The sequence below is a fragment of the Stenotrophomonas sp. 22385 genome, assembly GCF_052045085.1.
In the GTDB taxonomy this organism is placed as follows: Bacteria; Pseudomonadota; Gammaproteobacteria; order Xanthomonadales; family Xanthomonadaceae; genus Stenotrophomonas.
In genome coordinates, this window is record NZ_JBQEOG010000002.1 from 283367 (window position 1) to 341037 (window position 57671).

Annotated in this window: 46 protein-coding genes, 1 other RNA gene, 1 pseudogene and 1 riboswitch (2 of these 49 running past the window's edge); of the genes and pseudogenes, 31 read left to right on the forward strand and 17 right to left on the reverse strand. The window is 67.2% G+C overall.

Annotation, left to right across the window (positions count from 1 at the left end):
- The 5 genes from ACTJI4_RS05695 to thiL all read left to right on the forward strand — a co-directional run.
- Positions 1-360, forward strand: partial view of a riboflavin synthase gene (locus tag ACTJI4_RS05695; protein WP_392919244.1) — the 3' portion only. 252 nt of this gene lie to the left of the window's left edge; only the last 360 of its 612 coding nucleotides appear in the window; the start codon falls outside the window, past its left edge; the stop codon is at positions 358-360.
- Entirely contained in the window at positions 357-1454 is a 1098-nt protein-coding gene (gene ribB, locus ACTJI4_RS05700) for a 3,4-dihydroxy-2-butanone-4-phosphate synthase (protein WP_392919241.1), read from the forward strand. The genes ACTJI4_RS05695 and ribB overlap by 4 nt, the downstream gene beginning before the upstream one ends.
- Before the next feature lie 80 nt (positions 1455-1534).
- Complete coding sequence (gene ribH / locus ACTJI4_RS05705; protein WP_068854542.1) at positions 1535-2002, forward strand: 6,7-dimethyl-8-ribityllumazine synthase; 468 nt, start codon at positions 1535-1537, stop codon at positions 2000-2002.
- Positions 1999-2478 (forward strand): transcription antitermination factor NusB, encoded by a 480-nt coding sequence (gene nusB, locus ACTJI4_RS05710; RefSeq protein WP_392919237.1) that lies wholly within the window; start codon positions 1999-2001, stop codon positions 2476-2478. The genes ribH and nusB overlap by 4 nt, the downstream gene beginning before the upstream one ends.
- 19 nt (positions 2479-2497) lie before the next feature.
- On the forward strand, positions 2498-3469 hold the full coding sequence (gene thiL / locus ACTJI4_RS05715; RefSeq protein ID WP_440868792.1) for a thiamine-phosphate kinase: 972 nt from the start codon (positions 2498-2500) through the stop codon (positions 3467-3469).
- 38 nt (positions 3470-3507) lie between these two features.
- Here thiL and ACTJI4_RS05720 read toward each other — a convergent pair whose 3' ends face one another.
- The 5 genes from ACTJI4_RS05720 to ACTJI4_RS05740 all read right to left on the reverse strand — a co-directional run bounded on the left by ACTJI4_RS05720 (position 3508) and on the right by ACTJI4_RS05740 (position 12189).
- Positions 3508-5967, reverse strand: a complete 2460-nt coding sequence (locus ACTJI4_RS05720; protein ID WP_440868793.1) for an autotransporter family protein — start codon at positions 5965-5967, stop codon at positions 3508-3510.
- A gap of 44 nt (positions 5968-6011) precedes the next feature.
- Complete coding sequence (locus ACTJI4_RS05725; RefSeq protein ID WP_440868794.1) at positions 6012-8516, reverse strand: autotransporter family protein; 2505 nt, start codon at positions 8514-8516, stop codon at positions 6012-6014.
- A 137-nt stretch (positions 8517-8653) separates the two neighbouring features.
- Complete coding sequence (locus ACTJI4_RS05730) at positions 8654-10039, reverse strand: FAD-binding oxidoreductase (protein ID WP_440868795.1); 1386 nt, start codon at positions 10037-10039, stop codon at positions 8654-8656.
- Between the two features lie 43 nt (positions 10040-10082).
- Positions 10083-10463: a YraN family protein gene (locus ACTJI4_RS05735; protein WP_392919222.1), complete on the reverse strand. Its 381-nt coding sequence runs from the start codon at positions 10461-10463 to the stop codon at positions 10083-10085.
- Positions 10464-10467: 4 nt separating this feature from the next.
- On the reverse strand, positions 10468-12189 hold the full coding sequence (locus ACTJI4_RS05740; RefSeq protein WP_392919219.1) for a penicillin-binding protein activator: 1722 nt from the start codon (positions 12187-12189) through the stop codon (positions 10468-10470).
- A 68-nt stretch (positions 12190-12257) separates the two neighbouring features.
- Here ACTJI4_RS05740 and rsmI point away from each other — a divergent pair, with 68 nt between their 5' ends.
- Positions 12258-13079: a 16S rRNA (cytidine(1402)-2'-O)-methyltransferase gene (rsmI, locus tag ACTJI4_RS05745; protein WP_440868796.1), complete on the forward strand. Its 822-nt coding sequence runs from the start codon at positions 12258-12260 to the stop codon at positions 13077-13079.
- Here rsmI and ACTJI4_RS05750 read toward each other — a convergent pair.
- Positions 13067-13996, reverse strand: a complete 930-nt coding sequence (locus tag ACTJI4_RS05750) for a hypothetical protein (protein WP_440868797.1) — start codon at positions 13994-13996, stop codon at positions 13067-13069. The genes rsmI and ACTJI4_RS05750 overlap by 13 nt on opposite strands.
- 129 nt (positions 13997-14125) lie before the next feature.
- On the opposite strand from ACTJI4_RS05750, the gene rnpB reads away from it, so the two are divergent.
- Positions 14126-14477: RNase P RNA component class A (gene rnpB, locus ACTJI4_RS05755), an RNA gene on the forward strand.
- A gap of 4 nt (positions 14478-14481) precedes the next feature.
- On the opposite strand, the gene ACTJI4_RS05760 is transcribed toward rnpB, so the two are convergent.
- Both ACTJI4_RS05760 and ACTJI4_RS05765 read right to left on the reverse strand, forming a co-directional pair.
- Complete coding sequence (locus ACTJI4_RS05760) at positions 14482-14970, reverse strand: DM13 domain-containing protein (protein WP_440868798.1); 489 nt, start codon at positions 14968-14970, stop codon at positions 14482-14484.
- A gap of 91 nt (positions 14971-15061) precedes the next feature.
- Positions 15062-15853, reverse strand: a complete 792-nt coding sequence (locus ACTJI4_RS05765; protein WP_440868799.1) for an NRDE family protein — start codon at positions 15851-15853, stop codon at positions 15062-15064.
- Between the two features lie 324 nt (positions 15854-16177).
- Between ACTJI4_RS05765 and mraZ the strand changes: the two genes are divergently transcribed.
- The 15 genes and pseudogenes from mraZ (at position 16178) to lpxC (ending at position 32952) form a co-directional block, all read left to right on the forward strand.
- Positions 16178-16624 carry a division/cell wall cluster transcriptional repressor MraZ gene (mraZ, locus tag ACTJI4_RS05770; RefSeq protein WP_070207774.1) on the forward strand — a complete coding sequence of 149 codons (447 nt, stop codon included), beginning with the start codon at positions 16178-16180 and terminating at the stop codon, positions 16622-16624.
- Between the two features lie 14 nt (positions 16625-16638).
- A complete protein-coding gene (rsmH, locus tag ACTJI4_RS05775; protein WP_093536204.1) occupies positions 16639-17604 on the forward strand; it encodes a 16S rRNA (cytosine(1402)-N(4))-methyltransferase RsmH in 966 nt (321 codons plus the stop codon).
- Positions 17604-17867 (forward strand): cell division protein FtsL, encoded by a 264-nt coding sequence (gene ftsL / locus ACTJI4_RS05780; protein ID WP_068849221.1) that lies wholly within the window; start codon positions 17604-17606, stop codon positions 17865-17867. The genes rsmH and ftsL overlap by 1 nt, the downstream gene beginning before the upstream one ends.
- Positions 17864-19711, forward strand: a complete 1848-nt coding sequence (locus ACTJI4_RS05785) for a peptidoglycan D,D-transpeptidase FtsI family protein (RefSeq protein WP_392919201.1) — start codon at positions 17864-17866, stop codon at positions 19709-19711. Before ftsL ends, ACTJI4_RS05785 begins: the two co-directional genes overlap by 4 nt.
- Positions 19708-21186 carry a UDP-N-acetylmuramoyl-L-alanyl-D-glutamate--2,6-diaminopimelate ligase gene (locus ACTJI4_RS05790; RefSeq protein ID WP_440868800.1) on the forward strand — a complete coding sequence of 493 codons (1479 nt, stop codon included), beginning with the start codon at positions 19708-19710 and terminating at the stop codon, positions 21184-21186. Before ACTJI4_RS05785 ends, ACTJI4_RS05790 begins: the two co-directional genes overlap by 4 nt.
- Positions 21183-22577 (forward strand): UDP-N-acetylmuramoyl-tripeptide--D-alanyl-D-alanine ligase, encoded by a 1395-nt coding sequence (locus ACTJI4_RS05795; RefSeq protein WP_392919194.1) that lies wholly within the window; start codon positions 21183-21185, stop codon positions 22575-22577. The genes ACTJI4_RS05790 and ACTJI4_RS05795 overlap by 4 nt, the downstream gene beginning before the upstream one ends.
- Positions 22567-23652 (forward strand): phospho-N-acetylmuramoyl-pentapeptide-transferase, encoded by a 1086-nt coding sequence (mraY, locus tag ACTJI4_RS05800; protein WP_392919190.1) that lies wholly within the window; start codon positions 22567-22569, stop codon positions 23650-23652. Before ACTJI4_RS05795 ends, mraY begins: the two co-directional genes overlap by 11 nt.
- A complete protein-coding gene (ftsW, locus tag ACTJI4_RS05805) occupies positions 23652-24977 on the forward strand; it encodes a putative lipid II flippase FtsW (RefSeq protein ID WP_392919186.1) in 1326 nt (441 codons plus the stop codon). Before mraY ends, ftsW begins: the two co-directional genes overlap by 1 nt.
- Positions 24974-26059, forward strand: a complete 1086-nt coding sequence (gene murG, locus ACTJI4_RS05810; protein ID WP_440868801.1) for an undecaprenyldiphospho-muramoylpentapeptide beta-N-acetylglucosaminyltransferase — start codon at positions 24974-24976, stop codon at positions 26057-26059. The genes ftsW and murG overlap by 4 nt, the downstream gene beginning before the upstream one ends.
- Positions 26060-26081: 22 nt before the next feature.
- On the forward strand, positions 26082-27518 hold the full coding sequence (gene murC / locus ACTJI4_RS05815) for a UDP-N-acetylmuramate--L-alanine ligase (protein ID WP_392919181.1): 1437 nt from the start codon (positions 26082-26084) through the stop codon (positions 27516-27518).
- Positions 27515-28498, forward strand: a complete 984-nt coding sequence (locus ACTJI4_RS05820; protein ID WP_392919179.1) for a D-alanine--D-alanine ligase — start codon at positions 27515-27517, stop codon at positions 28496-28498. The genes murC and ACTJI4_RS05820 overlap by 4 nt, the downstream gene beginning before the upstream one ends.
- Positions 28495-29172: pseudogene (locus ACTJI4_RS05825) on the forward strand (cell division protein FtsQ/DivIB); the annotation flags it as partial. The gene ACTJI4_RS05820 and the pseudogene ACTJI4_RS05825, both read left to right, overlap by 4 nt.
- Before the next feature lie 62 nt (positions 29173-29234).
- Positions 29235-30470, forward strand: a complete 1236-nt coding sequence (gene ftsA, locus ACTJI4_RS05830) for a cell division protein FtsA (protein WP_068849240.1) — start codon at positions 29235-29237, stop codon at positions 30468-30470.
- 173 nt (positions 30471-30643) lie between these two features.
- Entirely contained in the window at positions 30644-31870 is a 1227-nt protein-coding gene (ftsZ, locus tag ACTJI4_RS05835) for a cell division protein FtsZ (protein ID WP_392919176.1), read from the forward strand.
- 170 nt (positions 31871-32040) lie between these two features.
- Entirely contained in the window at positions 32041-32952 is a 912-nt protein-coding gene (gene lpxC, locus ACTJI4_RS05840; RefSeq protein ID WP_392919173.1) for a UDP-3-O-acyl-N-acetylglucosamine deacetylase, read from the forward strand.
- A 268-nt stretch (positions 32953-33220) separates the two neighbouring features.
- Here lpxC and ACTJI4_RS05845 read toward each other — a convergent pair whose 3' ends face one another.
- Positions 33221-33661 carry a DUF721 domain-containing protein gene (locus ACTJI4_RS05845; protein ID WP_392919170.1) on the reverse strand — a complete coding sequence of 147 codons (441 nt, stop codon included), beginning with the start codon at positions 33659-33661 and terminating at the stop codon, positions 33221-33223.
- Between the two features lie 12 nt (positions 33662-33673).
- Here ACTJI4_RS05845 and ACTJI4_RS05850 point away from each other — a divergent pair, with 12 nt between their 5' ends.
- The 3 genes from ACTJI4_RS05850 to ACTJI4_RS05860 all read left to right on the forward strand — a co-directional run bounded on the left by ACTJI4_RS05850 (position 33674) and on the right by ACTJI4_RS05860 (position 38138).
- The gene (locus ACTJI4_RS05850; RefSeq protein ID WP_392919167.1) at positions 33674-34624 is read left to right on the forward strand and encodes a peptidoglycan DD-metalloendopeptidase family protein; all 951 of its coding nucleotides are present in this window, start codon (positions 33674-33676) and stop codon (positions 34622-34624) included.
- Positions 34625-34787: 163 nt separating this feature from the next.
- The gene (secA, locus tag ACTJI4_RS05855) at positions 34788-37520 is read left to right on the forward strand and encodes a preprotein translocase subunit SecA (protein WP_440868802.1); all 2733 of its coding nucleotides are present in this window, start codon (positions 34788-34790) and stop codon (positions 37518-37520) included.
- Positions 37521-37658: 138 nt separating this feature from the next.
- A complete protein-coding gene (locus ACTJI4_RS05860) occupies positions 37659-38138 on the forward strand; it encodes a hypothetical protein (RefSeq protein ID WP_440868803.1) in 480 nt (159 codons plus the stop codon).
- Positions 38139-38160: 22 nt separating this feature from the next.
- Here ACTJI4_RS05860 and ACTJI4_RS05865 read toward each other — a convergent pair whose 3' ends face one another.
- Positions 38161-39678, reverse strand: a complete 1518-nt coding sequence (locus ACTJI4_RS05865) for an MASE1 domain-containing protein (protein WP_440868804.1) — start codon at positions 39676-39678, stop codon at positions 38161-38163.
- 571 nt (positions 39679-40249) lie between these two features.
- On the opposite strand from ACTJI4_RS05865, the gene ACTJI4_RS05870 reads away from it, so the two are divergent.
- Together ACTJI4_RS05870 and ACTJI4_RS05875 are read left to right on the forward strand one after the other, a co-directional pair.
- Positions 40250-43888, forward strand: a complete 3639-nt coding sequence (locus ACTJI4_RS05870; RefSeq protein WP_440868805.1) for an autotransporter domain-containing protein — start codon at positions 40250-40252, stop codon at positions 43886-43888.
- Positions 43889-43984: 96 nt separating this feature from the next.
- Positions 43985-44941, forward strand: coding sequence for a Nudix family hydrolase (locus ACTJI4_RS05875; protein ID WP_392919151.1), 957 nt, complete (start codon positions 43985-43987; stop codon positions 44939-44941).
- Here the strand turns inward: ACTJI4_RS05875 and ACTJI4_RS05880 are convergent.
- Positions 44931-45518 carry a DUF4124 domain-containing protein gene (locus ACTJI4_RS05880; RefSeq protein WP_392919148.1) on the reverse strand — a complete coding sequence of 196 codons (588 nt, stop codon included), beginning with the start codon at positions 45516-45518 and terminating at the stop codon, positions 44931-44933. The genes ACTJI4_RS05875 and ACTJI4_RS05880 overlap by 11 nt on opposite strands.
- 53 nt (positions 45519-45571) lie before the next feature.
- A complete protein-coding gene (gene metF / locus ACTJI4_RS05885; protein ID WP_392919145.1) occupies positions 45572-46399 on the reverse strand; it encodes a methylenetetrahydrofolate reductase [NAD(P)H] in 828 nt (275 codons plus the stop codon).
- Positions 46400-46519: 120 nt separating this feature from the next.
- Between metF and ACTJI4_RS05890 the strand changes: the two genes are divergently transcribed.
- Positions 46520-47398, forward strand: coding sequence for a TIGR01777 family oxidoreductase (locus tag ACTJI4_RS05890; RefSeq protein ID WP_440868806.1), 879 nt, complete (start codon positions 46520-46522; stop codon positions 47396-47398).
- A 41-nt stretch (positions 47399-47439) separates the two neighbouring features.
- Positions 47440-47997 (forward strand): DUF3228 family protein, encoded by a 558-nt coding sequence (locus tag ACTJI4_RS05895; RefSeq protein WP_392919139.1) that lies wholly within the window; start codon positions 47440-47442, stop codon positions 47995-47997.
- Positions 47998-47999: 2 nt separating this feature from the next.
- On the opposite strand, the gene ybaK is transcribed toward ACTJI4_RS05895, so the two are convergent.
- The 3 genes from ybaK to ahcY all read right to left on the reverse strand — a co-directional run bounded on the left by ybaK (position 48000) and on the right by ahcY (position 50693).
- Entirely contained in the window at positions 48000-48470 is a 471-nt protein-coding gene (ybaK, locus tag ACTJI4_RS05900) for a Cys-tRNA(Pro) deacylase (RefSeq protein WP_440868807.1), read from the reverse strand.
- A 117-nt stretch (positions 48471-48587) separates the two neighbouring features.
- Positions 48588-49115, reverse strand: coding sequence for a hypothetical protein (locus ACTJI4_RS05905; RefSeq protein ID WP_440868808.1), 528 nt, complete (start codon positions 49113-49115; stop codon positions 48588-48590).
- A 132-nt stretch (positions 49116-49247) separates the two neighbouring features.
- Positions 49248-50693 (reverse strand): adenosylhomocysteinase, encoded by a 1446-nt coding sequence (ahcY, locus tag ACTJI4_RS05910; protein ID WP_392919131.1) that lies wholly within the window; start codon positions 50691-50693, stop codon positions 49248-49250.
- Positions 50694-50725: 32 nt separating this feature from the next.
- A riboswitch (S-adenosyl-L-homocysteine riboswitch) is annotated at positions 50726-50813 on the reverse strand.
- A gap of 126 nt (positions 50814-50939) precedes the next feature.
- Here ahcY and ACTJI4_RS05915 point away from each other — a divergent pair.
- Both ACTJI4_RS05915 and ppc read left to right on the forward strand, forming a co-directional pair.
- A complete protein-coding gene (locus ACTJI4_RS05915; RefSeq protein ID WP_392919128.1) occupies positions 50940-53462 on the forward strand; it encodes a S9 family peptidase in 2523 nt (840 codons plus the stop codon).
- Between the two features lie 244 nt (positions 53463-53706).
- The gene (gene ppc, locus ACTJI4_RS05920; RefSeq protein WP_440868809.1) at positions 53707-56415 is read left to right on the forward strand and encodes a phosphoenolpyruvate carboxylase; all 2709 of its coding nucleotides are present in this window, start codon (positions 53707-53709) and stop codon (positions 56413-56415) included.
- Positions 56416-56554: 139 nt separating this feature from the next.
- Here ppc and ACTJI4_RS05925 read toward each other — a convergent pair whose 3' ends face one another.
- The gene (locus ACTJI4_RS05925) at positions 56555-57058 is read right to left on the reverse strand and encodes an acyl-CoA thioesterase (RefSeq protein ID WP_440868810.1); all 504 of its coding nucleotides are present in this window, start codon (positions 57056-57058) and stop codon (positions 56555-56557) included.
- Positions 57059-57129: 71 nt separating this feature from the next.
- A protein-coding gene (metK, locus tag ACTJI4_RS05930; RefSeq protein WP_392919119.1) for a methionine adenosyltransferase crosses the window boundary here: on the reverse strand, positions 57130-57671 show its 3' end. Its footprint extends 670 nt past the window's final position; the window shows 542 of its 1212 coding nt (coding positions 671-1212); its start codon lies beyond the right edge, outside the window; the stop codon is at positions 57130-57132.

Sequence of the window (57671 nt, forward strand, 5' to 3'; positions counted from 1 at the left end):
GAACGCGCCATGCGCCCCACTGACCGCCTGGGTGGCCACCTGGTCAGCGGCCATGTGGACGGCCTCGGCCAGGTGCTGTCCATCCATGAGGACGCGCGCGCCCAGCGCTGGCGCTTTGCCGCGCCGGCCGGTCTGCTGCGCTATATCGCCAGGAAGGGCTCGATCTGCGTGGACGGGGTCAGCCTGACCGTCAACGAGGTGGATGACGCCGGCTTCGAGGTCGCGCTGATCCCGCATACGGTGGCCAACACCGCCTTTGCCGCAACCGGCGTGGGCAGTGCGGTCAATCTCGAAATCGATCTGGTGGCCCGGTACGTCGAACGGCTGGTCGCCCCCCAGGTGCAGGACATCCGCGCATGAACTTTGCTTCCATCCCCGAAATCCTCGAGGACATCCGCCTGGGCCGCATGGTGGTCATCGTCGATGACGAAGACCGCGAGAACGAAGGCGACCTGATCATGGCCGCCGAGCTGGTCAAGCCCTCGGACATCAACTTCATGGTCACCCACGGTCGTGGCCTGGTGTGCCTGCCGCTGACCCGCGAGCGCGCCGCTGACCTCGGCCTGGCGCCGATGGTGCAGGCCAATACAGCCCAGTTCCAGACCAACTTCACCGTCAGTATCGAAGCCGCTGAAGGCGTCACTACCGGCATTTCGGCCTATGACCGCGCGCATACCATCCGCACTGCGGTGAAGCCCGATGCCAAGCCGGCCGACCTGCACCAGCCCGGCCATATCTTCCCGCTGATCGCCCAGCCGGGTGGCGTGCTCACCCGCGCCGGCCATACCGAAGCGGGCGTGGACCTGGCCATGCTGGCCGGGCTGGAGCCGGCTGGCGTGCTGGTGGAAATCCTCAACCCCGACGGCAGCATGGCGCGCCGCCCGGAGCTGGAAGTGTTCGCGCGCGAGCACGGCCTGAAGATCGGCTCGATCGCCGACCTGATCGCCTACCGACTGGCCACCGAGAAGACCGTCGAGCGCGTCGATGAGCGGGAAATCGACACCGAATTCGGCCCGTTCAAGCTGGTCACCTACCGCGACCGCATCGCCCACGACCTGCATTTCGCGCTGGTCCGTGGCACCCCGGACACCCAGCCGACCCTGGTCCGGGTGCAGGTGGAGAACCCGCTGGCCGACCTGCTGCACTGGCGCCGCGACGATTTCGGCGTGGCCTCCACCGACGCCCTGCGCGCCATCGCGGCGGCCGGGCGCGGCGTGATGGTGGTGTTGTCCGCCCCGCGTGACAGCAACAGCCTGCTGGCCCGCCTGCGCCAGCAGCCGCAGCCGGTCACTCCGGGCAAGGACAAGGACGTGAGCCAGTGGCGCCGCAACGGCGCCGGCGCCCAGATCCTGTCCGACCTCGGCCTGGGCCAGCTGCGGGTGCTGGGCACTCCGCGTCGCCAGGTCGGCCTGTCCGGCTACGGCCTGGAAGTCGTGGAAACGCTTGCTCCGTGACCTGACCCCGACCGCCGTACCTCCGGGCGATGCCTGGAGGTACGGTAGAATGTCCCTCTTTATTGAACAACCTGCCGATCATGAGCCACTACGAAGGCGATCTCCGGACACCGGAACAGGCCCGCTTCGCCATTCTCGCCAGCCGCTGGAACGCGCGTATCACCGACGTGCTGGTGGCCGGCGCGCGCCAGAGCCTGGCCGGCAACGGGATCCAGGAAGCGGCCATCGACGTGATCCGGGTACCCGGCGCGTGGGAACTGCCGTTGGTCGCCGCCCGCCTGGCGGCCGCGCACGAACATGCCGCGATCATCGCCCTGGGCTGCGTGATCCGCGGCGACACCCGCCACTACGAACACGTGGCTGACCGCTGTGCGGAAGGCCTGATGCGTGTCCAGCTGGATTTCGGCGTGCCGGTGCTCAATGGCGTGCTGGCGGTCGAACGCGCCGAGGATGCCGAGGCCCGCGCCGGTGGCAGCCACGGCAACAAAGGTGAGGAAGCCGCACTGACGGCGTTGGAAATGGTCAATCTTCTGGAGCAGTTGCCGTGAACAAGTCAAACCCGGGCAAGCCCTCCGGCAAGCCGGTCCGCCGTGATGGCATCGACCCGGTGCTGCGCTCGCGCGCGCGCCGTCGTGCCCTGCAGGCGATCTACGCCTGGCAGATCTCCGGCGGCAACGCACAGGCCCTGATCGCCCAGTTTGCCCACGAGCAGGCGCGCGAGATTGCCGACCTGGCGTACTTCGAAGCGCTGGTGAGCGGCGTGCTCGACCACCGCAAGGACCTGGACGAAGCGCTGGATCCGTTCGTGGACCGCGGCATCGAGGAAGTGGACGCCATCGAACGCGCAGCGCTGCGTGTGGCCGCGTTCGAGCTGCGCTACCGCATGGATGTGCCGTACCGCGTGGTGATCAACGAAGCGATCGAATCGACCAAGAAGTTTGGTTCCGAACACGGCCACACCTACGTCAACGGCGTGCTGGATCGCGCGGCGGTGGAGTGGCGCAAGGCTGAAAGCGGGCACTGATCCGGGTTGGGGAACGCCCATGTCCCTCGCCGAATTCTCCCTGATCGAACGCATCCGCACGCGCACCCGCGCGCGCGCCGATGTGGTGCTCGGCATTGGCGACGATGCCGCGCTGCTGCAACCGCGAGCCGGCGAGCAGCTGGTGGTCACTGCCGATACGCTCAACAGCGGTGTGCATTTCCCCGCTGAAACCCCGGCGTACGACATCGGCTGGAAGACCTTGGCGGTGAACCTGTCCGACCTGGCCTCGATGGGCGCGCGACCGGCCTGGTGCGTGCTGGCGCTGTCGCTGCCGGATGCCGATCCGGAGTGGGTTGATGCGTTCGCTGATGGCTTCTTCGCCCTGGCCGACGTCCATGACATCGTGCTGGTCGGCGGTGACACCACGCGCGGGCCGTTGTCGCTGTCGGTGACGGCGATGGGGCAGGTGGTTCCCGGCGCGGCATTGCGCCGTGATGGCGCACAGGTGGGTGACGATGTCTGGGTGAGCGGCACGCTCGGCGATGCGGCCGTGGCGTTGCGCGCCTGGCAGGGGGGAACCCTTGACGTGCGCACGCCCGCCGAGGACGCGCCGGTCGACTACCTGCGCCAGCGCCTGGCCCGGCCAACGCCGCGCGTTGCACTGGGCAGCGCACTGGTCGGCGTGGCACATGCGGCCGTCGACATCTCCGATGGCCTGTTGGCTGATCTCGGCCACATCTGTGAACGCAGCGGTGTCGGTGCGCAGCTGGATCCGGAGTGCCTGCCGGTGTCGGCCGCCGCACGTGCGCGCGTCGGCCTGGCGCATGCCCGCGACGCGGCCTTGCGCGGTGGCGATGACTACGAACTGTGCTTCACCGCCGCGCCGGCGCAGCGCCGGGCGATCGAGGCGCTGGCCACGCGCCTGGCGCTGCCACTGACCCGCATCGGCGGGATCGTGGCAGGCCAGGGCGTCACCACCGGCACCGAGCTGGATGGCCAGCGCGGCTATGAGCACTTCACCGAGCTGTAAACCGGACGGTAGCGCGGACGGTTGGTCCGCTGCCTTTCTCACCAGCGCCAGCCAACCCCCAGACGCGCGCTGCTCTCGCGGAACCCGCCATCGCCGCGCACGTGGCTGATGCCGCCCCACGCCGACAGGCCCGGACGCCAGGCGAAACGCGCACCGGCATCCAGCCCGTAGCGGTTGGCCGGCGTACCTGCCTCCAGCAGCGCATCGTCGAACGCGATCCCGGCCCGCGTGTCGTCGCGATACCAGTTGGCCGCCAGGTACGGACTGATCCGTGCACCGCTGTCGTCGCGCGGATCGCCCTGAAGCTGCACGCCCAGCCGGGTAGACAGTCCGTCCGTCCCCAGGCTGCGCACCACCGTGCCATTCACTTCGCGATGTTCGACGGATCCGGCAACGGCATGCACCAGCTGCAGTTCCGGTTGCAGGTGCACCGCCATCGCGCCCAGCTGTCCGATCCCGATGCGGTAGCCGGCTTCCAGCGAGGACTGCCACAGGCGGGCGCTGTACTGCTCTGCGTCCAGCCCATCGCCCTTGACGCGGTGGCGGAACCGGCCGTGCTGCATCGACGCATCCAGGTAAACGACGTCATTGCTCCAGCTGCCATACACGCCGGCGGCACCGCCTTCGATCAAACCCCGGGCCCGGTAGCCGGTGAGGCGCGACTGTGACGTGCTGTCCGCCCTTGCGGCGGTCAGCATCACGCCCGCCCGTCCCCGCCCTGCATCGAACAGGCCGATATCCGCGCCCAGCTGCAGGCGTGAGCGCTCCTGTGTGACGTCAAGCTGATCGGCCACGACCGCCAACCGGCTGTCGGTCGCGTCGATGCCCGCCCACACATGGACACCTTCGGCCCCCTTCGCCCGTTCACCGTCGCGCTCGCGCCAGGTGTGGCGCAGCACATGGTGGAGTGCGAACTGGTTGGCCAGGTAGACGCCCGCCTCCGGTCGCAGCACGGGCATCGGGTTTACGGGGTCGATCGGATCAATGGGATCCACCGGGTCAACGGGATCTACCGGATCTACCGGATCAGCCGGATCAACGGGATCTACCGGATCTACCGGATCAACCGGATCTACGGGATCCGTCGGCCCGCATTGCGGAAGTGTGGGGTCGATCTCGCACGGATCCGGTGCCGTTGGCTGTTCCGAGCGCAGATACCAGTTGCCATCGATACCCTTGACGAGGAAGTACTCGTATTGCCCGCCCACGGCACGACCGATCAGATCGAACTGGGCGTTGGATTGGCCGGCGACATGGATCAGTTCGATACCCTGGTCGGTCTTCGCGCCCGCGCCGCCGGCGTTGAGCACGCGCACACCGGCCTGGCCGCTGGCATCGCCGCGGACCACCAGGGTGTCGGTGGCCGAGGTGTCATCACCCAGGACCGTGTTGAACACCAGCGTGCCGCCGTCACCGTCGAATCTGGCGACGCTGAGCGCGTTGAACGTGTTGCCATCGCCCAGCGCCACAGTACCGTTGCCATCAAGCGCGAGATAGGAAACGCTGCTGTCGCCGGTCAGCAGCCAGCTGCTGCCGCTGCCGACTCTGGTGGAGCTGACGTTGGCGAAGCGACCGGTGAGGCGGGCATTGTTCTCCAGCCGGATGTCGATGCGCCCATAGCCAGCACTGCGATCCAGGGTGATGTCGCCGTCCAGTCTTGCGTTGTCGACCGTAAACAGGACGTGGGGCTGGCCGGCTCCGTCGCCGTCGACCGAATTGTGGACGCGCAGCAGATGGCCATCGCCACCGCTCAATGTGGCGTTGTTGGCGACGCGCACGTCGTAGCTGTAGTTGGCATCGTATACGTCGATGGCCGCGCCGCGCCGGGAAATGATCGTGGAGGCGTCCACGGTCAGGGTCGCGTGGTCCCGGTTATCGTGCAGCATCACACCGACGTTGCCCGCATCGATCAACGAGCCGTGTTCAAGGTGCACCCGCCCCGCACCCTGTCGGATGCCCAGGCCCCGCATGTAGTGGGGATCGGCCGGCTTGTCCAGCACGTGGATGCTGCTTCCCACCAAAGACACATTCGCTTCGCGGCTGCTGCCGACCATGACGATGCCGATGTTGGCGAGCGAGTCTGGCGTGTCCTCTGCGATGCGCACGGTGCTGTAATGCAGGTAAACACTTGAGCTGTCCCACGCGCGCACGCCGGCGCCCCTGATCTGGGAGTAACTGGATATCAGTTCCGACCCGGAGCGCAGCTGGATCAAATGGGAGGCCGATGGTCCCAGGTTGACGCGTGCATTGCTCAGCGTGACCAGGCTGCCGTTCTCTGCGTCGATGCTGTAGGTATCGCCCCCATTGACGAACAGGGATGCGCCGTTGGTCAGATGCCATAGTTCGGGGTGGTCGCCATAGCCGACTTCATGGAACTCGTTGTCCAGGTCGCGTGCAGACAGTGGCAGGCACCCGAAGCTGGTCGCCGCCAGTACCACGGCGTGGGCGAGCGGGCGCAGTGCAGGAATGCGACGACGAGCGCCGCAGTGGGTAGACATGAGGGTGTGATCCTGTGGGGGGAGGGAATCGGTGCGGACCTGGCCTACCAGCGGTAGGCCAGGTCCAGCTGCACCTGGGTCTGACGGAAGCCGCCATCGCCGCGCATGTGCCTGATGCCGGCCGATGTGGCCAGCCCGGTTCGCCATGCGACGCGCGCACCGGCGTCCACTGCATACCGGTTGCGCGGTGCGCTGGAGTCCAGCACCTCGCCATCAAACGCCATGCCGCCGGGGTCACCGTCGCGGTACCAGTCGGCGGCCAACCACGGGCGGAGTGCAGGTGCACTGCTGCCGGTGGCGTCGCCCTGGAGGCGCAGACCGACCCGCCCGGACAGCCCGTTCCCGCCCATGCTGCGCACCACGGTGCCGTTGGCTTCGCGGTGGTGCACGCTTGAGGCTGCGGTATGCACCAGCTGCACCTGCGGCTGCAGGCGCATTGCCATCGCGCCCAGCGTGCCGATCCCGAAGCTGTAACCCGCCTCCACCGCAGACTGCAGCAGGTCGGTGTCGTGGCGCTCGACGGTCAGGCCCTCGCCGTCGATGCGGTGGCCGAACCGACCGCGCTGCACCGAAGCGTCCAGATACAGCGCGTGGTTGCTCCAGCTGGCGTAGGCGCCGGCGGCGCCGCCTTCCACCCTGCCGCGCGCGCGGTACCCGGTGAGCCGCGAGCGCGAGGTGGCATCCGACTGCGCCGCAGTGAGCATGACGCCAACGCGACCACGGTCGGCGTCGAACCGGCCGATATCCGTACCGATCTGCAGGCGGGAGCGATCCACCGCCAGGGCGAGCTGGTCCTGCATCGCGCCCAGCCTGCTGTGGGTCGTGTCAATGCTGGACCAGGCGCGCGCTTTCGAGCCAGAGCGACCGTCGCGGTCGCGCCAGGTGTGTCGCAGCACGTGGTGCAGGGTGAACTGGTTGGCGAGATACGCGCCCGCTTCCGGTCGCAGCACGGGGGAGGGATCTGCGGGGTCGACCGGATCAACCGGATCAACCGGATCACCCGGTCCACCCGGATCGCTCGGATCGCTCGGATCAGCTGGATCCTCTGGATCAATTGGATCAACCGGATCAATTGGATCAACCGGATCAACCGGATCAACCGGATCGCACTGGGGCAGGCTGGGATTTACTGCGCACGGGTCCGGAACAGGGGTCATCTCCGAACGGAGATACCAGTTGCCGTCCGTACCCTTGTGCAGGAAGTAGTCGTATTGTCCGCCGACCGCGCGACCGATCAGGTCGAAATGGGCATTGGACTCGCCACCGACGGTGATCAGCCGGATTCCCTGCGCGGTCTGGGCCCCCGCGCCACCGGCGTTGCGCACGCGTACGCCGGCCTGGCCATTGGCATCGCCGATGATCCGAAGCGTATCGGTGGACGAATGGTCATCGCCGAGGACCGTGTTGAACAGCAGCGTGCCTCCGTTGCCTGTGAAGTCATCCACGCTCAGGGTGTTGAAGGTGCGGCCATTGCCGAGCGCCACGGTGCCATCGGCATCCAGCTGCAGCTGGCCCACGTTGCTGTCGCCGGTCAACCGCCAGGTGCTGTGGCTGCCAATGGCGGCCGACGCGACGTTGAAGAAGCGGCCGTCAATCCTGGCACCGTTGCGAAGGGCGACGTCGACGCGGATGTTGGCGTCCGGCGCGTTCATGTTGATGTTGCCGGCCAGCCGCGCGTCGTCCACGGTGAAGTTGACCCAGCGCTGTCCCGTGTCGGGCAGGCCTTCAACCCGCAGAAGCTCGCCATTGCCGGCAATGAGCCGCGCGCCGTTGACGATCCCGATGTCGTAGACGCGGTCGGTGCGATCGCTGAAGAGCGCGTTGACCTGGATGGCCGCACCCCGTCCCGTGCGGATCGTGGAATTGTCCAAGCGCAACCGTCCAACTCCTTCCCTGCCGGCGGTGTCTTCGAACAGCACGCCCACGTTGGCCACGTCGATGGACGAACCGCCGACGATCTCCACATGGCCCTGGTCCATGCGGACGCCGATTCCGCTGTCGCGGTCCGCCAGTCCCTCCACGTCGCGGACGAGAACCTCGGTGCCATCCAGGACGACATGCATCACCCCTGGCTCCGCGTCTCCGCGGGGAAACAGACTCACGGCGACGCTGCTTCCACGGAAGTCAGCGCCCAGGTTGTCCATCCGGATACTGCTGTTGACGAGGTGGGCCGAGGCGGGGCCCTTCAGCCAGACCCCGCCGCCCATGAAGCTGGTGCGAACAGCCTCCAGGGCCGCACCGCCGCTCAGCCGCACGGTGATGTTGTCGTACGCGTTGCGGGTAACCCGGGCGCCGGAAAGGGTGACATGCGAGCCGCTGTCGGCGTCGATCAGTCGCGCCTGTCCAAGGTGCACCACCAGCCGTGCACCATTGCGCAGGGTCCACGCCTCGGCGCCGTCGCCGTCGCCCACCACCGCCTCCTGATCTTCCCCATCCAGCTCCCGTGCGGCGAGACCGCCCGGCGGAAGTGCCAGCAGCGCAAGCATCACGCTGCATGCCAGCGGTCGCATCGAAAGCGGGGAAGGGGCGGTACTGCGGGGTGGCGTCATCGTCGTACTTCAGGGGGCGAAGGGGCGACGAGAATGCGTAGCCGGGCGCAGGGCGCCCATACAATGAATTGCAAGCGTCCCAATCGAAGCGTGACGTGCGTGCGCCTTTGCGCCGTTCCAACGATAGGCTCAGCCGATCAATCCGGCGGCAGCACCTTGCCTGGATTGAGAATCCCGTCCGGATCCAGAGCGTGCTTGATCGCACGCATCGCCGTCAGCGTGGCGGGGGTGAACGCCTGTGCCATGAAGTCGCGTTTGGCCAGGCCGATCCCATGTTCGCCCGACAGCGTGCCGCCCAGTGACAGGGTCAGCCTGAAGATCTCCGGCAGCGCCGCGTGCGCACGTGCGTTCTCGTCCGCATCGTCAGGGTGGTACAGGATGTTGACGTGCAGGTTGCCATTGCCGGCATGACCGAACGTGACAATGGTCAGCGCGTAGTCGCGGGCAAGCGCCTGTACCCCGGCCACCAGATCGGGAATGCGCGATACCGGAACCACCACGTCTTCGTTGATCTTGCCCGGGGCGATGCTGCGCAACGCCGGCGAGAGTGCCTTGCGCGCGGCCCACAGCTTCTCGCGCGCGCTGCCGTCCATCGCCACGTCCATCGCCAGCATGCCCTCGCCTTCGGCGGCCGTGGCCAGGGCCTGCAGCAGATAGGGCAGGGTATCGTGATCGCCATCGGCCTCGACCAGCAGCATTGCACCGGCCTCCGGCACCTCGGCGCCGTTGCGGCGCAGCAGCTCCAGGCTGCGCGCATCCATGAACTCCAGGCGGGTCGGTACCACCGGCTGCGCCATCAGCCGCGACACCGCCGCCGCCGCCGCGTCCGCGTCGCGGTACAGCACCCGCAGCCCGGCCTGGGTCACCGGCAACGGGGTCAGCTTCAACGTGGCTTCCACGATCAGCGCAAGCGTGCCTTCGCTGCCCACCAGCAGGTGGGTGAGGTCGTAGCCGGTGGCGTCCTTGGTATAGGCGCCGCCGCACTGGATCAGTTCACCGGTCCCGGTGACCGCGACCAGCCCGAGCACGTTGTCGCGGCTGGTGCCGTATTTCACCGCGCGTGGGCCGCCCGCGTTACAGGCCAGGTTGCCGCCGATGCTGCAGATCTCGGCACTGGAGGGGTCAGGTGCCCAGAACAGACCGTGCACCGCCAGCGCGTGCTGCAGGTCGCCGTTGAGCACGCCGGGTTCGACCACCGCGCAGCGGTCGCCCGGCTGGATGGCAAGGATGCGGTTCATGCGCGCGAACGACAGCACGATGCTGCCGTTGACCGGTACCGCCGCACCGGTGGTGCCGGTGCCGGCGCCGCGCGCCACCACCGGCACGCCGTGCGTGCGGCAGGCGCGGACGATCTGCACCACCTGCCCGCGCTCGCGCGGCAATGCCACGCCGTTGGGCAGGGCATGCCGCCAGGAGTTGTCCTGCGCGTGCGCGGTCAGCGTGGCGGCATCCGTCCGCCAGCCATCCTCGCCAAGCAGTGCCAGCAGGGTGGCGGAAAATCCAGCAGGCAGGGTCGTCGTCATTCCAGCCATCCGGTAGCGCCGCCCGTGGGGCCGGCCCTCCTCATCATCGATCAAAACCACAGTCTTCCAGCCGGAACGCATCGCGCAACCAGTCCAGCCGGGGCGGGTCGCCACTGGCATCGACCACATCAAAGCGGCAGGGCCCCTGCGCCAGCGCCGGGTGCGACTGCAGGAACAGCTGCGCGGCCAGCACCAGCTTGCGTCGCTTGCGCAGATCGACCGAGGCAGCGCCGCCACCAAAATCGGCCGTGGCGCGGTAGCGCACTTCCACGAATACGGTAGTGTCGCCCTCGCGCATCACCAGGTCCAGTTCACCGCCCTTGTAGCGGACATTGCGGGCAACCGGGGCAAGTCCGGCGCGCCGCAGCTGCGCCAGCGCGGCGCTTTCAACCGCCGCCCCACGCTGTGCCCGTCCGGTGGGCACTGCGTCAGTTGTTGCTGGCTACCGGCATCGGCCGGCCGCCGCTGAAGGTCGACCAGGCCGGCACCCGCAGCACATTGCCGTTGCTGTCCAGGAACAGGGTGCCGGTGGCGCCGGCCAGGCCGCCTTCGGTGGCCACCTTGTCCAGGTAGGCGCTGATCTTCCAGGCGTCGAAACCGAAGGCGAACAGGCGACCGGCCGCGCCGCGCGCGCTCGGCAGGATCTGCCCGGCGGTAGCGGCCGACGGCAGGCCGGCGACGCCGCGCACGTTCCAGGCCTCGTTCGGGTAGACGATGCCGTCCAGTGCCATGTCTTCTTCCGGCTTGCCGGTGCCCAGGGTCAGCTGCGAGGTGCCCACGCGGGTGGCACCGCCCGCGCCGGCCAGTGCAAGCTGCGGGGCCAGCGCGCGTGCCTGCGGTGCCTTTACCGCCAACAGCACGCCATCCACCGCGCCGGCCGCACGCACCTGCGCGCCGATATCGCCCACGGTGTCGCTCACGCCCACGGTGGCCAGCACCTGGCCGCCGCGCTGGGTGAAGCGCTCGCGGAAGGCGGCCGCAGTACGGCGGCCGCTGTCGTCATTGCTGTGGATCACCAGGACCTTGCTGCGCTCGCGGCCGCGCAGGTATTCGGCGGCGATGATGCCGTCGTCTTCCGGGGCCAGCGAGAAACCAGCGCTGCCGGCAGGCGGGCTGCTCTTGCCACGGTTAAGTGCCAGCACCGGCACCGGCAGTTCGGTGCGGCCGAATACCGCGTCTACTTCATCGCGGCCCAGCGGTCCGACGATGAAGTCCACCCCGGCAACGACGGCTTTGTCATAGGCGGCCACGGCACCGGCCGGCGTGCCGACGGTATCGATGAACTGGATGTCCGGGCGCTGCCGGCTTTCACCGTAGTAACCGCTGAGCAGGCCGTCGCGCACGGGCTGGGCAGCGGTGGCCAGACGGCCGCTGAGCGGCAGCAGCACGGCCATCTTCACCGGCGGGCGGTAGCCATCGCTCATCGCGGGCGGGCGCTTGCTGGTGTCGAACTGGGCCACACCGTCCCGATCAAACGGGCGCGGCAGCGGCAGGCCGCGCGCGATCAGGGCGCGGCCTGCGAAGTTGTACAGCGGTTCGTTGGCCGGCAGCGCGGCGGCGCGCGCGCGCAGGGTGGCATCATCCAGGGTGCCGAGCAGCCCGGCGATGGCCTGCTGGTTGTCGGTGCGGGCCTGGCCGGTCAGCGCCGCATGCGCGCGGGCGCGCTCGGTAGCCGCGCCGATCGCATCGCCGGTGGCCTGCAGTGCATCGGCGCGGGCCAGCTGCCAGCGCGTGCGCAGCGGTGGGGCGACCGTATCGGAGGATTCCTTCAGGAACGCCAGGGCCTGTGCGGGCTGCTTGTCGGCCAGGGCCAGCTCGGCGCTGGTCAGGTGGAAGCGCTGCAGTCCGACGCCGCTGAGCTGGCGTGCCGTGACCTGCGCGAGCAGGCTGCGCGCGCGGGCGTTGTCGCCGGCCTCGTGCCAGGCGAAGGCCGCATCGGCCAGCGCGGCGGCGCGGGCGTTGCCGCGCAGGGTGTTGGCCAGCGCTTCAAGCTGCACGGCGGCATCACGCGGCCTGCCCTGGTCGATCAGCACCAGCGCCTGGCTCTGCGCCGGCGATTCCGGGGCGCTGGTCAGGCTGGTCGTGGCGCAGCCGGCAAGCAGCAGCAGCGACAACGACAGGGCGGAGAGGCGTGCGGCGGGCTTGTTCATGATCAGGTCCATTCGAGGGTGGCTCGTACACGTTAGGATTCTACCCCTGACCTGTGAGTACCGTTGCGATGAGTGCTGTCCCCACGCTGTATGTCGTTGCCACCCCGATCGGCAACCTGTCCGACCTGACGCCGCGGGCGCAGGAGGTGCTGCGCTCGGTGGCTGCGATCTGCGCCGAGGACACCCGCCGCAGCGGCCAGCTGCTGGCCCACTTCGGTATCCAGCAGCCGCTCGTTGCGCTGCATGACCACAACGAAGAGGCGCTGGCCCAGCGCATCGTGGCGCGGCTGCAGGCCGGCGAATCACTGGCGCTGGTCAGTGATGCAGGCACGCCGCTGGTCAGCGACCCCGGCTACCGGTTGGTCCGCGCCGCGCGCGAGGCGGGCATCCGGGTCAGCCCGGTGCCCGGCGCCTGCGCGGCCATTGCCGCACTGAGCGTGGCCGGCCTGCCCAGCGACCGCTTCACCTTTGAAGGCTTCCTGCCGGCCAAGGGTTCCGGCCGCCGCGAACGCCTGCAGGCGCTTGCGGGGGAAACCCGCACGCTGGTGTTCTATGAATCCTCACACCGCATCGCGGAGTCGCTTGCGGACATGGTTGCCGCATTTGGCGCCACACGGCCAGCGGTGCTGGCGCGCGAATTGACCAAGCTGTTCGAGACCGTGCTGGACGGCGACCTGGCCAGCCTGCTGCAGCAGGTCGAAGCCGACGACAACCAGCGCAAGGGCGAATTCGTGGTGATGGTGCAGGGCGCGGCCAACGACGAGGAGGCCCAGCTGGCCCAGGGCCGGCGCCTGTACGCGAAACTCAGTGAGCACCTGCCGCCTTCCACCGCCGCCAAACTGGCCGCGGAACTCACCGGCGCCCCCCGCAAGGCGCTCTACGGCAATTGAATGTCGGGCACATGCCCCTGTGCCGCTGGCGCTGTTGGTTTGGAGAGTGATTCCAGCAGCTTCACCTGAGGTTGGCGCTGGCTGGAGCTGGCCATGTGACCCCACGCGGTTACGGTGCTCGTGAAACCAAACCGGCGGTTGACCATCGCGGCGTGTTGGTAGGCTTCTGCTGCCAAGCGGCGGACGCGTTCGCGGCAGGCGTCGCGCGTCGCACGTGCTGCGGCGCTGTCGCTACCCCGGCTTGCGTCGAGCGCGGCGGTAGCCTGCTGCAGAGCGGTGGCGCGCGCGGGTGGCAGCAGCAGATCCAGCGTTGGCGCGAAATCGCGTACCCGCGTGCCGCTGTGGGGCGCATCGCTCTCTACATCCACAATCTCGGGCGTGTCTGCTTCCTCAAGGCTCAGGCCAAGCAAAGCACGCAGTGTGGCGGGCCGGCTGCCCACGTCACGCAGTACCCTGTACAGCTCAAGGCGCTGGGTGGGCGACAGTTCGCCCACGCGCATCCCGCGCAGCACCTCGGTCAGGCCCGCGTGCTGGATGCGCAGCTGCAGCCTGCCCGGGTCCAGCCTGGCGCCACTGTCCAGTTCGTCCAGCCAACGATGCAGGGTGGTGCTGGCGCGGCGGGCCAGCAGCCCCCGGAGTTCCTCCAGGGTTTCGATGGTATGGATGACGCGTTGCCGCCCGGGCGGATCCGCGCAGCGGGTGGGACGCTGCGCCATCCACTGGCACAGAAAAGCATCTCCTTCCGCAATACGCGCCATGAGCACTGCCGACGAAGGCGCGGACGCTTCTGGCCAGGTGGACGGGGCGTTGCTGACGGTATCAGGGGCAGAGGGCGCGGTGCGGACCGGGTGGCGAACCTCGGCTGCCGGGGCGGCCGGTAACGACGCGGTGGTGGCGGGCGATGCAGATCGGATCATGCGGGCGCTCCAGGGATTGGTGTGGCAAGCCTGTACGGTCCGGCTGCCAACGACTTCCAGAATTCCTCCCTGGTCGCGGGCAGCAGTGCGCTGGTCACCTGCGGCACGCTGTGGGATGATGTTCCTGGCAGAGTCGGCCAGGCAGTCGCGTCATTCCTTCGGGAATGCCGAGGAAAGTCCGGGCTCCGCAGGGCAAGGTGCCAGGTAACGCCTGGGCGGCGCGAGCCGACGGAAAGTGCAACAGAAAGATACCGCCTACGTTCCCTCCGGGGAGCCGGTAAGGGTGAAATGGTGCGGTAAGAGCGCACCGCGAGTCTGGCAACAGACCGGCACGGCAAACCCCACCTGGAGCAAGACCAAATAGGGTCCTCATGGCGCGGCCCGCGTCGGGACCGGGTAGGTTGCTTGAGCGCCACGGTGACGTGGCGCCTAGAAGAATGACTGTCCACGACAAAACCCGGCTTATCGGCCGGCTCTGCCTCTTTTCAGGATCCCGGTCCCGCCCGGTACTGCGCCGCCGAGATGAATTGACTGAAGGCTTCGCACCAGACCACCACGGTGGTGTAGTCCTCGATGTCCACGTGGTCGGGCACCTCCAGAAGGAAGCGATTGAAGGTCTTCACGTCACCGATCAGCGTGGCGTCCTGCTTGATCCGCAGGAAATCGCCCCGGGTGTCAACGAACTCGCGCGACAGGTACACCTTGTAATCCGGTCCCGGGCCCATGCGGCCATCGAAGGCGATCCGGTCGTGGCTCACGCTGACCTTGCCGTCGGCCCAGTGCACTGCGTCGCTGCCCTTGAGGTCACGGCGGAAGCGGGCTGCATGGGGGCTGTTGGCCATTGCGTCGGCAACGCTGGCGGCGCTGGGGCCCTTCGGTGCGGTCAGGACCGGCAGCAGGTATACGCCGCCACCGAAGCCGGCTGCCAGGGTGAGTACATGGGTGGCAAGAAACAGGGTGAGTCGTCGGTTCATCAAAGATCTCGAATGGCGGGGCGCTTACTGCGCCGGTACCAGACGAGAGGAACGGGCGAGCCGGATCGATCCGCGCGGCGCGCCGCGTCATTCACCCTGCGGCGGGGCTGGGCAGTGGCCCGGGTGGGCCGACCGTCAACGACGTTTCGCCGATGCACGCACCCGACGGGTCGAACCGACGCTCGCGGATGAAGCCCTGGCCCTGCGCGTCCAGGGCGATCACTGTGCTCGCGCGGGTGCCGTACTCCGGGCTGCGGATGAAGGCCGACGACAGCCAGCGCTCGCGTTCCAGGCCAATCCCGGTGTCGGGCAGGCGGGCGTCGTCGGCCCGATGCTCGTCGGCCAGTGCCGCCCACAATGGCGCAGGATCGTCTCGGCCGGCGTCCACCCAGGCGCGCATGGCCGCCTTCAAGGCCAGGGTTTTCGGCCACGGCGCGTCCAAGGGACCGTTGGACATGCCGTGGATCCCCGGGGCCAGCGACAGGCGCAGCAGCGGGTGGTTGCCAAGGAACTGGCAGCTTTCGCGGTCGGCCAGCAGCAGGTTGAACGGAGCAAAGGCCGGGGCGTTGCCGGCCAGGGTGTCGGCACATGCAGCCGCAGAACCGCTGCCGCGCAGGTAGTCGGCCACCAAGGCGCCGCGTGACGGGCCAGTCTGCCGGGCCAGTGGGTCGCGCACGTTGGTCACCACTGCCATCCGCCCCTCCCGGCCCACGCCGGCCCAGGTGCCGCCGGAGCGGAGGTCGCGCCCGGCGAGCACGCCGAGGTCCGGGGCGGGCCAGGCGGCCAGCCCGGCGGTCGGGCGCGCGTGGAATTCATCGCGGTTGCCAGCCATCAGCAACTGCCAGCGGGGGTGGACCTTCCAGGCCAGGGCGAGCAGACACATGCCGCACATTGTGCCGGGTTTGCGCAGGAGCGCGTCAACGGCGACGTGAAGGCCGATGAATGCGCAGCGCTGTTTCACGCGGCCTGCACAGGCCTGAACTTCGAGCAAATCTCAAAAGATGAGACGAAACAGCAACTTGTGGATAAGCCTTGAACAAGTCTCTAAACATTGCTGCAAGCCCTTGATGTCCAAGGCGATTTCCCCTTCGCAAAACTGTTGACAACCCAATCGGCACTGCTAAGGTGGGCAACAGAGGAGAAACCGGGTTTTTTGTGGTTTTTCGTGGTTCAATGTTTCACCGGGCGAAGGAAAGGTGCACGCGTCGTGTTTCAAGGCGAGACGGCCATCACGGTTGACGATAAAGGACGCATGGCGGTTCCCACCGCGCATCGCGACCTCGTCGCGCGTGTGAGCAACAACCGCCTTGTGCTGACCTACAACCCGTTCGAGTCCGGCTGCCTCTGGTTGTATGCCGAGCAGGAGTGGGAGCGGGTCCGTGACGACGTCATGGCCAAACCCAACACACAGCGCGTCGTGCGCCTGCTGCAACAGAAGCTGGTCGGTTCGGCCGCGCATCTGGAGCTGGATGGCAACGGCCGCATCAGTATTCCGGCAAGCCACCGCGGCGCTGTTGGCATTGAAAAGAAGGCGGTGTTGCTCGGCATGGGCGACAAATTTGAATTGTGGAGCGAGCAGGCTCATCGCGCATTGATCCAGCAGACGTTGTCTGACACGGATCTGGGCGATGGGTTGCTCGACCTGAAGTTGTGACCCGGGGTGCCCGGGTGCGCGGAGGCGCGCAGGCCGGTCACCTTCCGGTGTCGCAGTCGCCGGCGGGCCATCTGCCGGTGCTGTACACGCAGGTCCTGGACGGCCTGAGGGTGATCGAAAACGGAACGTATCTCGATGGCACGTTTGGTCGCGGCGGTCACGCCCGCGGCGTGCTCGAGCAACTCGGTCCTGGAGGCCGGCTGCTGGTCATGGACAAGGATCCGGAAGCAATCGCGGTAGCCGAGCGTGATTTCGCGCCGGACCCGCGTGTCTCGATCTTCCGTGGCAGCTTCGCCGACCTGCTGCACTGGAACGCCACCGCTGACGGCCTGGATGGGGTGCTGTTCGACCTCGGCGTGTCCTCGCCGCAGCTGGACGTGGCCGAGCGCGGTTTCAGCTTCGGCAAGGACGGCCCGCTGGACATGCGCATGGACCCGGACAGCGGCGAAAGCGCGGCGCAGTGGCTCAACCGCGTCGAAGAACGCGAACTGATGGACGTGCTGTGGACCTATGGCGAAGAGCGCCAGGGGCGCCGCATCGCCCGCGCGATCATCGCGCGCCGCGACAAGCAGCCGTTCACCCGCACCGCCGAACTGGCCGAACTGATCGCTTCGGTGATGCCGCGTGGCAAGGACAAGATCCACCCGGCCACGCGCAGCTTCCAGGCCATCCGCATCCACATCAACCGCGAACTGGCCGACCTTGAAGCCGGCCTGGACGCGGCGATGGCGCGGCTCAAGCCCGGTGGCCGGCTGGCGGTGATCAGCTTCCATTCGCTGGAAGACCGCATCGTCAAGCAGTTCATGAACCGCCACGCCAAAGCGCCGCCGACCAATCGCCGGCTGCCCGAGCTGGCCGCGTTCGTGCCGACACTGGATCTGATCGGCGGCGCCATCAAGGCCGAGGACGACGAGCTGGCGGTCAATCCGCGCTCGCGCAGCGCCGTGCTGCGTGTGGCCGAAAAGCGCGGGGTGGCCTGATGAGCCGCCTGCTGCTGGTCGTGCTGCTGGCCTGCACCATCGCCTCGGCGATCGGTGTGGTGTTCATGCGCCACCGCCACCGGCAGACCTTCGTCGAGCTGTCGCGGGTCGAGCGCGCCCGCGACGAACTGAATATCGAGTTCGGCCGCCTGCAGCTGGAGCAGGCGACCCTGGCCGAAGCCACCCGGGTCGACCGCGTGGCGCGCGAGCGGCTCGGCATGAAGTTTCCCGAAGCGGCTGATGTCGTGGTGGTACGGCCATGAACAAGACCGGCCGCAACCGCACCCGCAACGCCTTCAACCTGCGCCAGCGCCTGAAGTGGGTCGGCCTGGCGCTGGGCCTGTGCTCGGTGTCGCTGGTGGGCCGCGCCGCCTACGTGCAGATCATCAACAGCGATTTCTACCAGCGCCAGGGTGAAGCCCGTTACCTGCGTGAGCTGCCGATCAATACCTCGCGCGGCATGATCACCGACCGCAACGGCGAGCCGGTGGCGGTGTCCACCCCGGTGGCCTCGATCTGGGTCAACCCGCAGGAGCTGATGCGCTCGCCGGACCGCATTCCGGAACTGGCCACCGCGCTGGGCATGCCGCTGGACGAGCTGACCTCCAAGCTGAGCCAGAAGGCGGACAAGGAATTCATGTATCTGCGCCGCCGGATCAATCCTGACGACGCCGAAAAAGTGGTTGCCCTGAAGATTCCCGGGGTGGCCTCGCAGCGCGAGTTCCGCCGCTTCTACCCGCAGGGTGAGGCGATGGCGCACGTGCTGGGCTTCACCAACATCGATGACCGCGGCCAGGAAGGGCTGGAACTGGCCTTCGACGAGTGGCTGCGTGGCAAGGCCGGTGCCAAGCGGGTGATCCGCAACCGCAAGGGCGAAACTGTCGAGAGCGACCTGCTGCGCGCTGCCGAGCCCGGCAAGGACCTGACCCTGAGCATCGATCGCCGCATCCAGTTCCTGGCGTTCAAGGAACTGCGCAACGCGCTGATCGAGAACAAGGCCGCCGGCGGTTCGATGGTGATCATGGACGTGGCTACCGGCGAAGTGCTGGCCATGGTCAACCTGCCGACCTACAACCCCAATGCGGTAGGCGGGGCTGCACCGGACACCCGCCGCAACCGCGCCGTGACCGACCTGGTCGAGCCGGGTTCGACCATGAAACCGCTGACCATCGCCTCGGCGCTGCAGTCCGGCGTGGTCACCAAGGACACCACGGTCGACACCAACCCGGGCTACATGGCAATCGGCCGCTACACCATCAAGGATGTGCCGCGGAACAACGGCGTGCTCAACGTCACCGGCGTGATCACCCGCAGCTCGAACATCGGTGCGGCCAAGATCGCCGCCAAGATGCCGGACCAGGTGTTCTACGACCACGTGCACAGCTTTGGCTATGGCAGCGCGCCGCACAGCGGCTTTCCCGGCGAATCGGCCGGCGTGCTGCCGCGCCCCGCGCGCTGGAGCGGTTCATCCAAGACCACCATGTCCTACGGCTATGGCATGAATGTCACCCCGCTGCAGATCGCCACGGCTTACTCGGCGCTCGGCAACGGCGGCAAGCTCATCGCGCCGACCTTCGTCAAGGGCCAGCGCAACGAAGGCAAGCAGATCATCGACGAGAAGATCGCCAAGGAAGTCGTGGCGATGATGGAAACCGTGGTCACCCAGGGCGGCGCCAAGCAGGCGGCGGTGCTGGGCTACCACGTGGCCGGGAAGACCGGCACCGCGCGCAAGGCCGGCCCCGGTGGCTACGAGCGGGGCCATTACAACGCACTGTTCGCCGGCGTGGTGCCGGCCAGCAACCCGCGCTTTGCCACGGTGATCGTGATCAACGACCCGCAGGCCGGCAAGTACTACGGCGGGCTGGTGTCCGCGCCGGTGTTCCACAACGTCATGGAAGGCGCGCTGCGCCTGATGGACGTGCCGCCGGACGACATCGATTCCTGGCTGGCTGCCCAGCAGTCCGGGAAGATGGGCCACGCCGCTTCGTCGCTGCCGACCCCGCCGCCGGCGGAGACGGTGGCCGCGCCCGACGCCGCCGCCGAATTCGATGCCGCGCTGCCCAGCGCGCACGCCACGTTGCCGCCCGCGCAGGGAGGCACGCAATGAGCCAGATGATGTTGCTTTCGCAGTTGCTTCCCGATGTGGCGTTGAGCCACGACCCGTCCATCACCGGCCTGGTGCTGGACAGCCGTGACGTGCGTCCCGGCAATGCCTTCGTGGCGATCGCCGGTTTCGGCGCACACGGGCTGGGCTTCGTCGACCAGGCCAGGGCCGCCGGCGCCGCCGCCATCCTGTTCGAACCGCCGGCACCGGCGGAACTGCCGGCACCGGCCGACGCCATTGCCGTGCCGGGCCTGCGTGCGCGCATGGGCGGCATGGCCGACCAGTTCCACGGTCATCCCTCGCGCGCGATGACCATGGTCGGAGTGACCGGCACCAACGGCAAGACCTCCACCGTGCAGCTGCTGGCCCAGGCCTGGCACCTGCTCGGTACTCCCAGTGGCAGCATCGGTACGCTCGGCGTGGGCCTGTATGGCAATGTGGTGCCGACCGGCTTCACCACGCCGCTGGTGCTGCAGATGCATGAAGTGCTGGCGCAGCTGCGTGACCAGGGCGCCAAGGCCGTCGCCATGGAAGTGAGCTCGCATGCGCTGGACCAGGGCCGCGTGGATGCCGTGCACTACGACGTGGCGGTATTCACCAACCTCACCCGCGACCATCTCGATTACCACGGCGACATGGACCAGTACGGCGCGGCCAAGGCCAAGCTGTTCCATCGCGCCGGCCTGAAGGCGGCGGTGGTCAACCTGGATGACAGCTTCGGCAGCGAACTGCTGCGCACGGTCGATGCCGGCATCGCCCGGATCGGGGTCAGCTCGCGCGGTGCGCAGCAGGCCACGCTGCGCGCCGACTCGCTCAAGCTCGATGGCCGTGGCATCGCCTTCGACCTGGTGGTCGACGGTGCACGCCACCCGGTGCAGTCGCCACTGCTGGGCCGCTTCAACGTGGACAACCTGATGGCCGTGGCCGGCGTGCTGCACGCGCTGGGCCATGCCCCGGAGGCGATTGCCGCGCTGGTGTCGCAGCTGCAGCCGATCGCCGGACGCATGAACCGCCTCGGCGGCGAGCGCGGCCTGCCGACCGTGGTGGTCGATTACGCGCATACCCCCGACGCACTGGAACAGGCGCTGCAGAGCCTGCAGGGTCACCTGCAGGGCAGGCTGTTCTGCGTGTTCGGCTGCGGCGGAGAGCGCGACGCGGGCAAGCGCCCGCAGATGGCGGCCATCGCCGAGCGCCTGGCCCAGCAGGTGATCGTCACCGACGACAACCCGCGCGGCGAAGAGGGTGACGCGATCGTGGCCGACATCCTGGCCGGATTCACCGCGCCGGACGCGGTCACCGTGCAGCGCAACCGCGCGCGCGCGATCGGCCTGGCGGTGAAGCTGGCCGGCCCGGGCGACATCGTGCTGCTGGCCGGCAAGGGCCACGAGCCTTACCAGGAAGTGCGTGGGGTCAAGCACGACTTCGACGACACCCTGGTGGCCGCCGCCGCGCTCAACGCCAAGGAGGCCATCCTGTGAAGCGCACGCCGCTCTCGCTGATCGCCCACTGGGCCGGTGGTGACATCCATGGCGATGACACCGCCATCGACGCCATCAGCAACGACACCCGCACCCTGGCGCCCGGCAGCCTGTACGTGGCACTGCGTGGCGAGCGCTTCGACGGCCATGACTTCGCCGCCGATGCGGTGGCGCGTGGCGCCAGCGCCATGCTGGTCGAACGCCTGCTGGACGTGGCCGTACCGCAGATCGTGGTCGGCGACAGCGAACACGCACTGGGCCGCATTGCCGCGGGCATGCAGCGCGACCGCGCCGCACGCGTGTTCGCCATCACCGGCAGCAACGGCAAGACCAGCGTCAAGAGCCTGCTGCTGGCGATCCTGGAACAGGTGGCGCGCGAGCAGCGCACGGTGGTGTATGCCAACCCGGGCAACCGCAACAACGAGATCGGCCTGCCGCTGGCGGTGATCGATGCGCCGGAAGATGCCGACTACGCCATCTACGAGATGGGCGCCGGCAAGCCGGGTGACATCGCCTACCTCACCGACATCGCACGCCCGCAGTACGCGCTGGTCAACAACATCGCCCCGGCCCACCTGGAGCGGATGGGCAGCCTGCAGGGCGTGGCCAGCACCAAGGGCGCCATCTACGCCGCACTGCCGGCCGACGGCGTGGCGGTGATCAATGCCGATGACGCTTTCGGCATCTGGTTCGAACAGCACATCGTCGGCCGCCCGCCGCGCAGCCGCGTGTTGCGTTATGGCCTGGACCACAGCGCCGACGTGACCGCGAAGGACATCCGCGCGACCGCCGACGGCAGCCGGTTCCAGCTGGTCAGCGCGCTCGGCAGCATGGAGATCGCATTGGCACTGCCGGGCCGACACAACGTCAGCAATGCCTTGGCCGCCGCATCGCTGGCGCTGGCGGCCGGCATCGGCCTGGCCTCGATCGCCGCAGGCCTGGCACGCGCCGAACCGGTGCCCGGCCGCCAGATCGCGCACCGGCTGCCCAATGGCGCCGTGCTGATCGATGACAGCTACAACGCCAACCCCGGCTCGCTGGCCGCTGCCATCGACGCGCTGGCTGCGTCGAAGGACGAGGCCTGGCTGGTGCTGGGCGACATGCGTGAACTCGGCCCGGATGGCGAGGCGCTGCATGCGCAGGCCGGTCGCCGCGCCCGCGACGCCGGCCTGAAGCGGCTGTACACGCTGGGCACGTTGAGCGCAGCGGCATCGCAGGCGTTCGGCGACGGGGGTCGCCACTTCCAGAGCCACGACGCCCTGGCGGCCGCGCTGGCCGCCGAACTGCATGCTGGCGTGCGCTGCCTGGTCAAGGGTTCGCGCGGCAGCGCCATGGACAAGATTGTAAAAGCGCTGCTGGCGCGAGGAGAGGAAACCCCCCATGTTGCTTGAACTGGCCCGATGGTTGCAGCAGTTGGAGAGCCTGTTCGGGCTGTTCGGCTACCTGACTCTGCGAGGCATCCTGGCCGCGCTTACCGCGCTGTTCCTGTCGCTGTGGCTGGGCCCGGCGATGATCCGCAAGCTGGCCCAGTTCAAGGGTGGCCAGCCGATCCGCAGCGACGGACCGCAGACCCACTTCTCCAAGGCCGGCACGCCGACCATGGGCGGCTCGCTGATCCTGCTCACCATCACGCTGTCGGTGCTGCTGTGGGCCGATCTGCGCAACCGCTACGTGTGGGTGGTGCTGGCGGTGATGCTGTGCTTCGGTGCGATCGGCTGGTACGACGACTGGATCAAGATCGTGCGCCGCGACCCGAATGGCCTGAAGTCGCGCTGGAAGTACCTGCTGCAGTCGATCTTCGGCCTGGCGGCCGGCCTGTTCCTGTTCTACACCGCCGACGTGCCCGCCGCGCTCACGTTCTACATCCCGATGTTCAAGTCGGTGGCGCTGCCGCTGGCCGGGATCAGCTTCGTGGCCATTGCCTACTTCTGGATCGTCGGCTTCTCCAACGCGGTCAACCTGACCGACGGCCTGGACGGGCTGGCGATCATGCCGACCGTGCTGGTGGCCTGCGCGCTGGGCGTGTTCGCCTATGCCTCGGGCAACGTGGTGTTCTCCAACTACCTGCAGATCCCGCAGATCCCCGGCGCAGGCGAACTGGTGATCATCTGCGCGGCGATCGCCGGCGCAGGCCTGGGCTTCCTGTGGTTCAACACCTACCCGGCCATGGTGTTCATGGGTGATATCGGCGCGCTGGCGCTGGGCGCGGTGCTGGGCACGATCGCGGTGATCACCCGCCAGGAGCTGGTGCTGGTGATCATGGGTGGCGTGTTCGTGATCGAAACGCTGTCGGTGATGATCCAGGTCGCCTCGTTCAAGCTGACCGGCAAGCGCGTGTTCCGCATGGCGCCGATCCACCACCACTTCGAACTCAAGGGCTGGCCCGAGCCGCGCGTGATCGTGCGCTTCTGGATCATCTCGGTGGTGCTGGTGCTGATCGGCCTGGCCACGTTGAAGGTCCGCTGATGAACGATCTCTCGCGCCAGGCAACCCGCCTTGAAGCCATCGGAGGCCACTTCGACAAGTGGCTGCTGGGCGCGATCATCACGCTCACCGGGCTGGGCGTGGTGATGGTTGCGTCGAGCTCGATCGCGCTGATGAGCAGCCCGTTCTATTACCTCAACCGCCACCTGATCTTCCTGGCAGTGGGCATCGTGCTGGCCGGCCTGGCCATGCGCACCGAGCTCAAGAGCATCGAGCAGTACAACCAGATGCTGCTGCTGGGCTGCTTCGCGCTGCTGGTGGTGGTGTTCATCCCCGGCCTGGGCAGCAGCGTCAACGGCGCCCGGCGCTGGATCAACCTGGGCTTCTCCAAGTTCCAGACCGTCGAAGCGGTGAAGGTGCTCTACATCGTGTGGCTGTCCAGCTACCTGGTGCGCTTCCGCGACGAGGTCAATGCGACCTGGCCGGCGATGCTCAAGCCGCTGGGGGTGGCCGGCGCGCTGGTGGTGCTGCTGCTGCTGCAGCCGGACTTCGGCTCGTCGACCCTGCTGCTGGCGATCACCGCCGGCATGCTGGTGCTGGGCGGCGTGAACCTGCCGCGCATGTCGATGCCGATCGTGTTCGGTCTGGTGGCGATGAGCGCGCTGGCGATCATCGAACCGTACCGCATGCGCCGCATCACTTCGTTCTGGGACCCGTGGGCAGACCAGCAGGGCGACGGCTACCAGCTGTCCAACGCACTGATGGCCGTGGGCCGCGGCGAGTGGACCGGGGTGGGCCTGGGCAACTCGGTGCAGAAGCTGTATTACCTGCCCGAAGCGCATACCGACTTCATCTTCTCGGTCACCGCAGAGGAACTGGGCTTCATCGGCACCTGCCTGATCGTGGCGCTGTATGCGCTGCTGGCCGGCCGCGCGTTCTGGATCGGCATGCGCTGCGTGGAAATGAAGCGCCACTTCTCCGGTTACATCGCCTTTGGCATCGGCCTGTGGGTGAGCATGCAGAGCTTCGTCTCGATCGGCGTCAACCTGGGCATCCTGCCGACCAAGGGCCTGACCCTGCCGCTGATCTCGTCCGGCGGTTCCAGCATCCTGATGACCTGCGTGGCGATGGGCCTGCTGCTGCGCGTGTCCTACGAACTGGACCGTGCCGAGCGCCGCCAGGCGGTGCGCATGGGCGCGGCCGAGCTTGACGATGCGGCACCGGTCGGCGCGCCCACCAGTGCCAGCGCCGTGGCCGCCGCCATGCAGGACAGCACCGCGCGGGCGTCCGCGCACCGCGACAGTGCCCCGCGTGGGACCAGCCGCATGCAGCAGCGGATCGAACCGACCCTGGGGAGGATGGGATGAACGCCCCGATTCCGCAGCGCCCGGTGATGATCATGGCCGGCGGTACCGGTGGCCACATCTTCCCCGGCCTGGCCGTGGCCAAGGTGCTGCGCGAACGCGGCATCCCGGTGACGTGGCTGGGCAGCGTCGGTGGGATGGAAACCCGCCTGGTGCCGCAGCACGACATCCACATCGACACGTTGGCCATCAGTGGCCTGCGCGGCAAGGGCACGCTGGCGCTGCTGACGGCCCCCGGCCGCCTGCTGCGCGCCGTGCGCTCGGCCGGCTTCCTGATCCGCGACCGCCAGCCGCGTGCGGTGATCGCCTTTGGTGGTTTTGCGTCCGGTCCCGGTGGCCTGGCCGCACGCCTGCACGGCCTGCCGCTGCTGGTGCACGAACAGAACCGCGCGCCGGGCCTGACCAACCGCGTGCTGTCGCGCTTCGCGCGGCGCGTGCTGACCGGTTTCCCGGGCAGCTTTGCCCAGCGCGAAGAGGCCGTCGGCAACCCGGTGCGTGCCGAGATTGCCGCCATTGCCGGACCGGAACAGCGCCTGGCCGGCCGCCAGGGCGCGCTGCGGCTGCTGGTACTCGGTGGCAGCCAGGGCGCACGCGCACTCAACACCGCCGTGCCGGAGGCGCTGGCCGCACTGGCGGCCGGCGTTGCGGTCGACGTGCGCCACCAGAGCGGTGAAAAGCTGCACGCCGAAGCGCTGCAGGCATACCAGGATACAGGCGTCAGCGCCCGGGTCGAACCGTTCATCGCCGACATGGCCGAGGCGTTCGGCTGGGCCGACCTGGTAGTGTGCCGCTCCGGCGCCTCCACCCTGGCCGAGCTGTGTGCGGTCGGCGTGGGCAGCGTGCTGGTACCGTTCGCGGCCGCCGTTGATGATCACCAGACCCGCAACGCGGAGTATCTGGTCGAGCGCGGCGCAGCCGTATTGCTGAAGCAGGACGAAACGCTGGCCATGCGCTTGCAGGACGTGCTGCGCGATCTGTCCGAAAATTCCGCCCGCCGCATGCAGATGGCAACCGCCGCGCGTGCCCTGGCCAAGGTCGATGCCGCCGAGCGCATCGCCGACATCATTCTCGAGGAATCCAAATGAACACCGTTACGCGAGGCCGCGCATGATCCGCCGCCTGCACGACACCAATGACCTGGTGCGCGCCTTCCCGCGCGTGCATTTCGTCGGCATCGGTGGCACCGGCATGAGCGGTATCGCCGAAGTGATGCTGACGCTGGGCTATGAAGTGTCCGGTTCGGACAACGCCGACAACGCCGCCACCCGCCGCCTCGCCGGGCTGGGTGCGCGCGTGATGCGCGGCCACTCGGCCGCCAACGTGCTGGGCACCGACTGCGTGGTGGTGTCCAGCGCGATCCGCGACGACAACCCGGAGCTGATGGAAGCGCGCAGCCAGCGGATTCCGATCATGCCGCGCGCGGCCATGCTGGCCGAGCTGATGCGCTTCCGTCGCGGCATCGCGGTGGCCGGCACCCATGGCAAGACCACGACCACCAGCCTGACCGCAGCGGTGCTGAGCGAAGGCGGGCTGGACCCGACGTTCGTGATCGGTGGCCAGCTGCTGGCGGCCGGTGCCAATGCCAAGCTCGGCAGCGGCCAGTGGCTGGTGGCCGAAGCCGATGAGAGCGATGGCAGTTTCCTGCGCCTGAACCCGCTGGTGTCGGTGATCACCAATATCGATGCGGATCATCTGGAGAACTACGGCAACGATTTCTCCCGCGTGCAGGCCGCCTTTGCCGAGTTCCTGCAGCGCCTGCCGTTCTACGGGCTGGCGGTGCTGTGCATCGACGACCCGGAAGTGGCCGCGCTGGCCGCGCAGACCCCGCGCCATGTCATGAGCTACGGCATGAGCCCCAATGCGGACGTGCGCGCCGAGGACGTGTTCCAGGACGGTCCGCGCATGCGCTTCACCCTGCGCCTGCCCGAAGGCAGCAGCTACCCGGTCACCCTGGCGCTGCCGGGCGCGCACAACGTGCTCAACGCGCTGGCCGCTGCTGCGGTGGGCTGGCAGCTGGGCGTGGCCCCGGATGCGATCGCGCGCGCGCTGGAAAGCTTTGCCGGCATCGGCCGCCGCTTCAATGACCTGGGCATCGTCACCACCCGCACCGGTGCCAAGGTGCGCGTGATCGACGACTACGGCCATCACCCCCGTGAGCTGGCGGCCGTGTTCGCCGCCGCGCGCGGCGGCTGGCCGTCGCAGCGCCTGGTGGTGGCCTTCCAGCCGCACCGGTACAGCCGTACCCGTGACCAGTTCGACGCCTTCGCGGCGGTGCTGTCCGAAGTGGATGCGCTGGTGCTGAGCGAGGTCTACCCGGCCGGTGAAGCGCCGATTCCCGGTGCCGATTCGCGCTCGCTGGCCCGCGCCATCCGCGCACGCGGCCGCAGTGAACCGGTCGTGGTCGGCCAGGCGGCGGAACTGCAGCACGTACTGCCCGATGTCCTACAGGACGGCGACCTGCTGTTGATGATGGGCGCCGGTGACATCGGCCATGTCGCCCATCTGGTCGCCACCGATGGCTTCAACGAGGCACCCGCCGCATGAGCATGCTGACCTTCCCGCCGCTGCGCACCACCGACCCGGCCGTGTTCGGCCGCGTTGCCGTGCTGCTGGGCGGCACCTCCAGCGAACGCGAAGTCTCGCTGGATTCCGGCCGCAACGTGATCGAGGCCCTGCGCGCGCGTGGGGTCAACGCCACCGCGGTGGACGGCATTCCGGCGCTGGCGCTGGCGCTGGTGGAGAAGCGCTTCGATCGCGTCTTCAACATCCTGCACGGCCACAACGGCGGCGGTGAGGACGGCATCGTGCAGGGGCTGATGGAAGCCTTCGGCGTGCCGTATACCGGTTCGGACGTGCTCGGCTCGGCGTTGGGCATGGACAAGATCCGCACCAAACAGGTGTGGCTGTCGCTGGGCCTGCCCACCCCGCAGTACCGGAAGGTGGACAGCAGCAACGTCCACGCGCTCGCGGCCGAGCTCGGCCTGCCGGTGGTGGTCAAGCCGGCCAATGAAGGGTCCAGCGTCGGCATCAGCCGGGTCACCGACGAGGCCGGCCTGGATGAGGCCGTCGCGTTGGCGGCACGCTACGACGGCCAGCTGCTGATGGAGCAGATGGTGGTTGGCGATGAGCTGACCGTGGGCATCCTCGGCGATCAGGCGCTGCCGTCGATCCGCATCGTGCCCAAGGGCCAGTGGTACGACTACAACGCCAAGTACATCGCCGAAGACACCCAGTACCTCTGCCCGGGGCTGGAAGGCGACGACGAGGCGGAGATCCGCCGGATCGCGCTGGAAGCCTTCCGCGCCGCCGGCTGCCGGGGCTGGGGCCGCGTCGACGTGATGCGTGACCGCAACAGCGGCGCGTTCTACCTGCTCGAAGTAAACACCGCGCCGGGCATGACCAGCCATTCGCTGGTGCCCAAGGCGGCCGGCCAGGCCGGTATCGGCTTTGAAGAGCTGGTCTGGCGTGTGCTGGAGCAGACGTTGCCGGAAGGCTTCGGCACCACGGAGGCCTCCTACGCATGAACGCGGTGCTGCGCATCTTCGTCTGGTTGCTGGCCCTGTCGTTGGTAGCGCTGCCCGTGGTGGCGGTGCTCAACGGCTGGGTTGGTGCCGAACGCTGGCCGTTGGCCAAGCTGCGCGTGCACGGTGAATTCAAGCGGGTCCCGGCCGAGCAGCTGCAGCAGGTGGTGCTGCCGTATGCGAAGTCCGGCTTCTTCGCGGTAAAGCTGCAGGACGCGCAGGACGCCATCGAAAAGCTGCCCTGGGTGGAAAGCGCGCAGGTGCGCAAGCAATGGCCCGACGTGCTGGAAATCACCCTGGTCGAGCACAAGCCGTTCGCGCGCTGGGGCAAGGACAGGCTGCTGTCAGAGCAGGGCAAGCTGTTCGCCACCCCGCAGAAGCTGCAGGACCTGGCATTGCCGAACCTGGACGGTCCCGATACCCAGACCGAAGAAGTCGTGGCGCTCTACAACGATGCGCGCGCGCTGTTCGCCCCGGCTGGAGTCGATGTCACCCGGGTCAGCATGGATGCGCGCGGCAGCTGGTCGCTGCAGCTGAGCAATGGCACCGAAGTGGTGGTCGGCCGCGACGACGCGCGCTCGCGCCTGCAGCGCTTCGTGCGCGTGCTGCCGCAGCTGGCCAACCAACAGGCGCCGATCGAACGCGCCGACCTCCGCTATACCAATGGTTTCACGCTGAGCTGGGGTACCCCGGCCGCGGCCGCGCCGGCCACTGTGGCGCACAGCACGCAGGACAGGACATGAATCGCAAGGGTGACAAATCGCTGATCGTCGGGCTCGATATCGGCACCTCCAAAGTGGTGGCGCTGGTCGGCGAGTATTCGCCGGGCAACCCCATCGAAGTGATCGGCATCGGTTCGCATGAGTCGCGCGGGCTCAAGCGCGGTGTGGTGGTGGATATCGAATCGACCGTGCAGTCGATCCAGCGCGCGGTCGAAGAGGCCGAGCTGATGGCGGGCTGCGAGATCCGCTCGGTGTATGCCTCCATTTCCGGCAATCACGTGCAGTGCAAGAACTCGCCGGGGATCGTGCCGATCCGCGACGGCGAAGTGACCTGGGGCGACCTGGACCGCGTGCTTGATGCCGCCAAGGCCGTGGCGATCCCGGCCGACCAGAAGATCCTGCACGCCATCCCGCGCGAATACGTGCTGGACGATTCGCAGGAAGGCATCCGCAACCCGGTCGGCATGACCGGGGTGCGCCTGGAGGTGCACGCGCACCTGGTGGTGTGCGCGCAGTCGGCCGCGGCCAACATCAGCAAGTGCGTGCAGCGCTGCGGCCTGCAGGTGGACGATCTGGTGCTCTCTTCGCTGGCCTCCAGCGTGGCCGTGCTGACCGCCGACGAGCGCGAGCTGGGCGTGGTGCTGGTCGACATGGGCGCCGGCACCACCGACCTGGCCGTGTTCGTGCAGGGCGCGATCTGCCACACCGCCTCGCTGCCGATCGCCGGCGACCACGTCACCAACGACATCGCGCACATGCTGCGCACGCCGACCCCGGAAGCCGAGCAGATCAAGGTGCGTTACGCCTGCGCCCTGGCCCAGCTGGCCACCGCCGAGGAAAGCATCCAGGTGCCCAGCGTAGGCGACCGTCCGCCGCGCCGCATGCCGCGCCACGCGCTGGCGCAGGCGGTGCAGGGCCGTTACGAGGAAATCTTCGAGATGGTGCAGGCCGAACTGCGCCGTTCCGGCTTCGAGGAACTGGTGCGCGCCGGCATGGTGCTCACCGGCGGTGCCTCGAAGATGGAAGGCGTGGTCGAACTGGCCGAGGAAATGCTGCAGATGCCGGTACGCGTGGGCATTCCGCAGCACGTCACCGGACTGGGCGAGGTGGTCGGCAACCCGGTGCACGCCACTGGCGTGGGCCTGCTGCTGATGGGCAGCCAGATCGAACACCCGCGCCGCCCGTCGCTGCCCACCGGGCGCGCAGGCAGCATGTTCAACAAACTGAAAACCTGGTTCCGCGGCGAGTTCTGAAAGAGCTCGCTGCAGCCGACTGTCGGTCGGCTGGCGTCAAACCGGCCCCCGCCGGTGCAACAAAAGAGAAAAGCAACACACAACCCACACAGCCGCAACGGCAACATGCAGCGCGACGGCAGGACGCCAACACGCCCATGCCAACCAGAAGCGGATACAACGAGGACACGGACATGGCGCATTTCGAACTGATTGAGAAGATGGCACCCAATGCGGTGATCAAGGTGATCGGCGTGGGCGGCGGCGGCGGCAACGCCGTGGCGCACATGGTCAGCACCAGCGTGGACGGCGTGGAATTCATCACCGCCAACACCGACTCGCAGGCCATCAAGAATTGCGGTGCCAAGCTGCAGCTGCAGCTGGGTACCAACGTCACCAAGGGCCTGGGCGCGGGCGCGAATCCGGAAGTGGGCCGCCAGGCCGCGCTGGAAGACCGCGAGCGCATCATGGACGCCCTGCAGGGTGCGGACATGGTGTTCATCACCGCCGGCATGGGTGGTGGCACCGGTACCGGCGCTGCACCGGTGGTGGCACAGCTGGCCAAGGAGATGGGCATCCTGACCGTGGCCGTGGTCACCAAGCCGTTCCCGTTCGAAGGCCGCCGCCGCATGCAGGTTGCGCTGAAGGGCATCGAGGAACTGAGCCAGCACTGCGACTCGCTGATCACCATCCCGAACGAGAAGCTGATCACCGTGCTGGGCCGCAACGCCACCATGATCCAGGCCTTCCGTGCCGCCAACGACGTCCTCCAGGGCGCCGTGCAGGGCATCGCCGACCTGATCGTGCGTCCGGGCCTGATCAACGTCGACTTCGCCGACGTGCGCACCGTCATGTCCGAAATGGGCCTGGCCATGATGGGTACCGGCACCGCCCGTGGCGATGACCGCGCCCAGGCCGCCGCCGAAGCCGCCATCCAGAACCCGCTGCTGGACGATGTGAACCTGGCCGGCGCCAACGGCATCCTGGTCAACATCACCGCCGGCGCCGACTTCACCATGGCCGAGTTCGACGAGATCGGCCGCACCATCGATGGCTTCGCTTCCGAAGACGCCACCGTGGTGGTCGGTACCGTGCTGGACCCGGACATGCAGGACGAAGTCCGCGTGACCGTGGTCGCCACCGGCCTGAACCGTGCCGTGGCCGCCAAGTCGCAGCGTCCGGGCGAACGCGCGCCGATCAAGCTGGTCCGCAACGCCACCACCGGCCAGCCGGAGTTCGGCGACTTCGACAACGGCGGCGACGCGGTGTCCAAGGCAGTCGGCGGCATGGGCCTCGGCCTGCGTCGTCCCAGCGCCGACACCGTGACCCCGTCCGCACCGTCGTCTTCGGGTCCGGCCGCGGCCGAACTGCCCAACGATTACCTGGACATCCCGGCGTTCCTGCGCCGCCAGGCGGACTGAGGAAAGCAGCCGGGGTCTTGTCCTCCCCGGTGAGCGCCTCCATGTCCCTTGCTGCCGGGCCAGGATAGGCCCGGCAGTCTGCCGCCTCCGGTTCAGAAAGGAGTCGCGGTAGTGCGTGTTATTCTTGTTTGTCACTGTCGCGCTGACCGCGCGCTACCCGGCCGGCCCCCATGATTCCGCAACGCACCCTCAAGAACACGATCCGCGCCACCGGCGTTGGCCTGCACAGCGGCGACAAGGTCTACATGACCCTGCGTCCGGCACCGGTCAACCATGGCATCGTGTTCCGGCGCGTGGACCTGGACCCGGTGGTGGAGGTGCCCGCACGTGCGGATCTGGTCACCGAGGTGACCCTGTGCACCGGGCTGACCTGCAACGACGCCAAGATCCAGACCGTCGAACACCTGATGTCGGCCCTGGCCGGCCTGGGTGTGGACAACATCATCGTGGAGCTGTCCTCGGCCGAGCTGCCGATCATGGACGGTTCCTCGGGCCCGTTCGTGTTCCTGCTGCAGTCGGCAGGCATCGCCGAACAGGACGCGCCCAAGCGTTTCATCCGTATTCTCAAGACCGTGGAAGTCACCGACGGCGACAAGGTCGCCCGCTTCGAGCCGTATGAAGGCTACAAGCTCGGTTTCACGATCCAGTTCGACCACCCGATGATCCCGGCCAAGCAGTCGCGCGCCGAGATCGAGTTCTCCACGGCGGCCTACACCAAGGAAATCTCCCGCGCGCGCACCTTCGGGTTCATGCGTGACCTGGAGTACATGCGCGAGCGCAATCTCGGTCTGGGCGGTTCGATGGACAATGCCATCGTGCTCGACGAATTCCGCGTGCTCAATGACGACGGCCTGCGGTACGCCGACGAATTCGTGCGGCACAAGATCCTCGACGCGATCGGTGACCTGTATCTGGCCGGCGGCCAGGTGCTGGGGGCGTACGAGGGCTTCAAATCCGGCCATGCGCTCAACAACAAGCTGGTGCGGGCCCTGCTGGCCGACGCCAGTGCCTGGGAGTGGGTGAGCTACGAGGCGCCCAGCAGCGAGGTTCCGGTGGTCTACGCCGCGCCTGCTTACGCCTAAGTCATTGAAATGAAACCAAAAGGAACGGCGCCTCGGGCGCCGTTCGGCGTTTCGGGGCATGGGCGTGGTGTGATGTTGATGTCAATGAACCGTGTACGTACTGCGTCACGGATTTGTGAACCCGATCCGGTTCTGAGCTGAATTTAACTTATTTTTAATAAAAGACTAACGACTGGACGGCCCGGCACGGCTACGATGGCCGCCGGCTCCCCACCCGATTCACGTGATCGTGACGACGGTAGGGAAGGGGCGGGATGCCCCGATGTCTTCAGGAGGTGGAAGAATCCACGTCCTTCAGACAGGCCAACGCGTCGCGTAGCCCTTTGTGCGTGGCGGCTGAAACTGCGTGGGGGCCATTCCTGTCATCGATCGCTGGGGAGCGTGGAGGAGCGGCAGCCGCAGTTTTGACGGTCACCTTGGTGACCTTCAGCCCGATGGACCGGGCCGCGTCGATCAACTGAGCCTCGGCAAGCCGCACTTTGGCGTGCCAGACAGGAGATTCGACGAGAAAAACGAGGTGTTCGCCGTTCACATTCGCCAACCGGCAACGGGCGGCCAGGGTGGGCGGCAAATGGGGGCGCAACTGACGGTCCAGCGCATCGAGCCACAGGGCACGACGCAGCGGATTGCCGGCTTTGTCACCCATGACTGCATCCAGCGCCGGTTTCGGTGTTGAGGCAGGACGGGCACTGGATTTCGGCTCAGACATGAAAACTCACTGATGGCATTCAAAAAGATCGTAATCAAAACGCGTGAAGGACAGGCCAAGACGCCGCTGGCGCGTTTGCGTTTCTACTTCGAGGACAGGCCCCGCGCCCTGCTGGGCAGCGTACTTGGGCTGGGTTGCCTGATCGGCTTCGGTGCCGGTCTGGGTGGCAGCATGTTCAACGATTCCCGGCTCCACGCCAAGGTCGCCCAGCAGGAACGCGACCTGGCGCAGGCCCGCAAGGACGCCCAGACCCAGGTCAACGCCCTGGCCGCCCGCATGGGCGAGCTGCAGGCGCAGGCGACCCGGCTCAATGCGCTGGGCGAACGGCTCACCCAGATGGGCAAGCTGGAGGACGGCGAGTTCGACTTCAACGAGACCCCCGGCCTCGGTGAAGGCGAGCCTGGTCCGACCCAGGACATCCCGGCCAGCGCGGTCAACGCCGACTTACAGGTGCTGGAGCAGCGCTTCGCTGCTTCAGGCCGCCAGTTGTCGGTGATGGAATCGCTGATGTTCGACCACCAGCTGGAGCAGGACGCGGTGCCGGGTCGCATGCCGATCCGCAACAGCTACATCACCTCCGGCTTCGGTGGTCGCAACGACCCGTTCGGTCGCGGTCGCGGCAACCACAAGGGCATCGACTTCCACGCCAAGGTCGGCGACCCGGTCATGGCCGTGGCCGATGGCGTGGTCAGCTTCTCCGGGGTCAAGGGCGGCTATGGCAACGTGGTCGACGTGGACCACGGCAATGGCTACGTGACCCGCTACGCGCACAATTCGCGCCTGGTGGTGAAGGCTGGCGACCTGGTCCGCGCCGGGCAGGAAGTGGCCAAGGCCGGCTCCACCGGTCGTTCCACCGGTGCCCACGTCCACTTTGAAGTGTGGGAGCGCGGCAACGTGGTCAACCCGCGCAAGTTCCTCGGCGATGGCGGCAACACCCCGGTCGGGCGGGTTTCCCGCGGCTGAGGGGCCATCCGGCCGATCGTGGGCGCTTGAAACCAAGTGCCCTCGTCCCAAGCTACAATGGGTGTTGCCATAGACAGGGCGCGATGCGCCCTGTTTCGTTTGCGGCGGGCGGCTCCCGAGGGAGCGTCGCCGTTGGGGCGTCTCATTCCAACCGGTTCCTTCAATGATCAACAGCCTGCTTACCCGCGTCTTTGGCAGTCGTAACGAACGCCAGCTGCGCCAGCTCAACCGCATCGTCGCCAAGATCAATGCGTTGGAGCCGGACATCGAAAAGCTCTCCGACGAGCAGCTCAAGGCCAAGACCCCGGAGTTCAAGCAGCGCATCGCCGACGGTGAAGCCCTGGACAAGGTGCTCCCGGAAGCCTTCGCGGTCTGCCGTGAAGCCAGCCGCCGCGTGCTCGGCATGCGCCACTACGACGTCCAGCTGATCGGCGGCATGGTGCTGCACCTGGGCAAGATCGCCGAAATGCGCACCGGTGAAGGCAAGACCCTGGTGGCCACGCTGCCGGTGTACCTGAACGCGCTGGAAGGCAAGGGCGTCCACGTGGTCACCGTGAACGACTACCTGGCCCGCCGCGACTCGGCGCAGATGGGCAAGCTGTACAACTGGCTGGGCATGAGCGTCGGCGTGGTCTACCCGGGCATGCCGCACAGCGACAAGCGCGAGGCGTATGCCAGCGACATCACCTACGGCACCAACAACGAATTCGGCTTCGACTACCTGCGCGACAACATGGCGCTGTCGCGGGCCGACCGTTACCAGCGTGGCCTGCATTACGCCATCGTCGACGAAGTCGACTCGATCCTGATCGACGAAGCGCGTACCCCGCTGATCATCTCCGGCCCGGCCGACGATTCCCCGGAGCTGTACATCCGCGTCAACCGCGTGGTGCCCAGCCTGATCCGCCAGGAAGCCGAAGAAGGCGAGGGCGATTTCTGGGTCGATGAGAAGGGCAAGCAGGTGCACCTGTCCGAAGCGGGCATGGAGCACGCCGAGCAGCTGCTGGTCGAAGCAGGCATCCTCAGCGCTGAAACCGAAGGCCTGTACGCGGCGCAGAACCTCACCGTGGTCCATCACCTCAATGCGGCCCTGCGCGCGCATGCCATCTACCAGCGCGATGTCGATTACATCGTGCGCGACGGCGAAGTGGTGATCGTGGACGAATTCACCGGCCGTACCCTGGCCGGCCGCCGCTGGTCCGACGGCCTGCACCAGGCGGTGGAAGCGAAGGAGGGCGTGCCGGTCCAGCGCGAGAACCAGACCCTGGCCAGCATCACCTTCCAGAACCTGTTCCGCATGTACAGGAAGCTGTCCGGCATGACCGGTACGGCCGACACCGAAGCCTACGAATTCCAGAGCATCTACGGCCTGGAAGTGGTGGTCATTCCGACCAACCGCCCCACCATCCGCAAGGACTCGCCGGACCAGGTGTTCCTCAACCGCAACGGCAAATTCAACGCGGTGCTGGCCGACATCCAGGAGTGCAACAAGCGCGGCCAGCCCGTGCTGGTGGGCACCACCTCGATCGAAACCTCGGAAATGCTGTCCGAGCACCTGCGCAAGGCCGGCGTGCACCACGAAGTGCTCAATGCCAAGCAGCATGACCGCGAAGCGACCATCATCGCCAACGCCGGCATGCCCGGTGCGGTGACCATCGCCACCAACATGGCCGGCCGTGGTACCGACATCGTGCTGGGCGGCTCGCTGGAAGCGCAGCTGCACGAGCTGGGCGACGACGCCACCGCAGAGCAGCGCGCCCAGGTCAAGGCCGACTGGCAGGCCCGCCACGACAAGGTGAAGGAAGCGGGCGGCCTGCACATCGTGGGCACCGAGCGCCACGAATCGCGCCGCATCGACAACCAGCTGCGCGGCCGTTCCGGCCGCCAGGGCGACCCGGGTTCGTCGCGCTTCTACCTGTCGCTGGAAGACAACCTGATGCGCATCTTCGCCTCGGACTGGGTCCAGAAGGCGATGCGCATGATGGGCATGAAGGAAGACGACGTCATCGAAGACCGCCTGGTCAGCCGCCAGATCGAAAAGGCGCAGCGCAAGGTGGAAGCGCACAACTTCGACATCCGCAAGAACCTGCTCGATTTCGATGACGTCAACAACGACCAGCGCAAGGTGATCTACGCACAGCGCGACGAGCTGCTGGACGCCGAGTCGGTGAAGGACAACGTCGACGGCATCCGTGGCGATGTGATCTACGACATCGTGGCCCGCTTCGTGCCGCCGAACTCGATCGACGAACAGTGGGACCTGCCGGGCCTGGAAGCCACCCTGGCCTCCGATCTGGGGGTGCAGATGGACGTCACCGGCCTGGTCAGGGAACACGAAGAGCTCGACGCCGAAGCCATCGCCAACAAGGTGCAGGCCCGCGTGGACGAGCACTTCGAGCAGAAGGAAACCGGCGTCGGCGAAGAGACCATGCGCGCGCTGGAGAAGCACGTCATGCTCACCGTGCTCGACCAGAGCTGGAAGGAGCACCTGGCCCGCATGGATTACCTGCGACAGGGCATCTACCTGCGCGGCTACGCGCAGAAGCAGCCCAAGCAGGAATACAAGAAGGAAGCGTTCGAGCTGTTCTCGGAAATGCTGGAGAACGTCAAGCGCGAAGTGGTGACCCTGCTGTCGCGCGTGCGCATCCGCAGCGAAGAAGAAGTGGCGGCGCTGGAAGCAGCCGAACGCCAGCAGGCCGAAGCGCGCCTGCTGCAGTCGCAGTTCCAGCACCAGAACGTGGGCGGCTACGGCGCCGATGAGGAAGCCGCGGACGTGGAAGCCGAGCGCAACGGCGTGGGCCAGGTCACCCGCGAAGAACCCAAGGTCGGGCGCAACGACCCGTGCCCCTGCGGCAGTGGCAAGAAGTACAAGCACTGCCACGGCCAGCTGAGCTGATCAAAGAGAACCCCGCGAAAGCGGGGTTTTTTCTGGGCGCGGCGGCGCGGGCGATATTTCGGACGCTGTTCAACGCGACGGTGCACTGCGCTGGCTACAGTGGTCTCCGGGTACAACTTTTGAAACCTGGAGGTGGGTGTGGGCCAATTTCAGCGTAGTGCTGCGATAGCTGCGGTGCTGTTCACAGCGATGCCGATACCGAAGGCGGCGGCCGAGGGATCTGGAACGAAGCAGGCGACTGCCGCTTGCTGTCTTGGGGACGACAACACTTCGCAGCTCAAGGGCATCGGCTTGGGCCAGGAGAACCCTTCAGCTCCAGACCTGAGTGTGGATCCAAGGTGGCGGGTTCATGGATTCACGCGCGATGGAATCTCATATTTCCAGGTCAATGACGCTATGGGGCGCGTCCAGCTGATCATCGGCACGTTGGACGGCCTGTTCTGGGCATTGCCTGCCGGGGAGACGTCAGATCAAGTGGTTCTGCCTCCACAGCGCGTGGCAGATGTCGACGCCATGGATCGTTCCGAGGTGTACCGGCACCCTGCATTTACACTTGTGCGCTATCGAAAGGGCGGGGGCGCCGTGTGGTCAGTCGAGCATCCAGGAACGGAGCGCTGAAGGACGGGTGAGTCCACAAGGATCATACGGATGCGATTGTGGCGGCACTGAACCGTGCCGCCATAGGCGAGCGCCCGACCAGAAAGCCGATCGATTGCCAAAGTTCGGGTTGCCTCGGAAAGGCGCTGGCGTGGGTCAAGAAGCGCCACGACCACAACGATGCCGTTGCGGCCCCCGCGCGGCCGCAACGCGCATTGACGCGGATCTGCGAGGACTCATTCTGCAACAACAGAGAAACCGCCTCGGTGAGGGTGCGGTACGTGGCCAGCTGCAGCGGGACTGTCAACTGGCACGGATCGCCTACAAGTCGCGGTTGGGCGATGCTTCCCGTGTTCGACCATGCCTCGCTGATTCCGCCGGCCTGGAGGGCCAGATACAGGCCAACATGCTCCAGCGCTGTCGGGTAGACCATGCTCGCCTGCTCGCGAAACTTGAGCGAGTACAGGCTGGAGGTCCGGATCAGGCTGCTGGCAATCTCCCCATGGCCTTGGCGTTTCAGCCAGTCGGCTGTTTCACTGAGGTAGGCGTCAATGCCATCGCCGATCCGGTTGATCTCCAGCGCGCGGTGGCGAAGATCATTTTCACCCGTCAGGTGCGATGTCTTGGTCAGGGATATGACCTGTCTGCTATGCAGGTCCCGCGTTCTGTAGCGATGGTAGTAGTGACTGATGGTCGAGCCCAAGGCAAGCAGCGCAGATCCGGCTACGGCCAGAATCAGCTGAACGGTGAACGTCTCAGAGTCGAAAGACCAAGGTCGCCCGGTGGTGGGCATGGTCAGGCCGACGACAAGGTTCAGAATCGGAACTCCGAGCACAGCGCCGCGCCATCCGTACAGGCACGTCAGCACGATGGCAGGAAGCGCCATCATCAGCTGAAGACTGGGTCGAAGTTCCTCATATACCGTCGGAAGCTGGGTCGCAGACATGCCAAGTGCCAGCATCAGCAGGAGCAGTCCTGTTGTTGCAATCGGAAGGGGCGGAGTCCGGTTCAGGCGCTGTCGCTGCCGTTGCAGCCACAGCAGCGCCAGTGGAGCCACGGTCAGAATGCCAATGAAGTTTCCGAGGATCTGATGTGCCGCCCTCGTTGGAAGGGGAATGCTGGAAGCTACCGGCCAAAGCAGCTGGGCAGTGCCAATGTTGATTGATGCGGCGGCCATGGAGGTCGTTGCGGCAAGGAGGAGCAGCCTTGCACCTGGGGCCTCGGGAAGCAGGTTTCGATGAAGCCGGACGATCAACGCAACAGTCGGCATCAGAAGGGCCGAGCTGATGATGGCCCACGCCGTGCCGTACTTTTCAAGCAAGGGATACCGAACCTGCGCAAGGTGGGCATATTCTCCGAGGATCAGATAAGGCCAGAGTCTGGTCGGGAAAAGTAGTAGTGCGGCAATCCGAATGCCCGCCAGCAGGTTGAACTGATCAACGGATATCTGGCGCGCGGCCAGGCAGGCCAGTGCATACAGTGCGGCGAGCAGTAACCCATCTGGGTAGATGCGCATCTGAAACTTCAACTGAAGTCCATTCTTCCACCAGTTCACCAGCACATCTCGCCTCCTGTTCAGTGCACGACGACATCAGCGGAGACGTGTCTTCGCTCGTCGGTGCGGGGAAGGTATCGGCGGTGGCGAAGGGGTGCAATCGGGTCGGCGAACTTTCAGAATGGGCTGATTTTCGCGTTCTGCTCTCGAAGTGTGGTGGCTATCACCAGGGCGATAGGATGCAATGCCGAACCGGGTGTCGAATGCGGCTTCTCATGCTGGGTTTCAGAGCGTTTGACGTACTGAGCCACTTGGCGTAATCGGCCCGCCACGTGTAGCGATTCAATGTGTCCACTTCGGATCATGCGTTGCATCATCCCGAACGCTGTGCGATCGCATGGCGGTGCGGTTCTGTGACCGGCTTCTCTTATGCAGATCTTTCAGAAAAACCTGACACAGATGCGTGGCGCATCCCCACGCGAGAGTCAGATGCGACCCACGGGTGGAATCACGACAGCACGTTAACGTGTTCAGCGCTGTCGCGAATGCGTTGCGTTCGGGGCAGGCTCGACGCGCATTGCGCTCTGCAGCCTGCGGCAGCGTCGCGTTTCCCCTGAGTCGCCATCCATGGAGTTTCATGAACAGGATTTATCGCCTGGTGTACAACCGCACCACCGGCCTGATGCAGGTCGCATCCGAACTCGCCACGTCCCCCTCTTTCCCGTCTCGGGCCACCGACAACCGTCGCCGGCGTTCGCCGCTGAGCGCGGCCATGCTGGTTGCGCTTGGCCTTTCGGCCGCATCGTTGCCCACCGCCTTCGCGGCGGTGTATGACTTCAATGCGCCGGACATCGTCAATGATTCGCGTGCGTACGTGGATGGCTTCCGCGTCGGGCCCAATGGCCAGGTGCAGGTCGACGTCCGCGACGGTGGCAGGATCACCTCCAACGGCCTGGTGTCGGTGGGCACGTCGGTAGGCAGCGACGGCAAACTGTACTTCACCGGGCCGACCTCGACACTGACCGTGAACAGCGCATCGGTGCGCGTGGGTGATGCAGGCAACGGCGAGCTGCGCCTGAGCGACGGCGCTGCAGCCACCGTTTCCGGCGGCACCGTGTCGTTCGGATTCGGGGCCGATGGCTTTGGCATCGGGCGGGTGGAGGGTGCAGGCTCCTCGCTCAGCGCACGCCAGCTGCTGGTGGGTCGCGAGGGAGCGGGTCTGCTCGACATCGTCAATGGCGGTCGCGTCGAAGTGACCCAGCCATGGCCGCTGGCGGGTACATCCTTCGGCATGAGCATCGGCACTGAAGCGGGTGGCATGGGCGTGGTCAACGTAAACACCGGCGGCGAGCTGGTCGTCACCGACAATGAGCTCCGGGTTGGCGAGGCCGGCACGGGCACGCTCAACATCGACAATGGCACTGTCAGTGTCGGTCGCAACCTCGTGCTCGGCGCTGCCAAGAACGCAGAAGGCACGGTCAACGTACGCAATGGCGGTAAGGTCAACGCACAGCTGCTCAGTGTCGGCGCGGCGCAGGACGCGGGCGGCACGCTGCTGGTGACGGGCGTCGGTTCCACCGTAGCGGCCGATGTACTGCGCGTTTCCGCCAATGGCAACGGCAAGCTGCGCGTTGAAGACGGTGGCGTCGTTGCAGTCACAGGCAACGTCACCGCCGAGGATGAGCAGGGCCTGCCGAGCAGGCACGCGCGCACCGGCCGCATCGAGGTGTCCGGCGCCGGCTCGGTGCTGAGCGGCGACCGCGTGATGACGAGCACGCATCTGCTGGTCGACAACGGTGGCCAGATCCAGTCCAACAGCGCCCGTATCAAGGACTCCTACAGCAGCACTGGGACCGCAACCCTCACCGGTACCGGCAGCCGCTGGACCAACCAGGGTGAGATGGACATCCGCACCGGCGTGGACGTGCTGGATGGTGCGGTGATCACTACCGATACGCTGCTGGTTTCCGGCGGCAGCAACTCGATGACGCTCAAGCTTGAGCGCGTGGATGAGCAGGTCCGTGTGAGCGGGGCCGGCTCGGCCATCGAGGCGGCCGGCGACATCATCGTGGGCAGCCACCTCGTCGGCGAACCGTCGGGCTACCTGACCGTGTCCAACGGCGGGCGCATCGCGGCGGGCGGTGACGTGGTGCTGGGCACCACAGGCTTCATTACCGTCGGCGGTGGGATGGCCGGCTGGCCCAACGGTGTGGAAACCTGGGCCGCGGCCGAAGCCGCTGGCGAACTGGGCAGTGCTGACATTGTCATGCAGTCGTCGTCGGGCGGTCTGGTGTTCAACCATACCGGGGACATCGCGCTCGCCAATACGCTGCGCAGCGAAAACCCCGACAGTGGCATGGTCAAGAACATTGCAGGCACCACCACGTTGAACGGTGACCTGACCGACTTCGGCGGCACCATCGCCGTCAACGGTGGCACGCTGCGCATCAACGGCGACATGTACACCGGCCAGAACCTGGTGGGCAGCAGCACGGCGCCGACGCAGCAGATCCACATCGCCGGTGGCACCCTGATTCTCAATGGCAGCGCCGGCTTCAACCAGACCATCAACTACGGCACCAGCACCGACGTGCAGCGCAGCGCCATCGTGACGGTAGGCAGGGGCGGCATGCTGGCGGGCAACGCGACCGTGGGCGAAACCGATGTGTACAACGGTGGCGTGCTGTCGCCGGGCGATGGCGGCGTGGGCACGATCACCATCGATGGCGACCTGTACATCAACACCGGCGGGCTGGTCCCGGCCAGCGTCGCACAGAAGGCCTTCTATGACGTGGACCTGCTCGGCAACGGCAAGGCCGACTTCGTCAAGGTGACCGGCAACGCATACGTTGGCCGCACGTCGGGACTCGACGGCAGCAGCGGCGACACCGGCGTGCGCGTGACCGGGCTTGACCCGCTGGCCAGCTACCAGAACGGCCAGACCTACGTGATCCTCAACGCGGCAGAGGGTCTCAAGGGTGGCTTCGACGATGTCATCTCCAACTCTGCCTTCCTCACTCCGACCCTGACCTACACCGGCAATGACGTCCTGTTGACCGTTGCGGTCAACAGCCCGGTGACGCCGGTGGATCCTGTCGATCCTGTCACCCCGGTGGACCCGGTAACACCGGTGGATCCTGTCACGCCTGTCGATCCCGGCTTCCCGGGCACCCCGGGCGTGACCCCGCCGATCGTGTTCGGCGCGGTGGCCGTCACCGGCAACCAGCGCGCCACCGCCGCGGCGCTCGATTCGCTGCAGCAGTCCGGCGACGCACTGGCCCTGTACAACGGCCTGCTGATGCTGGACGAGGCCGGTGCGCTGGTTGCCTTCGATGACCTCGGCGGCGAACTGCATGCCAGCAACCGTGCGCTGCTGCTGGATGACCGCTTCCTGCGTGAAGGCATCTCCCAGCGCCTGCGCCCGGCGCCGGACACCAAGCTCGACGGCTCCTCGGTGTGGGTGGCCGGCAGCGGCGCCTCCAAGCGCCAGCACAGCGACGGGACCGCCTCGCGTACCCAGGAAACCCGCCAGGGCCTGATGGTGGGCTACGACTGGACCTTCGGCGACCGCTGGACCGTCGGCGTGGCCGGTGGCCCGGAATCGCTGCGCCAGCAGATCCGCGACCGCAACGCGATCACCGAAGTCGATGCGGTGCACGGCGGCCTGTACGCCGGCTTCCGTGGCGAGCAGGCCTGGATCAACGGTGGCGCCAGCTATGCTGACTACGAGCTGGACACCCGTCGTGCGCTGGGTGCGGGCACGTCCTGGGAACAGACCCTGGACAGCCGCCATGACGCCCATGCGGTGCAGGCCTTTGCTGAAGGTGGCTGGGACTTCCAGCTCAGCGCGCTGACCCTGAGCCCGTACCTGGCCGTGGCCTACACCCGCCTGTCGAGCGAAGCCGCCACCGAAACCGGCGGCACCGCAGCCTTGTCGGTGTCCTCCAGCAAGGACGAGGTCTGGACCACCACCGCCGGCATCCGCGCGGCGTGGGACATCAGCGGCGGCCAGACCGACGGTGCCCGCCTGGAGGCCGGCCTGGCCTGGCAGAACGCGGCCGGCGAACTGCGTGCCGACGCGCGCAACCGCTTCGTGGCCGGCAGTGACAGCTTCACCATCAGCGGCCTGCCGCTGGCGCGCAACGTGGGCATTGCCGAACTGGGCGTGTCGGTGAACACCTCCGACAACAGCCGCCTGTCGATGTTCGCGCAGGGCCGTGCCGGCGATGGCCAGCGTGAACTGGGGGCCCAGCTGAACTGGAACGTGACGTTCTGACTGAACCCACCTCCTGATCCACCCGAAGGGCCCCGCACGGGGCCCTTCGTCTGTCCGGCATTGCGCATGCCCAGCCCGATTGGGCATTCTGGCCCCATGCCATCCCCCACACGATCGATCCACGTCGTGGCCGGCGTCATCACCGACGCCCGCGGCCGCATCCTGCTCAACCGCCGTACCGAGAACCGCGACATGGCCGGCCTGTGGGAATTCCCCGGCGGCAAGCGCGAAGCGGGCGAGAGCTCCGAACAGGCGCTGGTGCGTGAACTGCGCGAGGAACTGGGGATCGAGGCCGAAGTGGGCGACTGGATCATGGACGTGCCGCAGCTCTACCCGGACAAGCACCTGCGCCTCGAAGTGCGGCACATCCGCAGCTGGAAGGGCTCACCGCGCGGCCGCGAAGGCCAGGCCATCACCTGGGTGGCGCCGGACAAACTGTCGCGCTATTCGATGCCGCCGGCCGACCTGCCGGTGGTGGCCGCGCTGCGCCACCCGGACCGCTACCTGATCACCCCCGAGCCGGACGCCGACGAGGACGCCGCGCACCGGGACTGGTATGCACGTCTGGCGCGGGCGCTGGAGGCCGGCGTGCGCCGCGTGCAGCTGCGTACCCCGACCAGCCCGGCCCGCATCGCGTTGGCCGAGCAGGCCGTGGCCCGCCACCGCAGTGGCGTGCAGTGGCTGCTCAACCGCGATATCGAACTGGCCCGGCGGCTCGGGGTAGGCGTGCACCTGGGCGGCGAGCAGCTGCTGCAGCTGGAGGCGCGGCCATTGCCGGCCGACCAGCTGGTGGCCGCGTCCTGCCACGACCTGGCGCAGCTGCAGGCCGCGCAACGGCTGGGCTGCGATTTCGCTGTGCTTGGCCCGGTCCAGGCCACCGACAGCCACCCCGGCAGCACGCCGATGGGCTGGGACGCCTTTGAGACCCTGCGCGCGCAGGTTTCGCTGCCGCTGTATGCGCTGGGCGGCCTGCACCCGGACGACATCACCCAGGCGCGCCGCCATGGCGCGCAGGGCATCGCCGCCATCCGCGCGTTGTGGCCTACAGCGTGATCCAGAAGCACCCATACTGACGGCGCAATCCAAACACCGTCCGCGCCGGGGTGGCCGACGTGCCCAACGTCTGCTCCAACCGCAGCCCGATCGGCCGCGCCCGGCGGGCCGACGGCGCTGCCCCTTCCACCGCCTCGACCAGGCTCGCGTTCGGGTCGATCGGCAGCGGTGGCGGCGCGTCTATCTCCGGGTACACCGGTGCGATGTCCAGCAGAGGCCGCTGCACCACCGATTCCAGGCGCCCGATGATCTGGTTGGCGGTGGCATTGGACACGTTGCCCCACAGGTAGATGGACGACAGCCGGTTGACGTCCTGCAGGCTCACCGCATCGCGGATCTGGGCGGTCAACTCGCTCAAGCGGCGTGCACACCCGGCGCGGTAGATGCCGGTGTTGCCCACCGAGTCACCGCGCGGCGGCATCCGCGCCGTAGCGCCCAGCGCATCGCAGCTGCGATCGGTGAACACCGTTACCCCCTGCGCATTGGTGCAACGGTTCACACGCTGCGCCTGCGCCTGCGCCCACGGGGCCCAGCACAGCACGCACAGCGACAGCAGTAACGGAACGACCGGTCTCATCGCAGCAGGGTAGCGGCGTGCGCGTTATCTGCAAGCAGTGGCGTGGGCGATGTTCAGCGGCCCAGCAGCTTCAATACCTGGGTGGTGGGTTTGGCCAGGTTGAGGGTGTAGAAATGCAGTCCCGGTGCGCCACCGGCCACCAGCCGCTCGCACAGCTGGGCCACCACTTCGGCGCCGAAGGCGCGCACCGCCTCGGCGTCATCGCCATACGCCTGCATGCGCTTGCCGATCCAGCGCGGGATCTCGGCACCGCATTGTTCGGAAAAGCGGCGCAGCTGGCTGAAATTGGAGATCGGCATGATGCCCGGCACGATCGGCACCTGCACCCCCAGTCTGCGCACCGCATCGACGAAGTGGAAATAGGCGTCGGCGTTGAAGAAGTACTGGGTGATGGCAGCATCGGCGCCGGCGTCGATCTTGGCCTTGAAGTACCTCAGGTCGCGCAGCGCATCGTCGGATTGCGGATGGGTTTCCGGGTACGCACCAACCTCGATGTGAAAGGCGTCGCCGTGTTCGGCGCGGATGAAGGCGATCAGTTCGGATGCATAGCGCAGGTCGCCGGGGTGGCCCATCCCCGAGGGCAGATCCCCGCGCAGCGCCACCAGGCGCCTGCAGCCGATGGCCCGGTAAAGCTTGAGCAGCTCGCGGATCTCTTCGCGGCTGCCGCCCACGCATGACAGGTGCGGTGCGGCGTCGAAGCCATGGTGCTGCTTGAGGTGGCGCACTGTTTCGGAGGTGTAGCTCAGGGTCGAACCGCCGGCGCCGAACGTGCAGGACACGTATTCCGGCGCGTAGGCCTTGAGTCTGGCCGCGGTACGGTCGAGCTGGGCGCGCTGGTCGTCAGTCTTGGGCGGGTAGAACTCGAAGCTGAGAGCGGTCATGGGCGGCGGCGGCAGCGGGTGTGCCCACATCATATCGCTTCATCGCGATGAATGTAAAAGAGCGGGGGCAGGGCGTTTACACCGGGGCAGGTACAGTAGCGTTCCCCACGGAGAGCACGCATGGACATCCTGATCACCGGCGGCACCGGTTTCATCGGCCAATGCCTTTGCCAGCGCCTGCTGGCGGCCGGGCACCAGGTGACGGTGCTGACCCGCAGCCCGGGCCGGCGCGGTCTGGCCGGCGTGCAGTACGTCGCCGCGCTGGGAGATGTGGGCCCGGTTCACGCGGTGGTAAACCTCGCGGGCGAACCGCTGGTGGAGGGCCGCTGGAGCCCGGCCCGCAAGCAGGCCATGCTCGAGTCGCGGATCGACACCACGCGCGCCCTGCTGGACTGGATGCGCGGATTGCCGTCCCGCCCACAGGTGCTGGTATCGGGCTCGGCGATCGGCTACTACGGACCACGCGATGCCACCCCCCTGGATGAGTCGGCCTCGCCCGGGCATGACTTCGCCGCCACGCTCTGCCGGCGCTGGGAGGCCGAGGCGCTCAAGGCCGAGGCGCTCGGCGTGCGCACCTGCCTGCTGCGGACCGGCATCGTGCTGGATCGTGACGGGGGTGCGCTGGCGCGCATGCTGCCGCCGTTCCGGATGGGGGCGGGCGGGCCGATGGGCGACGGCACGCAGTGGATGAGCTGGATCCATCGTGAGGATCTGGCAGGCCTGATCCTGTGGCTGTTGGCCGATCCCGAAGCGCGGGGTGCCTGCAACGGCACCGCCCCGGCGCCGGTCACCAATGCGGAATTCGCCCGCACCCTGGCGCATGTGCTGAAGCGCCCCGCGTGGGTGAGAACGCCTGGCTTCGCACTGAAGCTGGCCTTCGGCGAAATGGCGGGCCTGCTGTTGACCGGCCAGAACGTGGTGCCTGCGCGCGCGCTGCGGGAAGGCTATCGGTTCCGGTACCCGACACTTGAACCGGCCCTGCGCGCGATCCTCGGCTGAGGGCGGTTACCCTGTGCACCTGTTTTCCAGCTGTGTGTGCCATGTCCATCGTCCTGACCGAATTCGCCCGTCCCCGTCTGTTTCCGCGTGTGCCACGTGGCAACACCATCCAGGACTGCAGCGCCGAGCAGTTCCAGGCGCATCTCAACGCGCATGCACCGTTCAGGGTGCTTGATGGCTATGCCCCATTCTGCAAGCTGTTCGTGTACGAAAACTGGACATCCACGCGCTGCCTGACGGTGCCGATCACCGACGCCAACCGCCACCAGCTGCGCAGTGCCTATGAGGCGCGCAATCGGGAAGAGCTGCCGGTGCTGGTGCGCTGGTTTGAAGGCGTGGAGTCGCCGCGCGCGAATTACCTGGTGGTGATCCTGTACAGCGCCGAACAGCTGGCCAAAGAGGGCTCGCCCATCGACGCCGACTGGGGCATCGTGGGCTGCATCTATACCGCCGAACCGGAAGAGGTGCCGATGGCCCCGATCACCATGATGCGCAATGCGCTCGGGGTGGAAGAGGGGGGGTCAGGCGTGCCGCTGGACCGCGAGGCATACCAGCGCGCGGTGACGTATTGGGAAAGCCACGCCAATTGGCGGCCGTGACGTTACGGGCGACCGATGCACGCCATGCTTGCGTCGGTCAACGCGATCAGGTCGGCCGGGGCCAACGCTACCTCCAACCCGCGCCGCCCGGCGCTGACATGCATTGCCGGTAACGCCTGCGCGCTGGCATCGATGAAGGTACGGAGCTTTTTCTTCTGCCCCAACGGGCTGATTCCGCCGACCAGGTATCCGGTGGCACGCTGTGCCGCATCCACCGCCGCCATCTCGCACTTCCGGCACCCGGCCGCGTCGGCCAGCGCCTTGAGGTCCAGTGTCCCGGCGACCGGTACGATCGCCACCAGCAGTTCGTGCCTTTCGGTGCTGGCCAGCAGCGTCTTGAACACCGTCGTGGCGTCCAGCCCCAGCTTCTCCGCAGCTTCGCTCCCGTAGGAGGCGGCGTTGGCATCATGGTGGTAGGACAGCACGCCATGGGCGATGCCGCGTTTCCTGAGCAGATTGATGGCCGGGGTCATGGGAAGGCAGCTGGTTGGGTCGTACCACCTTAGCGTCGGCGCGACCGCAAAATCTTGACCCGGACTATTGGTTCCGCTGCTGACGGCAATGGGGCCGCCAGCAGCAGGAATACGAACTCAACCCTTGGGCGCGCACTCGACAGAGTCGACTTTCCCGGCCCCGTACTTTGCTTCCGCACTGGTCTTTGCCAAGCCATCAGCCACGTCACCGTTGCTGGCGGCGACCTCGAAGTAACCCTCCGCCTCGCCCCTGAGTACATTGCCGTCCGCATCGTGCACGGCACACCGGTAGGTACTGGTTGCACCTGTCGCTGGGGTGGATGGAGCCGTTGGCGTCGGATCGGTACTCGTGGTCGGTGCCGACGTCGCAGTGTTCGTTGCTCCTGCGACCGCATCGCATTGGGCCTTGGTCAGCGTGACGCTGTTCTTCTTGTAGCGCGTGGCAGCAGCCAGTGCACCTGCTTCCGCTGCTTTCAGGTCGGCCGCCTTGATGGCGTATTTCCCGTCAGCGTTGCTGCTCGCTTCCGGCGTTTTGCCGTCTGCACCGGAAAACACCATGCACCGATAGTCGGCGGCGTGGACGGGGGACACGCAAGCGGCACCGCACAGCACCAGCAGCGCGGGAAGTACGAACTTGATGGTCATGGAAGTCTCCGGAATGCACCAGATATTCCCCCGCGCGCTGATGATCCTGGCCCGGAGGTGAGGACCGGGTGCAGTGCGGGTGAAGCCCGCATAAAGAAAAACGGGCGCCCGAAGGCGCCCGTCCCCCAACCATCAGTAGCGGTAATGCTCCGGCTTGAACGGACCTTCCACCGGCACGCCGATGTAATCGGCCTGTTCCTGGGTAAGGGTGGTCAGCTTCACACCGATCTTTTCCAGGTGCAGGCGCGCCACTTCCTCGTCCAGCTTCTTCGGCAGCAGGTACACCTTCTTCTCGTAGCTGTCCTTGTTGGCCCACAGGTCGATCTGGGCCAGGGTCTGGTTGGCGAACGAGTTGGACATCACGAAGCTCGGGTGGCCGGTGGCGCAGCCCAGGTTGACCAGGCGGCCTTCGGCCAGCAGGAAGATCGCGTTGCCGTTCGGGAACACGTACTTGTCCACCTGCGGCTTGATGTTGATGTGCTGCACGCCCGGGAAGCCGACCAGCGCATCGACCTGGATCTCGTTGTCGAAGTGGCCGATGTTGCAGACGATGGCCTGGTCCTTCATCGCGCTCAGGTGCTCGATGCGGATGATGTCCTTGTTGCCGGTGGTGGTGACGTACAGGTCCGCACGACCCAGGGTGGATTCGATGGTGTTGACCTCGAAGCCTTCCATCGCCGCCTGCAGGGCGCAGATCGGATCGATTTCGGTGACCACCACGCGCGCGCCATAGGCACGCAGCGACGCGGCGCAGCCCTTGCCCACGTCACCGTAGCCGCAGACCACGGCGACCTTGCCGGCGAGCATCACGTCCATCGCGCGCTTGAGGCCATCGGCCAGCGACTCGCGGCAGCCATACAGGTTGTCGAACTTGGACTTGGTGACCGAATCGTTGACGTTGATCGCCGGGATCAGCAGGGTGCCGGCCTGGGCCAGCTGGTACAGGCGGTGCACACCGGTGGTGGTTTCTTCGGACACGCCCTTCCAGTCCTTGACCACGCGGGTCCAGTAACCCGGACGCTCCCTGGCCACGCGCTTGAGCAGGTCCTTGATGACCTGCTCTTCGTGCGAGGACGCCTTTTCGTCGACCCAGGTGCTGCCGTTCTCGAGCTCATAGCCCTTGTGGATCAGCAGGGTGACATCGCCGCCATCATCGACCACCAGTTCCGGGCCGGTCAGGGTGCCGTCGGGCAGGGTGAAGGTCAGCGCATCCAGGGTGCAGTCCCAGTACTCTTCCAGCGTTTCGCCCTTCCAGGCGAACACCGGGGTGCCGGACGCGGCGATCGCGGCAGCGGCGTGGTCCTGGGTGGAGAAGATGTTGCAGGACGCCCAGCGCACGTCCGCGCCGATGTCCTTCAGCGTCTCAATCAGCACCGCGGTCTGGATGGTCATGTGCAGCGAACCGGTCACGCGCACGCCCTTCAGCGGCAGGCTGGCGGCGTGCTTGCGGCGGATCGACATCAGGCCCGGCATTTCGTGCTCGGCGATATCCAGCTCCTTGCGGCCCCAGTCGGCCAGCGAGATATCGGCGATCTTGTAATCACCTTCGGTAGAGAAGGTCTTGGCAACAGCGTTCATGCAAAAGCTCCGGTAATGGACGAATGGCTCGTCTTCGCCGGGCGCCGTTGGAACCAGCCCTGCCACCGAGCCTGGCCGTGCGGAACAGGTCCGGCAGCGGTCGCAGCGCCCCTCGGTGGAGGGGGTGCCCATTATATCCCGGCGCACCGCCCAGGCATGAATCGGTGCCCGCCCCCAACCATCGGCAGGGGGGTAAACCGCGCCCCGCTGTTAAGGTCCAAGGTTTGCACAGCATGGGGTGGGAAGATGACAGGCAATGACCATACGCGCCGCGCGCGCTGGAGCAGCCGGCTGATCGTGGGCATGGCTCTGCTGGCGGTGGCGCCGCTGGCGCTGGCGGCAACGCCCACCGCGGGACAGAAGCCGGCCCAGGCTGCTGCGGCGCCGGCCGGGCAGGGTTACCAGCTGCCATCGGCGGCGCTGCAGGCGGTGGCCAACGCTCCGCGCGCACCCACCCTGAGCCTGTCGCCGCGCCGTGATATCGCCGCCCTGCTGCAGACCCCGCCGCTGCCGTCGATCAACGAGGTGGCCCAGCCCGAGCTGAAGCTGGCCGGCGTGCGGATCAACCCGGCGACCTTCTCGGCCAGCACGTTCACCTTCGCCGACAAGCTGTGGCTGATGAACATCGCCGACGGCAGGGAGCGCCAGATCACCGGGCTGCCGCAGCCGCTGTCGGTGGCCTCGCTGGCGTGGTCGCCGGACCAGAAGTACCTGGCCTTCAACCATGTGAACGCGGCCAGTGGTGCCAATGAGTTGTGGATCATCGACGTGGACAGCGGCAGTGCGCGCCGCCTGCTTGCCGACCTCAACACCGTGTTCGGCAGCGGCTACGACTGGCTGCCCGACAGCCGCGGGCTGGTGGTGACCCAGCAGCTCAAGGGCCAGGGCCCGGCGCCCGCCGCCGACGGCATTCCGACCGGGCCGGCGATCCAGCAGACCCAGGCCGACGCAGGCGTGCGTGCGATCCGCACCTACCAGGACCTGCTCAGCAACGAGGCCGATGCGCGCCTGTTCGAGCATTACGCGCGGTCGCAGCCAGCCCGTGTCGCGCTCAATGGTGTGACCGCACCGCTGTCCACTGCCGGGGTGTATCTGGACCTGAGTGTGTCGCCGGATGGCCAGCACGTGCTGGCCCAGCGCGTGCAGCGCCCATACTCCTACCTGGTGCCGGTCGATGATTTCCCGCGGCGCATCGAAGTGCTGTCTGCCGCTGATGGCCGGTTGCAGCACACCGTGGCCACCCTGCCGCTGGTGGAAGGTCTGCCCACCGGCAACGACGCGGTGCCCACCGGCGTGCGCGAGGTGAGCTGGCGCGCGGATGCGCCGGCCACGCTGGTCTGGGCCGAAGCCCAGGATGGCGGCGACCCCGCCCGCGACTCCAAGGTGCGTGACGCAGTGCTGATGCAGGCCGCGCCGTTCGAGGCGCCGCCGGTCACGCTGGCGCAGTTGGGCAGCCGCTATGCGGGCATCCAGTGGGGCCGTGGCGACCTGGCGCTGCTCAACGAATCGTGGTGGAAGTCGCGCGTGGTCAAGCAATGGCGGATCGCACCGGACCAGCTGGACCGGGCCCCGCAGCTGCTGTCCGAGCGTTCTTCGCAGGACCGCTACAACGATCCGGGCAAGCCGGCGCTGGTGCGCGACGTGAACGGGCGTTCGCGCCTGCAGATCACCGAAGACGGGCGCAGCATCTTCCTGCTCGGGCAGGGCGCATCGCCGGAAGGCGACCGGCCGTTCGTGGACCGCTTCGACCTTGAGAGCCGCACCACCACCCGTCTGTTCCATTCGCAGGCGCCGACCTATTCGCTGCCGCAGGCACTGCTTGACCAGGAAGGCACCGCGGTGCTGCTCACCCGTGAGTCACCCGACACGCCGGCCAACTACTTCGTGCAGTCGCTGGCCGATGCCACGGCCGCGCCGCGCGCGCTGACCCGGTTCGAACATCCGCTGCCGCAGCTGCGTGGAGTGAGCAAGGAACAGATCCGCTACAAGCGCAACGACGGCGTGGACCTCACCGCTACCCTTATGCTGCCGCCGGGCTACAACGCGAAGAAGGATGGCCCGCTGCCGATGCTGATGTGGGCCTACCCGGGTGAGTTCAAGACCGCCGCCGCGGCCAGCCAGGTGACCGATTCGCCGTACCGTTTCAACGCCATCGGCTACTGGGGCCCGCAGGCGTTCCTGGCCAAGGGCTATGCGGTGCTGGTCAGTCCGTCGATGCCGATCATCGGCGAAGGCGACAAGGAACCCAACGATACCTACCTGCCGCAGCTGGTGGCCAACGCCGAAGCGGCGGTGGATGAGGTGGTGCGGCGTGGGGTGACCGACCGCGAGCACATTGCCATCGGCGGGCATTCGTATGGGGCGTTCATGACCGCCAACCTGCTGGCCCATACGCGGTTGTTCAAGGCCGGCATTGCCCGTAGTGGTGCCTACAACCGCACACTGACGCCGTTCGGGTTCCAGGCCGAGGAACGCAACTTCTGGCAGGCCCAGGACGTGTACCTGAAGATGTCGCCGTTCAATTTCGCCGACAGGATCAAGGATCCGATCCTCTTCATCCATGGCGGGGACGACAACAATTCCGGTACGTTCCCGATCCAGAGCGAGCGCATGTTCGCGGCGGTGAAGGGGTTGGGGGGCACGGCGCGGTTGGTGATGCTGCCCAACGAGTCGCACCATTACCGTGCGCGCGAGTCGTTGATGACCATGCTGGCCGAAAGCGAGCGGTGGTTGGAACAGACCATCGGGCCGGGAATGAAGATCAAATGATGCCGCGCCGGGGATTACCCCGGCGCTTGCTTCGCTTCTTCGGCGTTTTCCAAACGCGGGAGGGATGCCGGGGACGAATGCCACGCGGCGTCGGATGCTTGAGCCGCGCTGGCGCGCGGTTGCCACGCAGGGCGTGGCACTACGTCACCAACACATGCAATTGAAACTATCTGTGCGGCGTCGATCACCGCGCGATCTGCGTTAGGCTTGACTGGATTCCGTTCCCGAGGCCAGTGCGTCGCAGATGAACGAGTACCGCAGCAGCATCGTCTTTGCCACCCCCGACATTCCCCTGCGTGACGATGTGCGCCGACTCGGCGCACTGGTCGGCGACCTGCTTGCCGAGCAGGTCTCCACGCAGTTCTTCGATGATGTGGAACAGGTGCGCACCCGCGCCATCGCGCGCCGTGAAAGCGATGCGCCGCTGTCAGATCTCAATGATGCGCTGACCGGGCTGCCGCCCGAACGCGCCGAAGCGATGGTGCGTGCGTTCAGCACCTACTTCCAGGTGGTCAACATCGCCGAGCGGGTGCACCGCATCCGTCGCCGCCGGGATTACCAGCGCGCCGGCACCGCGCCGCAGCCCGATGGCCTGCAGGACGCACTTCAGCAGCTCAAAGCGCAGGGCGTCACCCTGGATGAGCTGGCCAGCTGGCTGCCGCGCATCGACATCGAGCCGGTGTTCACCGCACACCCGACCGAAGCGGTGCGCCGCGCCCTGCTGGAAAAAGAACAGCTGATGGTGGCCAGCCTGGTCGACAACCTCGACGGCCAGCGCACCCCGGGCGAAGCTGCGGCCGATGCGGCGCGTTTCCGCATGGCGCTCACCGCGTCCTGGCAGACCACCGATTCCTCACCGGTGCGCCCCACCGTGGACGATGAGCGCGAACACGTGGGCTTTTACCTGGTGCAGGTGCTGTACCGGGTGATCCCGGTGCTGTACGAGTCGCTGCAGCAGGCACTGGTCGAGACCTATGGCGACAGCGTGCCGCTGCCCCGGCTGCTGCGCTTCGGCACCTGGGTGGGCGGCGACATGGACGGCAACCCGAACGTGGATGCCGGCACCATCCGCAGCACGCTCGACGCGCAGCGCCAGGCGGTGCTGGGACGCTACCAGAAGGACCTGCTGCAGCTGGCAAGCCTGCTCAGCCAGTCCACCGAGCGGGTGGCGGTCAGCGACGCACTGCAGGCCCGGGTGGCGCATTACCAGCAGCTGCTGCCCACGGTGGTCTCACGCCCGCGGCATGCCGACATGCCGTACCGCCTGCTCAACGACCGCATGCGCGCGCGCGTGCAGGCCACGCTGGAGGACGCCGAGGGCGCCTACGCCTCGCCACGGGAACTGGAGGACGACATCACGCTGATCCTCGACAGCCTGCATGCCAACAAGGGCGACCACGCCGGTGGCTTCGCGGTGCGCCGGCTGCTGTGGCGGGTGCGCACGTTCGGTTTCCACCTGGCGCGCCTGGACGTGCGCCAGGAATCGAGCGTGCACGGGCGTGCGCTGGCCAGCGTGCTGGATGGACAGGACGCCTGGGACGCGGCCGACGCGATTGCGCGCGCGCAGCGGTTGGCGCCGTTCGCGAGTGGCGAGCAGGCACTGCCGGCCAGCACGGAGGCCGGCGGCCAGCGCCTTGATGCGGTGTTCGCCGCGCTGGCCGATGCCCGCCGCCGCCACGGCGCTGATGCCCTGGGCAGCTACATCATTTCCATGGCCCACGACCGCAGCGATGTACTCGCGGTGCTGGCGCTGGCACGGCGTGGCGGGCTGGTGGACGAGGCCGGGGCGGTGCCGCTGGATATCGCCCCGCTGTTTGAAACCGTGGACGACCTGCAACGCGGCACCGACACGTTGCGCGACCTGCTGGCCGACCCCGTGTACCGCGCGCACCTGGCCGCGCGCGATGACGTGCAGATGGTGATGTTGGGCTATTCGGACAGCGGCAAGGATGGTGGCATCGCCGCGTCGCGCTGGGGCCTGCAGCGCGCCCAGGTGGAGCTGCTGGAAGTGGCCGCTGAAAGCGGCATCCGATTGACCTTTTTCCACGGCCGCGGCGGCTCGATCAGCCGCGGTGGCGGCAAGACCACTGATGCGGTGGACGCCTCGCCACGCGGCAGCATTGATGGCCGCCTGCGCGTGACCGAACAGGGTGAGGTGATCCATCGCAAGTACGGCATCCGCGCGCTGGCGCTGCGTTCGCTGGAGCAGTCCACCGGCGCGGTGCTGCGCTCCAGCCTGCGGCCGCGGGCACCGGAACCGCGCGAAGCGCAGTGGCGCCCGGTGATGGACCTCGTGGCCGGGAAGAGCGCGGACGCCTATCGGGCGTTCGTTGGCCAGCGCGATTTCATGCAGTACTTCCGCCAGGCGACCCCGATCGATGTGATCGAGCGGATGACGCTGGGTTCGCGGCCGTCACGGCGGCTCGGGCAGGACGCTGCGTTGACCAACCTGCGCGCGATTCCGTGGGTGTTCGCCTGGAGCCAGGCGCGCGCGGTGATTCCCGGCTGGTATGGGGTGGGCAGTGGCCTGCAGGCGGCGATCGATGCCGGGCATGGGACCACGCTGCAGGCGATGGCGCGCGACTGGCCGTTCTTCAGCACCTTCCTGGACGACATCGCGATGGTGCTGTCCAAGGGCGACATCACCATCGCCGAGCAGTTCTCCCGGCTGGCCGGCCCGCTGCACGCCATGTTTTTCCCGCAGATCCAGCGTGAGCTGGCGCTGACCGGCAAACTGATCCTGGAGATCACCGGCCAGGACGAGCTGTTGCAGCACGACCAGCGCCTGGCGCTTTCGATCCGCCTGCGCAATCCGTACATCGATCCGATCAGCGTGCTGCAGGTGGACCTGCTGCGCCGCTGGCGCGAAAGCGGTGGCGAGGATGACGAGGTGCTGCGCGCCCTGGTGGCGTGCGTGAACGGCGTCTCCCAGGGCGTCCAGAACACGGGGTGAGGCACATATCGACCAACGGTCGATACCTACCCGGGCATGACGACCCGGATCGCCCTGCGAGATGGGGGTCACGACCATTGGTCATGACAACCTCGACCGACGTGCCACAACGGTAGGTCACGACGGTTGGTCGTGACGCTTATTCCGGCGAGGGCGGATTGGACGCCAACAACTCGCGCTGGCGCTGCTCCATCTCCGCGCGCAGCTGCCGGCGCAGCAACGCGGCGGCATGGCGGCGGCGCTGGTCGCTCGATTCCAGCTGCAGCGCCGGAACCGGGGTCGGCTTGCCGTCGTCATCGACCGCCACCATGGTGAAGAAGCAGCTGTTGGCGTGCCGCACGCTGCGCTTGAGGATGTCCTCGGCCACCACTTTCACCCCGACTTCCATCGACGAGGTGCCGGTGTAGTTCACCGAGGCCAGGAAGGTGACCAGCTCACCGACCGCGATCGGCTCGCGGAACGTCACCTGGTCCACCGACAGGGTCACCACATAGCGGCCGGCATAGCGGCTGGCACACGCGTAGGCGACCTGGTCGAGCAGGCGCAGGATCGCCCCGCCATGGACCTTGCCGGAGAAATTGGCCATCTCCGGCGACATCAGCACGGTCATGGTCAGCTGGTGGGATTTGATGTCGGAAGGCATGCAGGGATTGTAACGACGACGGCCCGCGTTCGCGGGCCGTCGGTTTCACATGCTGCGCGGGCGGTTGGCCCTTATTTCAGCTTCGCATCGGCGCGCAGGGCGGCGGCGCGGTCGGTCTTCTCCCAGGAGAAGGCCGTGGCGTTGACCGTGTCACCGGCAGCGTTGAGGTAGCTGAAGTCCTTCGGCTTGCGGCCGAAGTGACCGTAGGCCGCCGTCTGCTGGTACATCGGGTGGATCAGGTCCAGCATCTTGATGATGCCGTACGGGCGCAGGTCGAAGTGCTTGCGGATCAGCTTTTCGATCTTGTCATCGCTGATCTTGCCGGTACCGAAGGTGGTGACCGAAATCGAGGTCGGCTCGGCCACGCCGATGGCGTAGGAGACCTGCACTTCGCAACGGTCGGCCAGGCCGGCCGCCACGACGTTCTTGGCCACGTAACGGGCCGCGTAAGCCGCCGAACGGTCAACCTTGGACGGATCCTTGCCCGAGAACGCGCCACCACCGTGACGGGCCCAGCCGCCGTAGGTATCGACGATGATCTTGCGGCCGGTCAGGCCGCAGTCGCCCACCGGGCCGCCGATCTCGAACTTGCCGGTCGGGTTGATGTGGAACT

Coding starts and splice junctions, on each gene's coding strand:
- ACTJI4_RS05740 (WP_392919219.1), bottom strand. CDS start 12,189: ATGAACAAGCCCGCCGCACGCCTCTCCGCCCTGTCGTTGTCGCTGCTG.
- ftsZ (WP_392919176.1), top strand. CDS start 30,644: ATGGCGCATTTCGAACTGATTGAGAAGATGGCACCCAATGCGGTGATC.
- lpxC (WP_392919173.1), top strand. CDS start 32,041: ATGATTCCGCAACGCACCCTCAAGAACACGATCCGCGCCACCGGCGTT.
- ppc (WP_440868809.1), top strand. CDS start 53,707: ATGAACGAGTACCGCAGCAGCATCGTCTTTGCCACCCCCGACATTCCC.
- ACTJI4_RS05925 (WP_440868810.1), bottom strand. CDS start 57,058: ATGCCTTCCGACATCAAATCCCACCAGCTGACCATGACCGTGCTGATG.
- ACTJI4_RS05790 (WP_440868800.1), top strand. CDS start 19,708: ATGAGCCAGATGATGTTGCTTTCGCAGTTGCTTCCCGATGTGGCGTTG.
- ACTJI4_RS05785 (WP_392919201.1), top strand. CDS start 17,864: ATGAACAAGACCGGCCGCAACCGCACCCGCAACGCCTTCAACCTGCGC.
- ACTJI4_RS05880 (WP_392919148.1), bottom strand. CDS start 45,518: ATGAGACCGGTCGTTCCGTTACTGCTGTCGCTGTGCGTGCTGTGCTGG.
- ribH (WP_068854542.1), top strand. CDS start 1,535: ATGAGCCACTACGAAGGCGATCTCCGGACACCGGAACAGGCCCGCTTC.
- ACTJI4_RS05845 (WP_392919170.1), bottom strand. CDS start 33,661: ATGTCTGAGCCGAAATCCAGTGCCCGTCCTGCCTCAACACCGAAACCG.
- ftsW (WP_392919186.1), top strand. CDS start 23,652: ATGAACGATCTCTCGCGCCAGGCAACCCGCCTTGAAGCCATCGGAGGC.
- murC (WP_392919181.1), top strand. CDS start 26,082: ATGATCCGCCGCCTGCACGACACCAATGACCTGGTGCGCGCCTTCCCG.
- ACTJI4_RS05760 (WP_440868798.1), bottom strand. CDS start 14,970: ATGAACCGACGACTCACCCTGTTTCTTGCCACCCATGTACTCACCCTG.
- rsmI (WP_440868796.1), top strand. CDS start 12,258: ATGAGTGCTGTCCCCACGCTGTATGTCGTTGCCACCCCGATCGGCAAC.
- ACTJI4_RS05895 (WP_392919139.1), top strand. CDS start 47,440: ATGTCCATCGTCCTGACCGAATTCGCCCGTCCCCGTCTGTTTCCGCGT.
- murG (WP_440868801.1), top strand. CDS start 24,974: ATGAACGCCCCGATTCCGCAGCGCCCGGTGATGATCATGGCCGGCGGT.
- mraY (WP_392919190.1), top strand. CDS start 22,567: ATGTTGCTTGAACTGGCCCGATGGTTGCAGCAGTTGGAGAGCCTGTTC.
- ACTJI4_RS05765 (WP_440868799.1), bottom strand. CDS start 15,853: ATGTGTCTGCTCGCCCTGGCCTGGAAGGTCCACCCCCGCTGGCAGTTG.
- ftsA (WP_068849240.1), top strand. CDS start 29,235: ATGAATCGCAAGGGTGACAAATCGCTGATCGTCGGGCTCGATATCGGC.
- ACTJI4_RS05820 (WP_392919179.1), top strand. CDS start 27,515: ATGAGCATGCTGACCTTCCCGCCGCTGCGCACCACCGACCCGGCCGTG.
- ACTJI4_RS05725 (WP_440868794.1), bottom strand. CDS start 8,516: ATGACGCCACCCCGCAGTACCGCCCCTTCCCCGCTTTCGATGCGACCG.
- secA (WP_440868802.1), top strand. CDS start 34,788: ATGATCAACAGCCTGCTTACCCGCGTCTTTGGCAGTCGTAACGAACGC.
- ACTJI4_RS05905 (WP_440868808.1), bottom strand. CDS start 49,115: ATGACCATCAAGTTCGTACTTCCCGCGCTGCTGGTGCTGTGCGGTGCC.
- thiL (WP_440868792.1), top strand. CDS start 2,498: ATGTCCCTCGCCGAATTCTCCCTGATCGAACGCATCCGCACGCGCACC.
- ACTJI4_RS05850 (WP_392919167.1), top strand. CDS start 33,674: ATGGCATTCAAAAAGATCGTAATCAAAACGCGTGAAGGACAGGCCAAG.
- ACTJI4_RS05750 (WP_440868797.1), bottom strand. CDS start 13,996: ATGATCCGATCTGCATCGCCCGCCACCACCGCGTCGTTACCGGCCGCC.
- ACTJI4_RS05730 (WP_440868795.1), bottom strand. CDS start 10,039: ATGACGACGACCCTGCCTGCTGGATTTTCCGCCACCCTGCTGGCACTG.
- ACTJI4_RS05915 (WP_392919128.1), top strand. CDS start 50,940: ATGACAGGCAATGACCATACGCGCCGCGCGCGCTGGAGCAGCCGGCTG.
- ahcY (WP_392919131.1), bottom strand. CDS start 50,693: ATGAACGCTGTTGCCAAGACCTTCTCTACCGAAGGTGATTACAAGATC.
- ACTJI4_RS05870 (WP_440868805.1), top strand. CDS start 40,250: ATGAACAGGATTTATCGCCTGGTGTACAACCGCACCACCGGCCTGATG.
- ybaK (WP_440868807.1), bottom strand. CDS start 48,470: ATGACCCCGGCCATCAATCTGCTCAGGAAACGCGGCATCGCCCATGGC.
- ACTJI4_RS05890 (WP_440868806.1), top strand. CDS start 46,520: ATGGACATCCTGATCACCGGCGGCACCGGTTTCATCGGCCAATGCCTT.
- ribB (WP_392919241.1), top strand. CDS start 357: ATGAACTTTGCTTCCATCCCCGAAATCCTCGAGGACATCCGCCTGGGC.
- metF (WP_392919145.1), bottom strand. CDS start 46,399: ATGACCGCTCTCAGCTTCGAGTTCTACCCGCCCAAGACTGACGACCAG.
- ftsL (WP_068849221.1), top strand. CDS start 17,604: ATGAGCCGCCTGCTGCTGGTCGTGCTGCTGGCCTGCACCATCGCCTCG.
- ACTJI4_RS05875 (WP_392919151.1), top strand. CDS start 43,985: ATGCCATCCCCCACACGATCGATCCACGTCGTGGCCGGCGTCATCACC.
- ACTJI4_RS05720 (WP_440868793.1), bottom strand. CDS start 5,967: ATGTCTACCCACTGCGGCGCTCGTCGTCGCATTCCTGCACTGCGCCCG.